The 57,671-nt window shown below is 42.7% G+C and carries 54 protein-coding genes, 1 rRNA gene and 2 pseudogenes (1 of these 57 running past the window's edge); 33 read left to right on the top strand and 24 right to left on the bottom strand.

From position 1 onward, the window contains the following. From WH214_RS00345 to WH214_RS00330, 4 genes and pseudogenes are all read right to left on the bottom strand, one after another. On the bottom strand, window positions 1-183 hold the 5' portion of the coding sequence (locus WH214_RS00345) for a hydroxypyruvate isomerase family protein (RefSeq protein ID WP_339421700.1). The gene continues 612 nt to the left of window position 1, outside the view; 183 of the gene's 795 nt are visible here — the first part of the coding sequence; the start codon lies at window positions 181-183; its stop codon lies off the left edge, out of view. Window positions 184-198: 15 nt separating this feature from the next. Continuing rightward, on the bottom strand, window positions 199-1,074 hold the full coding sequence (locus tag WH214_RS00340; RefSeq protein WP_339421699.1) for an NAD(P)-dependent oxidoreductase: 876 nt from the start codon (window positions 1,072-1,074) through the stop codon (window positions 199-201). A 34-nt stretch (window positions 1,075-1,108) separates the two neighbouring features. After that, window positions 1,109-1,897, bottom strand: a pseudogene (locus tag WH214_RS00335) (crotonase/enoyl-CoA hydratase family protein). 112 nt (window positions 1,898-2,009) lie between these two features. Next, window positions 2,010-4,823: a GacS-like sensor histidine kinase gene (locus tag WH214_RS00330; protein ID WP_339421698.1), complete on the bottom strand. Its 2,814-nt coding sequence runs from the start codon at window positions 4,821-4,823 to the stop codon at window positions 2,010-2,012. Window positions 4,824-4,976: 153 nt separating this feature from the next. On the opposite strand from WH214_RS00330, the gene cysM reads away from it, so the two are divergent. The 4 genes from cysM to WH214_RS00310 are packed head-to-tail and all read left to right on the top strand — an operon-like array spanning window position 4,977 to window position 10,485. Next, window positions 4,977-5,906, top strand: a complete 930-nt coding sequence (cysM, locus tag WH214_RS00325) for a cysteine synthase CysM (RefSeq protein ID WP_339421697.1) — start codon at window positions 4,977-4,979, stop codon at window positions 5,904-5,906. A 22-nt stretch (window positions 5,907-5,928) separates the two neighbouring features. Next, complete coding sequence (locus tag WH214_RS00320; RefSeq protein WP_339421696.1) at window positions 5,929-6,750, top strand: 3'-5' exonuclease; 822 nt, start codon at window positions 5,929-5,931, stop codon at window positions 6,748-6,750. A 6-nt stretch (window positions 6,751-6,756) separates the two neighbouring features. Further along, window positions 6,757-8,145, top strand: coding sequence for a 23S rRNA (uracil(1939)-C(5))-methyltransferase RlmD (gene rlmD, locus WH214_RS00315; RefSeq protein ID WP_339421695.1), 1,389 nt, complete (start codon window positions 6,757-6,759; stop codon window positions 8,143-8,145). A 33-nt stretch (window positions 8,146-8,178) separates the two neighbouring features. Then, complete coding sequence (locus tag WH214_RS00310) at window positions 8,179-10,485, top strand: RelA/SpoT family protein (RefSeq protein ID WP_004979149.1); 2,307 nt, start codon at window positions 8,179-8,181, stop codon at window positions 10,483-10,485. Between the two features lie 39 nt (window positions 10,486-10,524). On the opposite strand, the gene WH214_RS00305 is transcribed toward WH214_RS00310, so the two are convergent. Further along, complete coding sequence (locus WH214_RS00305) at window positions 10,525-11,292, bottom strand: SDR family oxidoreductase (RefSeq protein WP_339421694.1); 768 nt, start codon at window positions 11,290-11,292, stop codon at window positions 10,525-10,527. 118 nt (window positions 11,293-11,410) lie between these two features. On the opposite strand from WH214_RS00305, the gene mazG reads away from it, so the two are divergent. The 9 genes from mazG (at window position 11,411) to yjgA (ending at window position 18,053) form a co-directional block, all read left to right on the top strand. Further along, on the top strand, window positions 11,411-12,172 hold the full coding sequence (gene mazG / locus WH214_RS00300; RefSeq protein WP_339992711.1) for a nucleoside triphosphate pyrophosphohydrolase: 762 nt from the start codon (window positions 11,411-11,413) through the stop codon (window positions 12,170-12,172). Window positions 12,173-12,190: 18 nt separating this feature from the next. Beyond that, entirely contained in the window at window positions 12,191-12,589 is a 399-nt protein-coding gene (locus WH214_RS00295; protein WP_339421693.1) for a ComEA family DNA-binding protein, read from the top strand. A 137-nt stretch (window positions 12,590-12,726) separates the two neighbouring features. Further along, window positions 12,727-14,196: a polynucleotide adenylyltransferase PcnB gene (pcnB, locus tag WH214_RS00290; protein ID WP_339992710.1), complete on the top strand. Its 1,470-nt coding sequence runs from the start codon at window positions 12,727-12,729 to the stop codon at window positions 14,194-14,196. Continuing rightward, entirely contained in the window at window positions 14,193-14,681 is a 489-nt protein-coding gene (folK, locus tag WH214_RS00285) for a 2-amino-4-hydroxy-6-hydroxymethyldihydropteridine diphosphokinase (RefSeq protein WP_078425168.1), read from the top strand. The genes pcnB and folK overlap by 4 nt, the downstream gene beginning before the upstream one ends. Before the next feature lie 36 nt (window positions 14,682-14,717). Next, window positions 14,718-15,527, top strand: coding sequence for a 3-methyl-2-oxobutanoate hydroxymethyltransferase (gene panB, locus WH214_RS00280; protein WP_339421691.1), 810 nt, complete (start codon window positions 14,718-14,720; stop codon window positions 15,525-15,527). 3 nt (window positions 15,528-15,530) lie between these two features. Next, entirely contained in the window at window positions 15,531-16,373 is an 843-nt protein-coding gene (panC, locus tag WH214_RS00275) for a pantoate--beta-alanine ligase (RefSeq protein ID WP_234955358.1), read from the top strand. 26 nt (window positions 16,374-16,399) lie between these two features. Beyond that, window positions 16,400-17,251 (top strand): RNase adapter RapZ, encoded by an 852-nt coding sequence (gene rapZ / locus WH214_RS00270; RefSeq protein ID WP_004692298.1) that lies wholly within the window; start codon window positions 16,400-16,402, stop codon window positions 17,249-17,251. Next, the gene (locus tag WH214_RS00265; RefSeq protein WP_010325935.1) at window positions 17,248-17,517 is read left to right on the top strand and encodes an HPr family phosphocarrier protein; all 270 of its coding nucleotides are present in this window, start codon (window positions 17,248-17,250) and stop codon (window positions 17,515-17,517) included. Before rapZ ends, WH214_RS00265 begins: the two co-directional genes overlap by 4 nt. Before the next feature lie 2 nt (window positions 17,518-17,519). Beyond that, window positions 17,520-18,053, top strand: coding sequence for a ribosome biogenesis factor YjgA (gene yjgA / locus WH214_RS00260; RefSeq protein ID WP_005400753.1), 534 nt, complete (start codon window positions 17,520-17,522; stop codon window positions 18,051-18,053). Between the two features lie 77 nt (window positions 18,054-18,130). Here the strand turns inward: yjgA and WH214_RS00255 are convergent, their stop codons facing one another. Continuing rightward, a complete protein-coding gene (locus WH214_RS00255; RefSeq protein ID WP_339421690.1) occupies window positions 18,131-19,774 on the bottom strand; it encodes an acyl-CoA synthetase in 1,644 nt (547 codons plus the stop codon). 508 nt (window positions 19,775-20,282) lie between these two features. Here WH214_RS00255 and thrS point away from each other — a divergent pair. Together thrS and infC are read left to right on the top strand one after the other, a co-directional pair. Then, window positions 20,283-22,205 (top strand): threonine--tRNA ligase, encoded by a 1,923-nt coding sequence (thrS, locus tag WH214_RS00250; RefSeq protein ID WP_004692292.1) that lies wholly within the window; start codon window positions 20,283-20,285, stop codon window positions 22,203-22,205. 5 nt (window positions 22,206-22,210) lie between these two features. After that, a complete protein-coding gene (gene infC, locus WH214_RS00245; protein ID WP_050796974.1) occupies window positions 22,211-22,762 on the top strand; it encodes a translation initiation factor IF-3 in 552 nt (183 codons plus the stop codon). A 61-nt stretch (window positions 22,763-22,823) separates the two neighbouring features. Here infC and WH214_RS00240 read toward each other — a convergent pair whose 3' ends face one another. Further along, window positions 22,824-23,276, bottom strand: a complete 453-nt coding sequence (locus tag WH214_RS00240) for an Hsp20 family protein (RefSeq protein ID WP_339421689.1) — start codon at window positions 23,274-23,276, stop codon at window positions 22,824-22,826. A gap of 324 nt (window positions 23,277-23,600) precedes the next feature. On the opposite strand from WH214_RS00240, the gene WH214_RS00235 reads away from it, so the two are divergent. The 3 genes from WH214_RS00235 to WH214_RS00225 all read left to right on the top strand — a co-directional run bounded on the left by WH214_RS00235 (window position 23,601) and on the right by WH214_RS00225 (window position 25,060). Next, complete coding sequence (locus WH214_RS00235) at window positions 23,601-24,221, top strand: glutathione S-transferase family protein (protein ID WP_339421688.1); 621 nt, start codon at window positions 23,601-23,603, stop codon at window positions 24,219-24,221. Window positions 24,222-24,336: 115 nt separating this feature from the next. Beyond that, window positions 24,337-24,630 (top strand): hypothetical protein, encoded by a 294-nt coding sequence (locus WH214_RS00230; RefSeq protein ID WP_114836810.1) that lies wholly within the window; start codon window positions 24,337-24,339, stop codon window positions 24,628-24,630. A 1-nt stretch (window position 24,631) separates the two neighbouring features. Further along, a complete protein-coding gene (locus WH214_RS00225; protein ID WP_339421687.1) occupies window positions 24,632-25,060 on the top strand; it encodes a YqaA family protein in 429 nt (142 codons plus the stop codon). Between the two features lie 103 nt (window positions 25,061-25,163). On the opposite strand, the gene WH214_RS00220 is transcribed toward WH214_RS00225, so the two are convergent. Further along, the gene (locus WH214_RS00220) at window positions 25,164-25,895 is read right to left on the bottom strand and encodes an energy transducer TonB (RefSeq protein ID WP_339992709.1); all 732 of its coding nucleotides are present in this window, start codon (window positions 25,893-25,895) and stop codon (window positions 25,164-25,166) included. A gap of 104 nt (window positions 25,896-25,999) precedes the next feature. Further along, the gene (locus tag WH214_RS00215; RefSeq protein ID WP_339421685.1) at window positions 26,000-27,253 is read right to left on the bottom strand and encodes an MFS transporter; all 1,254 of its coding nucleotides are present in this window, start codon (window positions 27,251-27,253) and stop codon (window positions 26,000-26,002) included. Between the two features lie 221 nt (window positions 27,254-27,474). Between WH214_RS00215 and rpmI the strand changes: the two genes are divergently transcribed. The 4 genes from rpmI (at window position 27,475) to WH214_RS00195 (ending at window position 29,085) form a co-directional block, all read left to right on the top strand. Beyond that, on the top strand, window positions 27,475-27,669 hold the full coding sequence (gene rpmI, locus WH214_RS00210; RefSeq protein ID WP_004278281.1) for a 50S ribosomal protein L35: 195 nt from the start codon (window positions 27,475-27,477) through the stop codon (window positions 27,667-27,669). An 11-nt stretch (window positions 27,670-27,680) separates the two neighbouring features. Continuing rightward, the gene (rplT, locus tag WH214_RS00205) at window positions 27,681-28,040 is read left to right on the top strand and encodes a 50S ribosomal protein L20 (RefSeq protein ID WP_339421684.1); all 360 of its coding nucleotides are present in this window, start codon (window positions 27,681-27,683) and stop codon (window positions 28,038-28,040) included. Between the two features lie 152 nt (window positions 28,041-28,192). Continuing rightward, window positions 28,193-28,744 carry an adenylate kinase gene (locus WH214_RS00200; RefSeq protein ID WP_339421683.1) on the top strand — a complete coding sequence of 184 codons (552 nt, stop codon included), beginning with the start codon at window positions 28,193-28,195 and terminating at the stop codon, window positions 28,742-28,744. Window positions 28,745-28,872: 128 nt separating this feature from the next. Next, the gene (locus tag WH214_RS00195; protein WP_004692273.1) at window positions 28,873-29,085 is read left to right on the top strand and encodes a hypothetical protein; all 213 of its coding nucleotides are present in this window, start codon (window positions 28,873-28,875) and stop codon (window positions 29,083-29,085) included. Between the two features lie 61 nt (window positions 29,086-29,146). Here WH214_RS00195 and WH214_RS00190 read toward each other — a convergent pair whose 3' ends face one another. After that, window positions 29,147-30,163 (bottom strand): hypothetical protein, encoded by a 1,017-nt coding sequence (locus WH214_RS00190; protein WP_339421682.1) that lies wholly within the window; start codon window positions 30,161-30,163, stop codon window positions 29,147-29,149. Window positions 30,164-30,320: 157 nt separating this feature from the next. On the opposite strand from WH214_RS00190, the gene pheS reads away from it, so the two are divergent. The 3 genes from pheS to WH214_RS00175 all read left to right on the top strand — a co-directional run bounded on the left by pheS (window position 30,321) and on the right by WH214_RS00175 (window position 34,114). Beyond that, on the top strand, window positions 30,321-31,301 hold the full coding sequence (gene pheS / locus WH214_RS00185; RefSeq protein ID WP_339421681.1) for a phenylalanine--tRNA ligase subunit alpha: 981 nt from the start codon (window positions 30,321-30,323) through the stop codon (window positions 31,299-31,301). Window positions 31,302-31,439: 138 nt separating this feature from the next. After that, window positions 31,440-33,821: a phenylalanine--tRNA ligase subunit beta gene (pheT, locus tag WH214_RS00180; protein WP_339421680.1), complete on the top strand. Its 2,382-nt coding sequence runs from the start codon at window positions 31,440-31,442 to the stop codon at window positions 33,819-33,821. Next, window positions 33,818-34,114, top strand: coding sequence for an integration host factor subunit alpha (locus WH214_RS00175; protein WP_004649746.1), 297 nt, complete (start codon window positions 33,818-33,820; stop codon window positions 34,112-34,114). The genes pheT and WH214_RS00175 overlap by 4 nt, the downstream gene beginning before the upstream one ends. Window positions 34,115-34,258: 144 nt before the next feature. Here the strand turns inward: WH214_RS00175 and WH214_RS00170 are convergent, their stop codons facing one another. From WH214_RS00170 to trxA, 3 genes are all read right to left on the bottom strand, one after another. Beyond that, window positions 34,259-34,513, bottom strand: coding sequence for a hypothetical protein (locus WH214_RS00170; RefSeq protein WP_339421679.1), 255 nt, complete (start codon window positions 34,511-34,513; stop codon window positions 34,259-34,261). 411 nt (window positions 34,514-34,924) lie between these two features. Further along, window positions 34,925-36,193: a transcription termination factor Rho gene (gene rho, locus WH214_RS00165; protein WP_004692266.1), complete on the bottom strand. Its 1,269-nt coding sequence runs from the start codon at window positions 36,191-36,193 to the stop codon at window positions 34,925-34,927. A 330-nt stretch (window positions 36,194-36,523) separates the two neighbouring features. After that, a complete protein-coding gene (gene trxA / locus WH214_RS00160) occupies window positions 36,524-36,850 on the bottom strand; it encodes a thioredoxin (protein WP_004692264.1) in 327 nt (108 codons plus the stop codon). A gap of 263 nt (window positions 36,851-37,113) precedes the next feature. On the opposite strand from trxA, the gene ppx reads away from it, so the two are divergent. The 5 genes from ppx to WH214_RS00135 are packed head-to-tail and all read left to right on the top strand — an operon-like array spanning window position 37,114 to window position 42,229. Further along, window positions 37,114-38,637 (top strand): exopolyphosphatase, encoded by a 1,524-nt coding sequence (gene ppx / locus WH214_RS00155; protein ID WP_004692262.1) that lies wholly within the window; start codon window positions 37,114-37,116, stop codon window positions 38,635-38,637. Between the two features lie 30 nt (window positions 38,638-38,667). Next, window positions 38,668-39,492, top strand: a complete 825-nt coding sequence (locus tag WH214_RS00150; protein WP_078388708.1) for an acetyl-CoA carboxylase carboxyltransferase subunit alpha — start codon at window positions 38,668-38,670, stop codon at window positions 39,490-39,492. Next, a complete protein-coding gene (gene tilS / locus WH214_RS00145) occupies window positions 39,429-40,775 on the top strand; it encodes a tRNA lysidine(34) synthetase TilS (RefSeq protein ID WP_339421678.1) in 1,347 nt (448 codons plus the stop codon). Before WH214_RS00150 ends, tilS begins: the two co-directional genes overlap by 64 nt. A 28-nt stretch (window positions 40,776-40,803) precedes the next feature. Further along, entirely contained in the window at window positions 40,804-41,634 is an 831-nt protein-coding gene (gene proC / locus WH214_RS00140; RefSeq protein WP_168157940.1) for a pyrroline-5-carboxylate reductase, read from the top strand. Window positions 41,635-41,659: 25 nt separating this feature from the next. Next, a complete protein-coding gene (locus WH214_RS00135) occupies window positions 41,660-42,229 on the top strand; it encodes a YggT family protein (protein WP_004979206.1) in 570 nt (189 codons plus the stop codon). A 140-nt stretch (window positions 42,230-42,369) separates the two neighbouring features. On the opposite strand, the gene polA is transcribed toward WH214_RS00135, so the two are convergent. Then, the gene (gene polA, locus WH214_RS00130) at window positions 42,370-45,135 is read right to left on the bottom strand and encodes a DNA polymerase I (protein WP_339421677.1); all 2,766 of its coding nucleotides are present in this window, start codon (window positions 45,133-45,135) and stop codon (window positions 42,370-42,372) included. A gap of 162 nt (window positions 45,136-45,297) precedes the next feature. Between polA and WH214_RS00125 the strand changes: the two genes are divergently transcribed. Then, window positions 45,298-47,994, top strand: coding sequence for a DUF2339 domain-containing protein (locus tag WH214_RS00125; protein WP_339992708.1), 2,697 nt, complete (start codon window positions 45,298-45,300; stop codon window positions 47,992-47,994). Between the two features lie 49 nt (window positions 47,995-48,043). Here WH214_RS00125 and WH214_RS00120 read toward each other — a convergent pair. Continuing rightward, window positions 48,044-48,967, bottom strand: a pseudogene (locus tag WH214_RS00120) (mechanosensitive ion channel family protein). A 9-nt stretch (window positions 48,968-48,976) separates the two neighbouring features. Next, entirely contained in the window at window positions 48,977-49,789 is an 813-nt protein-coding gene (locus WH214_RS00115; protein ID WP_017396988.1) for a hypothetical protein, read from the bottom strand. Window positions 49,790-49,903: 114 nt separating this feature from the next. On the opposite strand from WH214_RS00115, the gene gspE reads away from it, so the two are divergent. Further along, entirely contained in the window at window positions 49,904-51,391 is a 1,488-nt protein-coding gene (gene gspE, locus WH214_RS00110) for a type II secretion system ATPase GspE (protein ID WP_339421675.1), read from the top strand. A gap of 46 nt (window positions 51,392-51,437) precedes the next feature. On the opposite strand, the gene WH214_RS00105 is transcribed toward gspE, so the two are convergent. The 8 genes from WH214_RS00105 to WH214_RS00070 form a co-directional block, all read right to left on the bottom strand. Next, the gene (locus WH214_RS00105) at window positions 51,438-52,031 is read right to left on the bottom strand and encodes a hypothetical protein (protein ID WP_339421674.1); all 594 of its coding nucleotides are present in this window, start codon (window positions 52,029-52,031) and stop codon (window positions 51,438-51,440) included. Between the two features lie 103 nt (window positions 52,032-52,134). After that, window positions 52,135-52,560, bottom strand: coding sequence for an organic hydroperoxide resistance protein (locus WH214_RS00100; RefSeq protein ID WP_339421673.1), 426 nt, complete (start codon window positions 52,558-52,560; stop codon window positions 52,135-52,137). 98 nt (window positions 52,561-52,658) lie between these two features. Next, complete coding sequence (locus WH214_RS00095) at window positions 52,659-52,865, bottom strand: hypothetical protein (protein WP_339421672.1); 207 nt, start codon at window positions 52,863-52,865, stop codon at window positions 52,659-52,661. Window positions 52,866-52,894: 29 nt separating this feature from the next. Continuing rightward, window positions 52,895-53,245, bottom strand: coding sequence for a hypothetical protein (locus WH214_RS00090; protein WP_339421671.1), 351 nt, complete (start codon window positions 53,243-53,245; stop codon window positions 52,895-52,897). Window positions 53,246-53,330: 85 nt separating this feature from the next. Continuing rightward, window positions 53,331-54,155: a carbon-nitrogen hydrolase family protein gene (locus WH214_RS00085; RefSeq protein WP_339992707.1), complete on the bottom strand. Its 825-nt coding sequence runs from the start codon at window positions 54,153-54,155 to the stop codon at window positions 53,331-53,333. Window positions 54,156-54,178: 23 nt separating this feature from the next. Further along, window positions 54,179-54,700: an anti-anti-sigma factor GigB gene (gene gigB / locus WH214_RS00080; protein ID WP_004692241.1), complete on the bottom strand. Its 522-nt coding sequence runs from the start codon at window positions 54,698-54,700 to the stop codon at window positions 54,179-54,181. Window positions 54,701-54,812: 112 nt separating this feature from the next. Next, window positions 54,813-55,781, bottom strand: a complete 969-nt coding sequence (gene gigA / locus WH214_RS00075) for an RsbU family protein phosphatase GigA (RefSeq protein WP_078388698.1) — start codon at window positions 55,779-55,781, stop codon at window positions 54,813-54,815. A 98-nt stretch (window positions 55,782-55,879) separates the two neighbouring features. Beyond that, window positions 55,880-56,782: an MlaA family lipoprotein gene (locus tag WH214_RS00070; RefSeq protein ID WP_339421669.1), complete on the bottom strand. Its 903-nt coding sequence runs from the start codon at window positions 56,780-56,782 to the stop codon at window positions 55,880-55,882. Between the two features lie 550 nt (window positions 56,783-57,332). Between WH214_RS00070 and WH214_RS00065 the strand changes: the two genes are divergently transcribed. After that, window positions 57,333-57,671: ribosomal RNA gene (locus tag WH214_RS00065) — 16S ribosomal RNA — on the top strand; the annotation flags it as partial.

Below are 57,671 nucleotides of genomic sequence, written 5' to 3'. Positions count from 1 at the left end.
AACGTTAATAAGGCAGAGACTTAAGTCATGAAGCGTAAGCTGAGTTTGAATTTGTTCAATGCTGAGTTCATAGGGAAATTGGATTTCCACATGTTTAAAGCCAGCGGTTTGAGCCAAAGCAAAACGCTCAAGTAGTGGCACTTCGGTAAAAATCATGGATAAATTTACAGCAAGTTTGGTCATGATTTTCTCCTGATTTTATTTGGCTTGTTGTTCTACTTGTAATATGACTGAGGCAAGATCAGCTTCAGCATAGCCTTGTTGTTGGTGTGCTTGCAATTGCTGAAGTGCTCGCGCTGCAACAGGAATGTCGAGTTGGTGCTGCTCAGCAAGCTGCACGGCATTGTTCAAGTCTTTAGACAGGGTTTGAACTTTCCACTGTACGGGCTCAAACAGGTGAGTCGCCATACGTGGACTTAAAATTTGAAAGGGTTTCGAATCTGCAAAACCGCCTGCAAGCGCAGGTGCAAGTAAGCGAGTGTCCACGCCAGCTTTGGCTGCTAAAGCAACTGCTTCTGCAATCAGAGTGCTATTGGCTGCCACAATCAGTTGATTACAAATTTTGGTGGCTTGTCCTGTTCCAGTGTTACCCATACAGGTGACACGTTGAGACAAGATATTATAAATCAAAGACAAGTCTTGAATCGTCTGTGTATCGCCACCAGCAAAGATGACCAGCGTACCTTGTTCCGCACCAATAGTTCCCCCTGAAACAGGTGAGTCGATCCATTGCACCTGTTTTTGTTCGGCACGTGCTGCAAGACTCAGGGTTTGTTCCACTGAAAGACTGGAAAAGTCGATGATCACTTGCTTCGCCGTCAAAAACGGTTCGATTTGTTCATAAACGCTGAGTGCGGCTTTGTCGTCCGCTAAACAGGTCAGAACTACTGGATATTCGGCAATATTTTGTAGCGCTAAGTCTGTCGCTCCCAAATCAATGAGTGCATCGCAGGCACTACTGGTGCGGTTCCATACAGCGACCTCGAAACCTGCTTGAAGTAAGCGGGTGGCCATACGGCTGCCCATGAGTCCCATGCCGAGAAATGCAATTTTAGTGTGTCGATCGAAACTCATGGGACCCTCTTCGATTGTCAGTGCTTAAATACTGTTATTTGTATTGGCGTGGTAGATACTGCACGTCGGGTTGTTTATCTTTCTTACGTGCGATTTGGCTATTTTTACCTAACAGTAATTTGAGCTGCCAAATTTTTTCCAAACGTAAGGATTTTTTAGGCTCATGCTGCATAGCATCCAACACATATTTTGAGGCCATGAGTGCATCTGGTGAGCGTTGTAACATTTCTTCTGCAATGGCTTGAGCTTTAGCAAGCGGTGATTCATCAAGATGTGTGACTAAGCCAATTTCTTTGGCATAAGTTGCATCGAAAATACGCGCCGTAAGTGTTAATTCTTTGGCAAGATCTAGTCCGATCAAACCTTTCAAAGAACGCGTCAGCCCCATATCCGGAACCAGTCCCCAACGGCTTTCCATAATCGACATTTTGGTTGCAGGGTGTGCCACACGAATGTCTGCCGCTAAAGCCAATTGCATACCAGCGCCAAAGCAAAACCCTTCAATCGCGGCAATCACAGGAACAGGCAGTTCTTGCCAAATTAGGAAGGCTTTTTGAAAGAGGCTTTGTCCCGGTTTGATCAGTTCCCATGCAGCATAGGCGCGATTCTTCGGATTGTTCAAATCGGCAAGATCAATGCCTGCACTAAAGACTTGTGCTTCACCAGTAAGGATAACACAGCGAATGCTGCGGTCTTTTTTAATTTTTTAAGCAGTTTTAACCAATTCGCGCAACAGGTCGAAACTCATCGCATTGCGTTTGTCTGGACGGTTAAGTGAAACAGTGGCAATGCCATTTTTGTTTTCAATGCGAAGTAAAGCCATGATGAGAACTCTTATTTTTGCTCGCACGGAGCATAGCATAGCTCCCGTGCGGATAAATGACACCAAGAGTCACGTCGCAACTTGTCTTTGGTGTCACGCTCTTTTGAATGTTTTATGGGTTATGTTTGATTAAAATTTGCTGTGCCGCATGTTGTACTTGTTCAATCACGACTTTGAGTTCATTGAATCGCTTGATGGTTTCTTGAACAAACTGTTCATCTGCTTTACGACGCTCTTTACGTAAGGTTGAAACAAACTGTTCAAATGTCCCTGTTGCTTCTTGTAAGTTGGGTACACCGACATAGCGTGTTGCACCATACAGACGGTGTAGCACATGCTCCAATTGTGGGAAATCTTCCATTTCAATCAACTGCTTCATTTCATGTAGCTCAGTATCAAAACTGTCCATTAACATACGCAGTAAGTCGACTGCTAAGTCTTCTTTATTAGCGGCTAACTGTAAGCTTTGCTGCCAGTCGAGCACCTTCGGATCGAGTGCTTCAATCACGATGGCTTTTTCAACAGGTGAGCCTTTGTTGAAGCGATCAGTGGTCCAATGGGTCAGGATTTGAATGAGCTGATCAATTTGAATAGGTTTGGTGACATAGTCATCCATGCCCACTTGCAGTAATTTTTGTTTTTCATCGGCCAAGGCATGTGCGGTGAGGGCAATAATGGGCAAGCGCTTATGGTTTTCAATGGTTGACTCCAGCGCGCGAATAGCACGTGTGGTGTCGACACCCGACATGACAGGCATTTGAATATCCATAAACACCAAATCAAAAGCTTTGCTGTTGTGTTCAACGCGCTCTTGTAAAATCTCTAAGGCTTGTTGACCGCTTAAAGCTTTTGTTGTCGTGACATTCAACTCGCCTAGTAGGGCTTCAAGGACAATTAGGTTAGGGAGATGGTCATCTACCGCTAAAATATGTAAGCCTTGACCATTGAAGGACTCCATTTCATCTTCTTCAAATAGCGGTTGATTGCTGAGTAATTGAATCAAAGCACTCCGACTGAGCGGTTGGTATAATGGTCGTGCGCGATACTCATTCAGCGTTGTCAAATCAAGTGACATCTGGTAACCATAAACTGCAAGGTTACCGCTATAACGCTGACGAATTTCTTTTAATAAGGCTTCGGTATCACCACTATGATCAACAATCAACCATGTGTTTTCCACATCTTGAGGCAGTCTGTTGAGGTGACTGAACAAGTCTAAAATTGAACTCGATTCGATGTGCTCCACAGCATAGTCTTCAAGATAATGACGCAGAATATTGGCCGTTGCAGGATGTGCCAAATACGAGACCACTTGCATATCGCTAAACTGAGGATGTTCAACGTACTCATCTTCTTCATTGACCATAAACATGGCGGTAAACCAGAAGGTGGAACCTTTTTCGGTTGGCGCGCGTTCTTGGTTGTCCTCAAATCCAATTTGCCCCTGCATCAAATGCACCAGTTGTTTGGAAATCGCTAAGCCCAGACCTGTGCCGCCAAATTGACGTGTGACTGAAGCATCGCCTTGCGAGAAAGACTCAAACAGTTTTTTACGGTCGGTTCCACTGAGTCCGATGCCGCTGTCTTGTACACTAAAGTGCAATAGGCACTGTCCAATATCATCTTGTTCCATTCTTGCGCGGACGATGATCTCGCCATCAGGAGTAAATTTAATGGCATTGGAAATTAGGTTGGTTAAAATTTGTTTGAAGCGTAGGGCATCTCCAACCACATGCTTCGGCACATTGTCGGCATAGTAAAAGGCCATATCGATATGCTTTTGTGCAGCAAGAGGAGACAGCATATCCATAACATCAAAAATTGCTTCTTCTAAATCAAAAGTTGCAGTATCGAGTTCTAGCTTACCAGCATCAATTTTTGAAAAATCTAAAACATCATTAATCAGTGCCAGTAAGTGTGCAGATGATTTTCGGATGGTTTGTAAATAAAGATTTTGATCATTGTTGAGGTTGTCTTGACGCAGTAAGAGGTGAATAAAACCATCAATACTGTTCAGTGGTGTACGCAGTTCATGGCTGATATTGGCCAAGAACACTGACTTGGACTGACTTGCTGAAATGGCTTGGTCACGCGCTTGACGATAGGTGATGTTTTGCACTTCTAAAGTGTCAAGGGTTCGACGTAAATCGTCTTCCGTCTGCTCAGTATGTTCTTTCAATTCTAAAAAACTAAAATGCAGGCGTTTCACCACATTGGCAATATCGCGCTGTAGTAAGCGTAATTCACCGGTACTGTTAATCAGCATGTGTTGATCGAGGGTGTCGGCATTTAAACGTTGCAGCTGCATGCGAATTTCATACATCGGCGCAATCCAGCGACGCGAGTAGAAATTTAAACAGAGTAAAAGTAATAATAGTGTCAACAGACCTGTCGCAATCAACACAATCAACACGCGATAACGGGCAATTTGTAAGGGCTGGTTATCTAATTCAACCACCAACTGCGCAGGCGTGCCTGTAAATTGGTTGATGGGCAAACCATATACCGTATTGCCTTTAAAATTCATTGGGCCAAAAAAATCAGTATTTTTTTTCAGCGCGGGCCACGGCGCTCGGTCTTGGTAGCCAATGCTAAGTTTGTTATTGCCATTGTCATCAATAATTGCGGCACGAATCAGATGTTTTTCATCTAACATCTTTTGCATCAAATAACGTGCATTTTCATACTGCCAAGGGGAGGCATTCACCAAATTGATCGCTGCTTCTGCATCCAGCTGGTAGCGCGTTAAAATCGCAATCGCCATTTGTCGCTGCTGGGCTTTGGCGGCATTTGAGGTTTCGGTAATAACCAGTAATGCACCTACACAGGCCAAAATCATAATCGGCACGAAAATAAGTGCAATGAGCTGTCCATAAGCATGGTTTAAGTGCAGACGATTAAATAACTTTTTATTGATATTTGACATGGTGCAAGTGATTTATTCCCTATGCTTTGAAGTGTAGCACGCTTTATAAAAAATCGATGGTGCTTTAATCACTTTCACGAAAAAGCACGCTAAATGGGTGCAGGGACTGGCATTTTTCCATACAATAGGCGCACCTCGATCAAGGTAAAAAGAATGAGTACTATATCCACTGATTTTCAAGCAGACGAATTTTTGTTAGATCACTATGTTGGAAAAACTCCACTGGTGCGTTTACAGCGTTTGGCAAGTCACACTCAAGCAACAGTATTGGCAAAGTTAGAAGGCAACAACCCCGCAGGTTCTGTCAAAGACCGTCCCGCGTATAACATGATTATGCAAGCGGAAAAGCGAGGGCAAATCCAGCCGGGCGATACCTTGATTGAAGCGACCAGTGGAAATACCGGCATTGCACTGGCGATGGTTGCCGCGATGCGTGGCTATCAGATGAAACTGATTATGCCCAACAACATGAGCCAAGAACGTAAAGATGCAATGCGTGCTTATGGCGCGGAACTGATTGAAGTGACCAAAGAACAGGGCATGGAAGGTGCACGTGATTTGGCTTTGCAAATGCAAGAAGAAGGCAAGGGGCATGTACTCAACCAGTTTGGTAATCCTGATAATGTTGAAGCGCATTATTTAACGACAGGGCCTGAACTTTGGCAGCAAACGGGTGGCAAAATTACTCACTTTGTGAGCTCAATGGGCACTACAGGCACCATTATGGGAGTCTCTAAATATCTCAAAGAGATGAACCCCGACATTCAAATTATTGGCCTACAGCCATCAGATGGTTCAAGTATTGCGGGGATTCGCCGTTGGCCTGAAGAATATTTACCAACCATTTTTGACCGCAGTCGGATTGATCAAATTATTGATATTCCGCAAATTGAAGCTGAAAGAACCATGCGTAAATTGGCGCAAAAAGAGGGGATTAGCGCAGGAACTTCTTCAGGTGGTGCGGTGTGGGCATCAATTAAAATTGCTGAAGAAAACCCCGGTGCTGTCATTGCGTGCATTATTTGTGACCGTGGTGACCGTTATTTATCGACGGGTCTTTTCTCTGTGGTTGATCCTGAATAAAACGAAAAATAGAGTCTTAGATATGCGCTTACCTGTTCTCACCTTTGATATTGAAACAATGACTGATTTGAGATCGGGGGCGCATTTATATGGTTTAGATTTGCCTGAGGCTGATTTGGAGGCGGCACTGACCAAGTTGCGTCGCCAAGAGTCAGGCATGGATTTTCAGCGTTTGGCATTGCACGAAATTGTGTGTATTTCAGGCTTTTGGCTGGATGACCAAGGCCAGATGAAACTCTTTTCTTTTAGCCGTGAACAATATTCTGAAGCAGAAATTCTCAGTAAGTTTTTATCCATATTTGATAAGCGTTTACCGACTTTAGTGAGTTGGAATGGTGCTCAGTTTGACTTACCTGTAATTATGCTTCGCGCCATGTATCATGGTTTAACTGCACCTGCTTTGTTCGATCAGGGCGAAATTGACACACAAAAGCGCTATAATAACTATCAGAACCGTTATCATCAGCGTCACATTGACCTGATGGATGTGATGGCAATGTTTAATGGACGTCATTTCCAAAAGCTAGATGATGTTGCCCATTTATTGGGGTATCCCGGTAAACGAGGCGATGGGGCTTATCATGTACCTGAATATGTTCGGGCGCAGGAATGGCTCAAACTCACCAGTTATTGTGAAGGTGATGTGCTAAATACATGGCTGGTGTATTTGCGTTGGCTCTTGCTCAAAGGGCAATTGCTAGCTCAAGACCACCGTCATTTTATCGATCAAACCATCCAGTTTTTACAGGCTCAACCGCAGCATCAAGACTTTTTGTCGGTGTGGCGTGAGACCTCACAGCAGACGGCTTTTACCGCTGCCGATTTTTCCCCTTCCCATCTTTAGGTACACATGAAACATAGAGCCAAACCTCGTCCAACTCAACAGCCCAGTTATATTTTTCAGGTTGAGTCACTTTCGCATGAAGGACGCGGCATAGCGCACTATGGTTCGCATCCAGACCATCCTGTGGACAAGCAGGGTAAAAAAGTCTTTATTAGCTATGCGTTGCCGGGTGAAACGGTTAAAGCGCAGATTACCCATGTAGTAAAGCGTTTAGAGGAAGCCGATGCTATTCAACTCCTCAGTGAAGCCTCTACTTTTCGTGTTGAGCCGAAGTGCCCGCATTTTAAAAGCTGTGGTGGCTGTAATATGCAGCATATTCATCCCGATGAACAAATTCGCTTAAAGCAAGATGTGCTTAAATCACATTTGCAGCATTTTGCGGGGATTCAACCTGAAGAGTGGTTGCCGCCTTTGCGCTCTTTACGTGAAGACTACCGTCGTAAAGCACGCATTGGGGTGCGTTATTTGCCACATAAAGACCAATTGGTCGTGGGTTTTCGAGAGCGTCAAACCAATAAACTGACTTCAATTGATCGTTGTATGGTCTTAGATCAAGAGTTTGGTTCAATCACACGCTTGAAGCAGTTACTCCAAAGTCTAACAGCCAAAGCAGCCATTGGTCATATAGAATTGGCCATGGGGGATTGTGACATCGCCCTCACGGTGCGACATACTGAAAAATTAAACACAGAGGATGTCAACCGATTAAAACAATTTGCGTTAGACAGAGGGTGGCAATTGTATTTACAAGCTGCTGGCCCAGACAGTCTAAAGCGTATGGATGATGAACATGCAGAGATGCGTTTACATTATCGTTTAAATGATTTTGATGTGGCATTTGGATTTAACCCACACGACTTTACTCAAGTAAACTCAACCATTAACCCGCAAATGGTGAAATTGGCATGTGACTTGCTAGATTTAAAACAAGGAGAACGTGTTCTCGATTTGTTCTGTGGTCTAGGAAATTTCTCTTTGCCTTTGGCTCGATGCGTGGGTGCAACAGGACAAGTGGTTGGTGTTGAAGGCAGTGAAGAAATGGTTCAACGTGGTGCAGAAAATGCGGAACGTAATGCTCTTGGCCAGTTGAAGTTCTTTTCACAAGATTTAACAAAAGATTTCTCGCATCATTCTTGGGCAAATAAAGGATTTGATGCATTATTGATAGATCCTCCACGTGCAGGCGCAGAGGAAATAATGCATTATATGCCTAACTTTGGTGCAAAAAGAATCGTTTACGTGTCGTGTAATCCAGCGACACTCGCAAGGGATGCGGGGCTGTTGGTACAACAGGGTTATCGATTAGTCCAAGCCGGTGTGATGGACATGTTTACCCACACAGGTCACGTTGAGTCGATAGCATTGTTTGAAAAAGATAATGAGATAAACGATTAAAGAATATGAAGCGTAAAAGTGTAGGAGAAGGGTATGGTCACAGTACGTGAGCAACTACCTGGGCGACTCAATGAGTTGTCTCAGGAGGCGACTGTAGAGCATGCCGAACAAGCTCAACATGATTTGGCTGAATGGTTAGATCGTGTTCGAAGCATATTAGATGATGCGAAGCTTGAGCAACTCGAAGAAGTTGCCAATTTGACTTTACAAAAAGAGTTAGAAACCACGGTTAATCATCGTTCCAATACCTTTTATACCGGTATTGAAATGGCGGATATTCTGGCCCATTTACATGTCGATGAAGACACCTTGGCTGCTGCGATGCTCTATCGTGGTGTACGCGAAGGCGTGATTCCTTTGGCGGAAGTACAAGAGCATTTTGGCGAACAAGTGCATGCACTGGTCAAAGGCACTTTGGCCATGGGTAAGTTATCCGACCTCATCGAGCAGAATAAACGCCTCGAAGATCACTTTAATAACAATCAGCGCGAGCACTTAAACGGCATTTATAAAATGTTGATTTCAGTGACGGAAGACGTGCGCGTTGTACTGATCAAATTGGCTGAGCGAACTTATGCACTGCGTGAATTGGCGACTTCATCTAAAGAACGTCAAGAGCGTGTAGCACGAGAAATCTTAACCATTTACTCACCTCTGGCACACCGTTTAGGGATTGCGCAGTTAAAGTGGGAACTGGAAGATTTAGCCTTTCGCTATTTAGCACCCGATCGCTATAAAGAAATTGCGACGCTGCTGAATGAAAAGCGACTGGAGCGTGAGCAATATATTCAGTTTGTGATTGATACTTTGCGTGCATCTTTGAATGAGCATGGTATTGAAGCTGAAATTAGTGGCAGGGTAAAACACATTTATTCGATTTATCGAAAAATGAAAAGTAAGAACCTGAGTTTCGATCAGCTCTATGACATTCGTGCCGTTCGGGTCTTGGTTAAAACGGTTCCTGAGTGCTATCACTCGTTGGGGATTGTGCATCAAATTTGGCGGCATATCCCGCATCAGTTTGATGACTATATTACCAATCCGAAAGCCAATGGTTACCGCTCACTGCATACGGCTGTGATTGCGGAAAACAAATCACTGGAAGTTCAGATTCGTACCAAGAGCATGCATGAAGAAGCAGAGCTTGGGGTGTGTTCGCACTTTAACTATAAAGAGGGCGGTAAGAATACTGATCGCTCTTTTAACCATCGTTTACATTCATTGCGTGCAGTACTTGAACACTATCAAGAGCGCAATGATGCGAATGTACATAAGTCTGATGAAGACTCTGAAAATTTTGAGCAAATTCAGGATTTTGAAGACTTTGAAAAGATTTATGTATTTAGCCGTGATGGCGATATTAAAGAGCTCCCACGTGGTTCGACCGTACTAGATTTTGCTTATCATGTGCATACTCAAGTCGGTAATAAGTGTTATGCCGCGCGGGTGAATCAGCGTTATGTTCCGCTAACTTATACTTTAAAAACGGGTGAACAAGTTGAGATTTTGACCAAGAAAGACCGTGAGCCAAACCGTGATTGGTTGGTGAACTCTTTAGGTTATATCAAGACGGCACGTGCGCGTGACAAGCTGCGCCATTGGTTTAGACAACAAGACCGCAGCAAAAACTTGGAAGTGGGCCGTGACCTGCTCAACAAAGAACTTTCACGTTTAGCAATTCACCCAAAAAGTATTGATTTGAATGATTACTGCAATCATTTCAATGTCAAAGCGGGTGAAGACATCCTGATTGCACTGGTCAATGGTGACATTAGTCTGCATGCCTTGATCAATCAGGTGAATCGCCATATGCATTTGGATCAGGACGAACCTGAACTGGTGCTGAAGCCGACATTGAATCCACGTGCTAGTCATACTTTGTCAGCGCATGGCATTCTGATTGATGGTTTAGATAACGTTGAGCTGCATGTGGCGCAGTGTTGTCAACCTGTGCATGGTGAGTCAATTGCGGGTTATATCACCTTGAACCGTGGGGTGAGTATTCACAAAGTGGCATGTCCTGACTACTTACGCATGATTCAAAATGAACCTGAACGTGCAGTAGAAGCCGATTGGGAAATGCAGCCAACGCGTGGTCAGAGTGTGCAAATTGTGGTGGAAGCTTATGATCGCCGTGGTCTGCTCAAAGATTTGACCCAAGTGATTTTCTCCGATCAAATCAATATTCGTCAGGTCAATACCATCTCTGAAGCAGACGGTATTGCCAATATGAAATTGTTGATTGAAGTTAAAGGCTTATCGCAATTATCAAAACTGTTGGCGCGATTAGAGCAACAACCAGGCATTATTAGTGCGCGTCGTTTGGTGCAAGGTAACTAAGCGAATTGAAAAGAAAGAGCCTGCAATTGCAGGCTTTTTTTATTTGGAAAGGTATAAATTGGTCAGGCGATTCAGAAATTGAGGACTGATTTTACTCAGTTGAAATAAAAGCTTGGCTTTGGCGCCCACGGCTTGATGCGTTGCAGTGAGTGCCGTATCTTTTGCAACAGCCCTTTGAAAAACGTGTTGCGCTACATCTTCTGCAGTTAAGTGTACCCCCATGTTTTGAATACTCTTCGCTTGCATATCCTGCACCATGGCAGTTTGTACAAATAGCGGCATGACATCTAATACGCGAATGCCATATTTCTGCCATTCGGTATCTAAGCCTTCGGTGATGCCGCGTACCGCAAACTTACTGGCAGAGTATGAGACTAAATCGGCTTGACCATAGATGGCTGAGGCTGAAGAAAGATTGATGATGCGGGCAAAATTCGCTTGTTTGAGGTAGGGTAATGCAGCATGGCAGCCATTCAGTACACCATTGACATTGATCGACATGGTTTTGTGATGTGCGCTGATCTCTGTTTGTTCAAAAGGCCCTGAGAATAGAATTCCTGCATTATTGACCAAGATATTGAGCTCGCCTGCCCATGTGACAAACTCGGCTAAAGCAGTTTGCCAGTCTTGATAGTTGGAAACATCGAGCTGTCCTGCTTTGGCATTTGGGCCGAGGCTAGCTGCCAGCTGTTGGGCTTGAGCGCTATTGATGTCATAAATCCCGACTTTGTAGTGATGTGTATAAAATAAGCGGGCGATGGCCGCACCAATACCTTGGGCTGCACCGCTAATCAAAATACTGCGCATTGAAACTGCTCCTTGTTGCTCTTTTTCTTGATGTTATTGTTGTGATTGGATTGAGCATAACAAATGAATGCCGTCATAATGTAATTTTTATCAATATGATTTTTGAAGAGAGATAAACATGGAACAATTGCTGAACGTGATGCGTGAATTACGTGAAAAATGTCCATGGGATCAACAACAAACCCCAGAAAGTTTAACCCGCTATGCCATTGAAGAGGCTTATGAAGTTGAAGCCGCTGTGCGTTCAGGTAAAGCTGATGAGGTGCGCGATGAGTTGGGCGATTTACTGCTACAGGTGGTGTTCCAGTCACAGATGTATGCCGAGCAAGGGGCTTTTAATTTTCAAGATGTGGTTCATGCCATCACAGAAAAACTAATTCGTCGTCATCCCCATGTCTTTCAAGCACAGCAGTTTTCAGCTTTGTCTGCCGAAGATGTAGGCGAGCTTTGGAAGCAAATTAAACAACAGGAAAAGCAGGGTAAGGCACAGTCACGATTAGACAGCATCAAACATGGTCCAGCCTTACAACAAGCGGAACAGATTCAAAAAAATGCAGCACAGATCGGTTTTGACTTTCCTGATGTGGCCGGTGCATATGCCAAGCTTGAAGAAGAGTTAGCTGAACTGAAAGATGCGGTTCAACAGCAAAATTCCGATGAAATAGCAGATGAATTTGGCGATTGTTTATTTTCAATGATCAATGTTGGACGTAAACTGGGCGTCTCAAGCGAAATGTCGCTTTTTAGTACGATTCATAAATTTCGAACTCGTTTTGCATTCATTGAAGATCAAGCTTTGCAACAACAAAAAAAGATTGAGCAGATGTCTTTAGAAGAAATGGATCAACTGTGGGAGCAAGCCAAATTACAACTGAAATAATAAAAATGGTGGCTTGAATTGATAAAAATAAAAGTAAGTTTGTTGATCATTGCGTTGTTATTACTGAGTTTATTGGTGTGGGTACCCAGTAGTTATGCGCAGTCTTTTGATCAGAACTACCTGAATTGGAAAGCAGAGCAGCAGGCGTGGGATGATCGTATTCAAGCCCCTAAAAGCGTGAAACGTGCTGTGTCTTCTGTTCAGGCCCAACCTGTGTCGAGTGTACATAAAATTAGTTTAAATCAAGCCAGTGTCGATCAGTTACAGCAACTTCAGGGTGTGGGTCTAAAAAAGGCACAGGCAATTGTGGCCTATCGCCAGAAACAAGGGCCATTTAAGAGCATAGATGAGCTACAACAGGTGCGCGGGATTGGACCGGCAATTTTTGCAAAAAATAAAACCCGTTTGGGCTTGTGAAAAAAGCGGTGTCATTTATTGGTGAATTGATCATAATCCTGCTTTGCTTTCGATAATCAAATTGCCCTTTGATTGTGTTAGATATATGATTAGCGTCATCTTAGAATTTTACGTTTAGGCGTAGGAGACAGCGGCTTTTGCAAACTTTGCGCGCGTCAAAATGTGGTTTATCAACCGCTCAATTACCTTCTTACATTTTAGATGTGATCGATGCATTAACTAAGGCAGGCTATGAAGCGTATATCGTCGGTGGCGGTGTCCGCGACATGATGCTTGGCCTAAATCCCAAAGATTTTGATGCAGTGACCAATGCAACACCGTCACAGGTAAAAGAAGTTTTCGGACGACGTTGCCGTATTATCGGGCGCCGTTTTGAGCTGGCTCATGTCTATTCAGGTCGTGAGTTGGTTGAAGTTGCAACTTTACGTGCACCACCGAAGAAAGAAGTCACCTCTGCACAAGGCATGATTTTGCGTGATAACAATTGGGGCACGATAGAGCAAGACTTTGCTCGCCGCGATTTTTCAATTAATGCAATGTACTATCAGCCACGCAAGGGTGTTGTCTTAGATTTCTGTCATGCTGTGGATGACATTAAAAATAAAACCTTACGTCTACTAGGCGATGCACAAACGCGTTTTGAAGAAGATCCTGTGCGAATGCTGCGGACTTTACGTTTTGCCGCAAAATTAGGCTTCTCAATCGATCAGCAAATTCTCGACGTTTTTACCTTGGAAATGACGCAGTTACTGCGTGATGTTTCGCCGCACCGTTTATATGATGAATCTCAGAAGTTGTTCACGATGGGGCATTTAAATCGTGTGTTGCCAATGTTGATCGATTTCGGCATTTGGAAGCAGTTATTTGCAGATATCCAACCGAATATCACCCCATTTATTGAACGTGCCGCTAAAAATACCGATCAGCGCATTCAAGTGGGCAAAACCATCAACCCTGCATTTTTCTATGCGGTGTTGTTATGGCAGCCGTTCTTAGAGCGTTGTGAGTTTTATAGCAGTAAAGGTATGGTTGCGGCTGAAGCTCGTGCACAAGCGGGACTTGATGTATTAAAACGCCAAGCCACGCGGACTATTATTCCGCGCTTTGCCGAAACCTTCATTCGTGAAGTGTGGGAAATGCAAACGCGTTTACTCAATCCGAAAGCACAGCAAATTCAAGCCTTATCTAGCCATGCACGTTTCCGTGCAGGCTTTGACTTCTTGTTGCTTCGTGAAAAATCCGGTGATGAGGGTACGCTCGGCATGGGACAGTGGTGGGATGCCTATCAGTTGATGAGCACCGATGAAAAAGAACGTGCCATTAGTCAATATAATCGCCAACGTGCAAAATCACGTCGCAGTGGTAAAGCAAGTGCTGAAGAAGCGGCGATTGCCAAAACGGTAAGTCATGAAATTGAGCCTTTGGTGCAAGAGCAAGAATCACGCAGTCGCCGTGCACGTAAACCGAAGCAACATGCTGAAGCTCGTACCCAGACTGGTAAGGGAACAGGTCACAGCTCAACCGAGATTGGTGCAGATCACCCGATTTTAAAACGTAAGCGTGTTCAGCGTGATTTAAGCAGCGTGATTTTTGGACCGACACAATGAGTATCGTCACGTACATTGGTCTAGGTAGCAACTTAGGCGACTCTAAAGTGATTTTGACTGAAGCGGTGCACAAGTTGGCCAGTCTAGGAGATGTAAAAACCTCCAAGCTGTATCAAAGCCCACCGATGGGACCACAAGACCAACCCAATTATTTAAATGCCGTAGTGCAACTCAGCACAAACTTAGCGCCGTTGGCTTTGCTGGATGAGCTGCAACGTTTTGAACAAGAGTCGGGACGTGTGCGTTTACGCCATTGGGGTGAGCGTACTTTAGATTTAGATTTACTGATCTATGCAGAAGAGAAAATTCAGCATGAACGCTTAACCGTGCCACATGTCGGTGTGATGGAGCGTGATTTTGTGTTGATTCCATTGCTCGATTTAGACCCCAATTTACACATTGATGGTATTGCATTGAAACAGTTGCCTGTTGTACAACAACCCACGTTGAGCGTGCTGGATGCAGGCAATTGGGCAGAGATTTAATTTAGCCGAGCTAAAGATGTTGAAAGGAATAGTTTGATGATTAGTTTAAATGACTTAAGAAAATTTAAAGCAGAAGGTCGCAAATTTTCCTGCCTGACTTGTTATGATGCAAGTATGGCAAAGGCAATGGAACTTGCTGAAATTGATACCATTTTAATTGGTGATTCGCTAGGTATGGCCATTCAAGGTCGTGATTCTACTTTGCCTGTTACGATTGAAGATATGGCTTACCATACCGCAGCTGTACGCCGAGGTAACCAGCATGCTTTGATCATGACCGACTTACCGTTTATGAGCTATGCCACTTTAAATGATGCTTTGCAAAGCGCAAAAGTGGTGATGCAAGCTGGCGCACAAATGGTCAAAGTTGAAGGTGGTGCGTGGCTGGCTGAAACAGTTCAGGTTTTGACACGCAACGGTATTCCTGTATGTGTACACTTAGGTTTAACTCCACAGTCTGTACATGTGTTTGGTGGCTATAAATTACAAGCACGCACACGTGAAGCGGCAGACCAACTGATTGCGGACTGCCAAGCGGTGGTTGATGCGGGCGCTGCGGTGTTGTTATTAGAGTGTGTGCCTGCGCAGCTCGGTAAAGAAATTAGTGAGTTGTTCCCACAAGTACCTGTCATTGGCATTGGCGCAGGTGTGGATACCGATGGTCAAGTCTTGGTGGTACAAGACATGCTTGGACTGACTTTTGGTCGTGTTGCAAAATTTGTGCGTAACTTTATGAAAGAACAAGCAGGGGAAACGGCGATTTTGGATGCGTTCAAGGCATACCATGCAGCGGTGCTTGATAGCTCATTCCCTGCGAAAGAACAAACATTCCAAGTCGAGCTGTAAAACATGAAAACTGAAACCACGATCCAAGGCCTATCAGCATCATTGAACCCTGCGCGAACGGCTCGAAAAAGTATTGGTTTCGTCCCGACCATGGGGAACTTGCATCAGGGGCATTTGAACCTTGTGCGCGAAGCGAAAAAACTCTGTGATGTGGTTGTAGTTAGCATTTTTGTGAATCCGATTCAATTTGGACCCAATGAAGATTTTGACAGTTACCCACGCACCTTGGAGCAAGATCAGCGCTTGTTGGCCGAGGTTGGTTGTGACATCGTGTTTGCACCATCGGTTGAGCAAATGTATGGCAACAGTCCACGTTTGACCAATATTACTGTTTCAGATATCACCAATGATTTGTGTGGTCTACAACGCCCAGGTCATTTTGATGGTGTCGCCGTTGTGGTGACGAAACTGTTCAATATTGTGCAACCTAATTTTGCTTTCTTTGGTGAAAAAGACTATCAACAGTTGGCTGTGATTCGTCAGTTTGTTCGTGATTTGAATATGCCGCTTGAAGTGATGGGTGTGGCAATTGCACGTGCAGAAGATGGTTTGGCTTTAAGTTCACGTAATGGTTATTTAAGCGAAGAAAACCGTCAAAAGGCACCGACCATTTATCAAAGTTTAAAAGCGGCAGAACAGTCGTTACAAGCCGGTACCGCTTTAGCGGATGTGTTAGCAAATATAAAGGCGACATTGACACAGGCTGGTTTTGTTGTGGATTATGTGGAAGCACGCACACCTGCATTGCAAAAAATGGATGCATTTGACCAAGATGTGGTGCTTTTTGTTGCGGCAAAACTCGGGGCAACTCGTTTAATTGATAACTTGAAAGTGAAACATATTTAGGCAAGCTCACCTCTCAAAGGATTAAGATGAAGCGCATTTTAATTGTTACAGGACAGTCTGGTTCGGGTAAATCCTCTGCATTACAAGTATTGGAAGACCTCGGTTATTACTGTATTGATAATTTGCCTTTGGCCTTACTCCCAGAGATTGTGGCTAAGCTGGATCGGGAAAACAACCTTGAGCAGTTGGCGCTTGGTGTGGATGTACGCAGTACACGTGCAGATTTGCAAGAGTTCGACTTGGTGTTTGAACAATTGCAAAGGCATGGTACGGTCGATATTATTTATTTGACCACACGTGACCAAGAGCTGATTGCGCGCTTTAGTGCTTCACGTCGTCCGCATCCGTTGGCGACACGCTTTCAAAGTTTGAACCAGTGTATTCAAGAAGAGAAAACCCTTTTATTGCCGATTAATTTGCGCTCAACTGTGCATATTGATACCACCGATAAAAGTGTGCACGATTTAAAGCATACCTTGCTGTCAAAATTGGGTCAGTCAGATAACCTGATTTTGATTTTGCAGTCTTTCGGCTTTAAACATGGTATTCCGTTAGATGCTGACTATGTGTTTGATGTTCGACATTTACCCAATCCCCATTGGGATTTAGAACTGCGGAAATATTCTGGACTAGATGCCCCTGTGCAAAAATTTTTGGAACAAAGTGAGCAAACCCACGAAATGTTCCAAGATATTTATAAGTTTTTAGATAAATGGTTACCAGCTTTTGCTGAAGGGCATCGTCACTATATGACCGTGTCAATTGGTTGTACGGGTGGGCAGCATCGCTCTGTATATATTGTGGATAGACTAAAAAAAGCCCTTGAGGCAAAATGGTCTATTCAGGTCCTCCATCGAGAAATGAAGCACTGGGCATGATTGACACAACTGTTGACGTAATTAATAAACTAGGGTTACATGCGCGTGCATCTGGCAAGCTCATTGAAGTGACCACCAAATTCCGTTCTTCAATCCAAATTGGAAAAGGAGACAAATTGGTGGATGCCAAAAATATTATGTCCCTCCTGATGCTAGGCGCAGGAAAGGGCACCACTTTACGCTTGGTGCTTGAAGGCGCAGATGAAGAACAAGCTTTATCTGAGATTCAGGCACTATTTGCAGCAAAATTTTACGAGGCAGATTAATCGTGGCACGTCGACCGCATAGTTTTACTGAAGAAGACTTTGAATCTTTAGAAGGACGTGCAAGTAAAACTGAACAGAAAAAAGCCGTACAACGTATGGCATCTTTGGGTTCTCAACTTGCAGAGTTGAACACTAAACAAATTCAAAACTTACCTGTTGAAGAGCGTTTGATTGAGGCTCTTTTGGATGTAAAACTAATTACATCAAATGAAGCTCGTCGTCGCCAATTTTTACGCATTGGGAAGTTGTTGCGTAATGAAGATGAAACGGTGATTTTGTCTTATTTGACACCGCAACAAGGCGCGAAAAAAACCGCTCAATTGCAGCGTTGGGTTGATCGTATGATCAAAGATGGTGATGTGGTCATTAATGAGTTTTCCAAAACTTATAATGCCGCGGAACGTCATACCATTCGTCAGCATGTATTGCGTATTCACCGTGATATGAAACAGCAGGCTGATGAAGAACAACTTAAAGCTTCGCGTTTGAAATTGTTTAACTACATTCAGCAAGTGGCTTTAATTTCAGATAATTAAGTCATTTAGACATAAAAAGCGACCTTCAAGGTCGCTTTTTTATTTGAGAATATTTGCTTGTATAGACTGCTGAATGTTTAGCTAAACTCGCCCGTTGCACGCTCTTTGGCCCAATCGCGTAGAACAAATTTTTGTAACTTGCCTGTCGACGTTTTTGGAATTTCTGTAATCACTACATCTTTCGGGACTTTAAAACGTGCCAGATGTTGCTTGCAGAATTCAATGATTTCCTCAGGTGTGGTTTCTTTACCTGCTTTGAGTTCAATAAATGCACAGGGTACTTCTTGCCAGCGAGGATCGGGTTTCGCGACCACCGCAGCCGTTAAAATAGCAGGATGTTGATAGAGAATTTCTTCAACTTCTAATGATGAGATATTCTCACCTCCAGAAATGATCACATCTTTAGAGCGGTCAGTAATTTTGGCATAGCCATCGGGTTGGCAGACTGCAAGATCGCCTGTATGAAACCAACCACCAGCGAACGCTTCTGTGGTCGCCTCAGGGTTTTTGAGGTAGCCTTTCATCACAATGTTGCCACGGAACATAATTTCGCCCATGGTTTGACCATCATGCGGTACAGGTTGCATGGTATCTGGATCAAGGACTTTCATGCCATCTTGCAGTGGGTACGGTACACCTTGGCGTGAGTGCAGCTGCGCTTGTTCTTGAATCGATAAGTCAGACCAACCCGCTTGAGAGGCACAAAGCGCAGAAGGGCCATAGGTTTCAGTGAGACCGTAGACATGGGTGACATTGATGCCAATATGACGCATGCCCTCAATAATTGCAGCAGGAGGCGCAGCACCTGCCACCATTACTTCGACGCGATGTTCAAAGTGAACCCGTTGCTCTTCTGGAGTATTGATCAGCATTGATAACACAATCGGCGCACCGCAGAAATAATCGACTTTGTGTTCAGCGATGAGTTTAAAAATGAGTTCAGGGTCAATTTTACGTAAACAAATGTTGGTGCCACCATTGGCTGCCATAGTCCATGCAAAGCACCAACCGTTGCAGTGAAACAGGGGGAGGGTCCACAAGTAGGTCGCACGTGGTGTCATGCCACAAGCAATAATATTACTGGCTGCATTGATATAAGCGCCACGGTGATGATAGACCACCCCTTTCGGGTTACCTGTCGTTCCCGAGGTGTAATTTAGGCTGATGGCATCCCATTCATCTTGAGGTAAATGCCACTCAAAGTTTTCATCGCCTTCGGTTAACCAGTCTTCATATTCAATCTGACCAATCGGAGCTGCAAAACAGTTTTCGTACTCAGCATCATCTACATCAATTACAAAAATGTCACGCTTGACCAAAGCCAAAGCTTCTTGTGCAACCGATGCAAACTCAGGATCGACCAAAAGGACTTTGGTTTCGGCATGTTCCAACATGAACGCAATGGTTTTTGCATCTAAACGTGTATTCAGCGTATTTAGTACAGCACCTGTCATGGGTACTGCAAAATGTGCTTCGATCATTGCAGGGATGTTGGGCAATAGTACCGAGACAGTATCATTCTTAGTGATCCCCAGTTTTTGCAGTTGTGAAGCAAATTGGCGACAACGTTGATAAGTTTCACGCCATGAAATATGACGGTGGCCATGAATGATGGCATCTTGATGGGGATAAATATAGGCAGCTCGTTCTAAATAACGCAGCGGTGACAAAGCCACAAAGTTTGCGGGGGTTCTTGGTAGTTCGTCATAAGCGCTGACCATGTTTATCACTCCAAATTCAGTATTATTTTTCCATTGCTTAAAAGATATGCATTTTTCAGCAATCTTGCATTTATGCTTTAGTCGAGTTGCGCTTTTTAGATGAATTTATTGAACTTTTTTGTTTAGTTTATCTAAACTGAATCTATGGATTCTGTGCGATATAAGCGCTTTTAGGTCGATTCTAGTTTGTTTTATGAGCAATATGTATATGCTTGTGTTGCTGCATTGTTCAATAAAAAGTGACCGATAAAGTCATTATAAAATGTAGCTATGAGGATTGCGGCACATCAACTCCCTCATTTTAGTGATGCTGTGGGATTGGCAAATGAATTCAAAATGCGCCGAAACGTGAATTTTCTAGGGGAAAAGGTTTAATCCTGTGGATAACACGTGTAAAATTCGACTGATTTTATTTATCCACCGTTTTTATCTTTTGAGGTTTTACCTCGATCATAATCTCGCGGTGACATGCTCCATGGTACGGGGCATCACTCCTTAAGGATTTTTTATGCCAATTATCACTTTGCCAAATGGCGATCAAAAACAATTTGATCAAGCTGTATCTGTGATGGACGTTGCATTGAGCATCGGTCCGGGTCTTGCGAAAAATACAGTTGCAGGAAAAGTCGATGGTCGTTTAGTCGATGCATCTGACTTGATTACCACGGATGCCAGCCTTCAAATTATTACGCCTAAAGACGAAGAAGGTGTCGAAATCATTCGTCACTCTTGCGCTCATTTGGTGGGACATGCGGTTAAGCAATTGTTCCCTGAAGCGAAAATGGTGATTGGTCCTGTCATTGAAGATGGCTTCTATTACGATATTTTTAGCGCAAAGCCATTTACGCCAGAAGACATGGTAGCCATTGAAGAGCGTATGAAAAAGCTCATCGATCAAGACTATGATGTCATCAAAAAAATGACACCACGCGATGAGGTGATTGCAGAATTCACAGCACGTGGTGAAGATTATAAATTACGCTTGATTGCAGACATGCCTGAAGAAACAGAAATGGGCTTGTACTACCATCAAGATTATTTGGATATGTGCCGTGGTCCACACGTGCCAAATACTAAATTTTTAAAAGCATTCAAGTTGACTAAAATGTCAGGCGCTTATTGGCGTGGCGATGCGAAGAATGAACAGTTACAACGTATTTATGGTACAGCGTGGGCAGACAAAAAACAGCTTGCAGCGTATATCAAACGTATTGAAGAAGCTGAAAAGCGTGACCACCGTAAAATTGGTAAAGCTTTAGACCTGTTCCATATGCAAGAAGAAGCACCAGGTATGGTGTTCTGGCATCCAAACGGTTGGACCATTTATCAAGTACTTGAACAATACATGCGTAAAGTTCAGCAAGACAATGGCTACCTCGAAATTCGTACCCCGCAAGTGGTTGATTTCACGCTTTGGGAAAAATCAGGCCATGCTGCAAACTATGCAGATGGTATGTTCACGACACATTCAGAAAGCCGTAACTATGCAATTAAGCCGATGAACTGTCCTTGTCACGTACAAGTGTTCAACCAAGGTTTAAAATCATACCGTGATTTGCCAATTCGTTTGGCTGAGTTCGGTTCGTGTCACCGTAACGAACCATCGGGTTCATTGCACGGCATTATGCGTGTTCGTGGCTTTACTCAAGATGATGCACACATTTTCTGTACCAAAGAGCAAATTGGTCAAGAAGTGGCTGACTTCATTCAACTGACTTTAGATGTGTATAAAGACTTTGGTTTCGAAGAAGTGCAAATGAAGTTGTCTACACGTCCAGAAAAACGTGTGGGTGATGATGCACTTTGGGATATGGCTGAAAAATCTTTAGCAGATGCTTTAGATGCTGCTGGTTTGGAGTGGGAACTTCAACCAGGTGAAGGCGCATTCTATGGTCCGAAAATTGAATTCTCACTGAAAGACTGCTTAGGCCGTGTATGGCAATGTGGTACAATCCAATGTGACTTCAATTTGCCAGAACGTTTAGATGCGTCATATGTCACTGAAGACAATGATCGCGATCAACCTGTAATGTTGCACCGTGCAATACTTGGCAGTTTTGAACGTTTTATTGGTATACTAATCGAACACTATGCGGGCTTTATGCCACCTTGGTTAACACCGATCCAAGCATGTGTGATGAACATTACCGATTCACAAGCGGAAGCATGTGAGTCAGTCGTCGCTAAACTTAAAGAAAACGGTCTCCGTGCGATTTCAGACTTGAGAAATGAGAAAATCGGCTTTAAGATTCGTGAACGTACATTAGAGCGTATTCCTTACTTACTGGTACTTGGGGACCGTGAGGTAGAGGAAGGTACAGTGAACGTGCGTACCCGCTCAGGAACAAATTTGGGTACTATGTCAATCGACGCTTTCGTTGACCTAGTAAAAGCAGCCGTTGCCGAACGCGGCCGGTACATTGTGGAGTAACAGCGATTAAACAGCCTGACCGTAATCAACAGGGCGGTAACAAATCAAACCGTCCTGCTTTGAATGATGAAATTCGTGCGAAAGAAGTCCGTCTTGTAGACGAAAATGGTGAGCAAAAAGGTATTGTTAGCTTGGCAGAAGCATTACGCGCTGCTGAAAGTGTTGAGCTTGATCTTGTTGAGATCGTAGCCAACGCTGAACCGCCTGTTTGTAAAATCATGGACTTCAACAAGCATTTGTTTGATCTAAAGCAAAAGCAGAAAGAAGCGAAGAAAAAACAGCATCAAGTACAGGTGAAAGAAATCAAACTCCGCCCGGGTACTGATGTTGGTGATTACAACGTAAAACTACGTGCAATCACTAAGTTCCTTGAAGAAGGCAACAAAGTAAAAATTACTCTTCGTTTCCGTGGTCGTGAAATGGCGCACCAACAGCTTGGTTTGGCTCAACTTCAAAAAGTTGAAGCAGATGTGGCTGAAATTGGTGTTGTTGAGCAATCACCAAAAATGGAAGGTCGTCAAATGGGTATGTTGCTTGGTCCTAAAAAGAAAAAGTAATGATCCATTGATCTTAAAAAAAGCACTGCCTATGCAGTGCTTTTTTTATTTTGTTGATTGACTATGCCGAAGTGTTTTCAGTTGTTAATTTCTTCTGTCCGATTGGAATTCGGCATGGCGCTTTTTCTTCTGGGACAATCCGTTGTAGCTGGATGGTGAGTAAACCATTTTCATAATTGGCCTCTTGTACTTCAATGTGTTCATCTAAACGTAAGGATAATTTAAATGAACGCTGTGTGATACCTTTATGCAAGAACTCAGCATGATTGTCTTTGGTCTGATCAGCATGATGACCTGAAATATTAAGTACCTGATTCTCTAAGTCAATCGCGAGCTCATCTTGGTTAAAACCAGTCGCAGCTACGACAATGCGGTAGTGATCATCACCGACTTTTTCAATATTGTACGCAGGATAATGTGGTGCTTCACTGAGCATTGCATGATCAAACAAATCGTTTAAACGGTCAAAACCGATACTACGACGGAATAATGGCATTAAGCTTAAATTACTCATTGATAAAACCTCCACTATTAGGAAAAGTGATATAAATAAGCAACCTATGCGACTCGATTAGCATGGTTGTCACAGCAATAATTGGTGTGGATGTTTGCTGTACTTTTAATATTTGGATGCTCTATGAAATTTCAAGATTAAAAAATAAGGTTTTTTAAAAAATTCTCTTTGGTTGATAATTATTCTATTTATATGAAGCTAGTCATGCATATTTTAAGATTTCAATTTCAGTTTAGCCTAATGTTTCTAGGCTGGAATCATGTTATAAACAGTATCAAACCTCGACAATATGAACTAAAACGAGAAAAGTAACAGGATAACCACATGATCGATTTGTACTATTGGGGAACACCCAACGGACATAAAATTAGCATCGCATTAGAAGAGATGGGTTTGGAGTATCAAGTCTTTCCCATCAATATTTTAGAAAATGATCAGTTCCAACCCGACTTTCTACGCATTTCACCCAACAATAAAATCCCTGCGATTGTGGATCAAGATGGTCCTAAAGGTGAAGCCATTTCTGTGTTTGAGTCAGGGGCGATTTTGCAGTATTTAGGGCGTAAAACAGGACAGTTTTATCCAAGCGATGAACAGTCTCGTGTTGAAGTTGAGCAGTGGTTGATGTGGCAAATGGGTGGTTTTGGTCCAATGCTTGGACAGAACCATCACTTTAGTAAATTTGCTCCCGAACGTATTGCGTATGCAACTGAACGCTATGTCAATGAAACCAAGCGCTTGTATGGTGTACTAGATAATCAGCTTTTTGGTCAAAGCTATGTAGCTGGCGAGTATTCGATAGCGGATATGGCAATTTTTCCATGGATTTTGCGTTATGAGTGGCAGCAAATTGACATAAATGACTACCCAAATGTGAAGGCTTATATGGAGCGTATTCAAGCGCGCCCCGCGGTTCAGCGTGCGTTGGCGCTTCAAGTGAATTAGTTACAGAAGCGCTGACTTGAACTGTGTTAAGCTTAGCGCCTTCAAGGTATAAGCCATTCTTTAAAGCCACCGAAGGGTGGCTTTTTTGTTGAAAGGTTGTTTGGACATTAGTGTAATGAAAAAAGAGTTTTTTCTCAATTTAACCCGCATTATTGAAGCGAATCCTAAAATCTATCTCAGTATTATTGTGGGGATTGCGGGATGTTTGGTGCTATTTGTAGCTGAAGCGGTACACATTCAAAAAATCATTGAACTGCTGAATACCAAAGATCAGGTGGTACTTCGAGCTGCAATTGAACCGATTGCCGATAAATATTCATGGTCACGTTGGTCTTTGTTGATTCTGGCATTGATCTGGTCAAGTTTTGCTTACAGCTCAACCAAGAAAAAGCTGGGTTTAAAATCATAAAATGATGTGGGCCTTAGGACTACTTTTCCTTTCTGCTTTTGGGGCAGCGACACTGCTACCGTTACAGTCAGAGGCAGTTTTGGTGGGATTGTTGGCTCATATGCAGTATTCAGTGTGGTTATTGGTAGCTGTTGCCAGTCTAGGCAATATTCTAGGTAGCTGTGTGAATTGGTGGCTCGGCTTGAAAGTTGAGGAATACAAAAACAAAAAATGGTTTCCCGTCTCAGAGCAAAAGATGTTGCAGGCGCAGGGTATTTATCAAAAATATGGTTTTTGGTCTTTATTGCTCAGTTGGGTGCCCATCATTGGTGATCCGATTACCCTCATTGCAGGATTACTCAAAGAAAACTTTGTTCGTTTTGTCGTGATGGTGAGTATTGCGAAAATGGGACGTTATCTTTTTGTGTATTGGATGTTTAGTCAGTTCTAATTATTTTCAGAGACCAACTGGCCACATGCTTATATTGGCTGAATGGGTTTAAAGTTGATCTAGAGATGACACGAGTGAGTGAAAACTCGTGTCATGCTAAATTTTAACGACAAGCATTTAGATCGAATTCAATCGCATCTTTAAATTTAGATTTTTTATAGAGCCACAGTGTACTTGCTGTGCGTTTAACACTGACTTTGCTATTTGCAACGGCTTGTAAAACTTGTTGATCAAGCTCGTAGATACCCGAACCTTTGATAATTTTAGGCTTCTTGATGTTGCCATGTTTATCGGCTTTAAAGCTAAATTTAATTTGACGGTCATGACCATTCAACTGCGTAGAATCTAGCGCAAGCTTAGGTTGAACCTGATATTGAAAAGGCACTTTTTGCTGCTGTTGCTGCGCACGCCAGTTCTTCGAGTCAAAGCTATAGTTACATGCTTCGGCATCATCTGGGGTTAGGTTTAAATTAAAAACTTGATAACCAATGACAGCTAAAGCGGTGTCGTCCTCCATAAACGGTTTTACTTTAGCTTGAAGCACGGCATTTACCAGCTTTTCATCCAAAGCTTTGATTCCAGTCGTTTCTTGGACTGTCGCTTTGGTTACATAACCTGTTTCATCTGCATACACACGAATAATCGCTGCACGGTTTTGTTGGTTTAAATCACTATTTTTATATTGGGGTTTGGGGAAATCTAGCCATTGGATACGCGTGGTCAAATGCGCCGATTGAGCTGAACTTTTTTGAATGGTGAGTTCTAATGGTGGCTGAGCTGCATGACTGAGATGAAAGGGCAGTGTAGATAATACGAGCAAGAAGAGTGGTTTCATATGGTCGATTTCTTTTATAACGCATCCAGTGCGCATGACTTAAATAATTGTTGCGAGTATTTCCTGAATTAGAAAGACTCGCAAGTTATATTGTTAAATTAAAACTATTTTTGCTCGGCTTGGGTGATGTCTACACCAAATAAGTCTTTGGTTTTAGCCCAACTCAGTGCGACCACCAAGAGTGTCATGCCGCCGCCAAAAACCGTTGCAATCACAGGGCCTAAATATTTTGCTGCAAGACCTGACTCAAATGCCCCCAGTTCATTACTACTCGACACAAACATGCCATTTACAGCTGCAACACGGCCTCGCATATTTTCAGGAGGATAAATTTGTAAAATAGTCTGACGAATTACCACTGAAATACTGTCACATGCACCCGTCATAGCAAGAGCAAATAAAGATAGCCAGAGATAGTTTGAGTAAGCGAACAATAAGGTGAATAGGCCAAAACCAGCAACAGCAAGCAGCATATTACGCCATGCATGTCGGGTGGGCGGAAAACGTGTCAGCGCAATCATGGTAATGAGTGCACCAATCGATGGCGCTGCCCGTAAATAGCCCAATCCTTCGGGCCCAATTTTCAAAATATCTTCAGCAAAGATCGGGAGCAAAGCAATCACACCACCAAACAGTACCGAGACTAAGTCGAGTGAGATGGCCCAGAGGACAATTTTAGTTTTGGCAATAAAACGAAAGCCTTCACCTAAACTTTGTAGTACACGTTCCGTTTCAATTTTAGGAAAAGTGCGTTTGCTTAAAAGATTGACGAGTAAGAAACATAGGCTGAGCAGTACCGCTACACTGATTAAACTGGTTTCACGGCCTAAAAATGCCAGCATAAATCCACCGAGCATTGGCCCAATAATCACCCCGCTTTGCCAACCAATGGTGGTCCATGTAGCACCATTGGCATAAATTTCCCGAGGAATTAAAAAGGGTTTGAGTGATGTTGCGGATGGATTGTAGAAACCTCGAATTGTTCCTAGGCCAAAGATCACGGCATAGACACCCCATGACAGGGTGGAGAGTTCAATGTGCCTTAAGCCATAAGCATGAAATAACCCCCATAAAACCAAGGGCAGAGGAATGGCAAAGAATAAGCAGATTTTCATGATGGTTTGCTTATTAAAGCGATCGGCAAAATAACCGCCCCATAAGGAGAGCGCAATAAAGGGGATTGCTTCTGCTAGGCCAATCAAACCTAGAGTGAGAGGATCTTTGGTAATTTTATACAAAGAATACGCCACAATAATTTCCTGAATTATAATGGCAAGTGTCAGGCAAAATTGATTGAGCGTAACAATAGAGAAGTCTCGGTATCGGAGTGCGGCAAAAGCATCCTGTGTAGCGTTCATAAGGGTACAGTATGGAATGGATGAGGCATTATACGACTTGGACTAAGCCTCGGTTATAAATTCATCGCTTAAAGCTTATCGGGAAATAAACTAAGCTTGCTTTTATTGTTGATTATTTGCTTTTGTTTTAGACAAAGTTCGATTAGAATATTCGCTCCCTTACCTGCAGGTCGTTTTGCAATGGTGCAAACGTTCCGAACAGGTGTTCAAAAGAGGTTGTTATGCCTAAGATGAAAACTCGCCGTGGTGCAGCTAAGCGTTTTAAAGCTACTGCTAACGGTTTCAAGCGTAAACAAGCGTTCAAACGCCACATTTTGACCAAAAAATCTGCTAAGCGTATTCGTCAATTACGCGGCTGTGTAATGGTTCACGTGAGTGACGTTGCTTCAGTTCGTCGTATGTGCCCATACATCTAAGGAGATTATAAATGGCTCGTGTAAAACGTGGTGTACAGGCTCATCGCCGTCATAAAAAAATTCTTGCTCGTGCTAAAGGTTACTACGGCGCTCGTTCACGCGTATATCGCGTAGCGTTCCAAGCAGTAATCAAAGCGGGTCAATACGCTTACCGTGACCGTCGTCAGAAAAAACGTCAATTCCGTGCTCTATGGATTGCGCGTATTAATGCTGGTGCTCGTCTAAATGGTTTATCGTACAGCCGTATGATCGCTGGCTTGAAAAAAGCTCAAGTGATTATCGACCGTCGCGTACTTGCTGACATCGCTATGCATGACGCAGTTGCATTTGCATCTTTAGCTTCTAAAGCTAAAGATGCATTAGCTGCATAAGTCTTTAAGACTTAAAGAAAGACCGCTTTTTAGCGGTCTTTTTTATGGCCGATTATTTTTTGAATCAAATTTTTTATGGGTCAAAGGAGAGACTGTGATACAACCATAATTAGGTATGATAAGAAAGATCGCATCAGCGTTAGGCCAGTACAATGAAAAGAATCAATGTTGTAGGAACCTCTGCCACGGGAAAGTCTACATTTTCCAGAGCTTTGGCCGAAAAGTTAGATTTGCATTATATCGAGTTGGATAATTTGTTTTGGCTTGATGACTGGCAAGAATGTCCCGATGAGGTGTTCTTTGCCAAGATTGAGTCGGAAGTACAAAAGGCAACACAGGGCTATGTGATCGATGGTAACTATACCCGCGCCATTCCTGTGAAATGGGCTGAAATTGATACTGTCATTTGGTTGGACTTACCGTTTCCAGTCAATCTTTACCGTTCTGTGAAGCGTGCGGTTCAGCGGGCATGGGCGCAACAGGATTTATGGGAAAACTCGAATAATCGGGAAAGTTTGCTGCGGATGTTTGGTCAGGACTCGATTATTTGGTGGATGATCAAAACACATGCTAAAAACCGACAGAAATACTTAAAAATGATGCAGATACCTGAATATCAACATATACAGTGGATTCATTTAAAGACACCAAAACAGGTGAGTTGCTTTTTAAATCAGTTGGCTGTTGAAAAGCATAGCGTTTAAATAAAAAAATATCAGTGCCTACTCAGTGATCAAGATGAACCGTTAAGCTTTAGTTACATAAATCTGCTTTAATCTCAAAGGTGGCCGATGCCTAATAAATAAAAAGATTAAAAGAAAAGGAGTAGGATATGCTTGCAGAAATTACTGGGATGGGACAGGGAAGTATCACTGTGGAATTACAAATGATTCCCAGGAAAGGTGAGTCAGTCAAAATTATGTATGGACCTGATGCGGAGCTAGAAGGCGAGGTGGTTTCGGTTAATCATTATATTAATCAACATGCCAATCAGCATAAGGTACAAATCAAAATCCGGCCTTTCAACCTTCTTATTACCGCCTGAACAAATTGAGACCATAAAAAAGCGCTCTTTGATAGGGGCGCTTTGATATATCTCTAATAGCTTATAAGCCAAAATAATAGCCAACTACACAAATCAAAATCGTAATCACGATTAAAGCAAATACTCCAGTTTTCCCCGATTTATGGTGTATTTCATGAGGTTTGGTCTCTATCGCACTTAGTTTAGGTGTTGAATGATTGCGAGCATCAAGTGGTGTAGTCGTGTCTTTGGGTGTGAGCTGCGCGGTTTGATAGTGGTTGGCCACTTTCACGATAAACTTGGTACTTAAATCATCAATCTTTTGTTCAAAATGACGTAGGTTCAATTGCTTATCTGGCGTGAGCACGTGGCCTTCTGCATTATAAGGATGTTGAATCTTAGTCTGGATAAATGCTGATAACGCATCTAAGCGATACAGCGTTTGATGTGCATAATCGGCAGCGTAGTCTGTTGGCAAAAGAGCGAGACGGTGGGCTGCATCTGTGACCTCTTGTTGTCCATAATAAGGTAAGTCTACCGTCTCGGGTTCTACGAAACCTTGTGCAAATGGCACACTAAATAGTTCTTGTTCAGTAAAGTTTTCGATTTCGTCCCATTTCGGCGTTTGTAAGTCCGCTTCAATGCGTTTGCTGAGTTTATGATTCAGTTCAAAACGCCATAAATTTTCTCTACGGATTGAGCTTTGTTGTGCTTTTGGAATTATAAAATCGTGTTCAGCGCTGTACCACTCAGCCAGTTCTTTACCAAAAATCCAAGCAGTTTTTTGCTGTGCTTGATGGCTCACAATAATATGTGGTGTAGCAAGCAGTTCAATATTTGGGTTGGGGTTCTTTTCATCTGCTAGCAATGTTGAGCTATGTAGACTGAGCTGTTTGACCCCTTGTTTTTTTAAGGCTTCAAGCCAGACCTGAAAATGCTGAGCCAGTAAATGTTGACTATTCAGATCACGAAACTGAAAGCAATGTCGGTCAAAAATGGCATGTTCTAACCAACGTTGGAAACTTAGGTTGTGGCGTAAATATTCATTGCCATAAGTAACTAAAGTAAGTTGTTGTTGCCAAATAGGATCAAGCGACATCGTTTGTTGTTCTCTTCTGTGATGACACTATCTTAACCTGTTTATAAAACCATGTACTAAACAAATTTTCCTGATCGTAGAGCTTCATCAACGTGCTTAAAAACTGATAGAATATGGGGTTTTATTAATTTTATAAATTGTTGCTTTGAGAGTTACTATGTCACTGGAAGCCCTGACCACTGAAGCGCTTGCTGCGATTGCAGCAGCAGAGGACCTTGCTACACTCGATCAAGTACGAGTGCAGTTTACGGGTAAGAAAAGCCAGCTCGCTGAGCAATCCAAAGCTTTAGGTAAAATGGACCCTGAAGAGCGTAAAAATTTTGGTGCTCAAATTCATGCAGTCCGTGAAGCGATTACCGGTGCTTTAACTGAACGCCAAACACAATTACAACAAGCAGCGTTGGCGCAAAAACTTGCAAGTGAAACGGTGGATATTACTTTACCGGGTCGTGGTCAAACGATTGGTAGTATTCACCCCGTTAGTCAAGTACAAGAGCGTATTTGTCAGTTCTTTACCAAAGCGGGTTTTGTAATTGAAACTGGCCCAGAAGTTGAAGATGACTACCACAACTTTGAAGCTTTAAATATTCCAGGGCATCACCCTGCGCGTGCAATGCACGATACTTTCTATTTCGATGCGACACATTTGCTACGTACCCATACTTCGGGTGTGCAGATTCGTACGATGGAAACCCAGCAACCCCCGATTCGTATTGTATGTCCAGGTCGTGTATACCGTTGTGACTCGGACCAAACGCATTCGCCAATGTTCCATCAAATTGAAGGTTTGTATGTAGCTGAAAATACAAGCTTTGCAGAACTGAAAGGTTTATTGGTTAATCTATTAAACGAATTCTTTGAAAAAGATTTAAAAGTGCGTTTCCGCCCATCTTATTTCCCATTCACAGAGCCAAGCGCTGAGGTGGATATTATGGATGAACGTGGTAAATGGTTAGAAGTACTTGGTTGTGGCATGGTGCATCCAAATGTCTTGCAGGCAGCAGGGATTGATCCTGAAAAATACAAAGGCTTTGCTTTCGGTCTAGGTGTGGAACGTTTTGCGATGCTTCGTTATGGCATCAATGACTTACGTATGTTCTACCAAAACGATGTGCGTTTCTTACGCCAATTTGCTTAATAGTTTAAACAGTTATTTTAGAATTATTGAAATCCCCCTAAATCCCCCTTTATAAAGGGGGGCTGGTCTACCTAAAAACGGTGGTGTGTTTTCCTCTCTTTAAAAGAGGGGTTAGGGGAGATTAAGGACATTGAATTTATGAAAATTAGCGAAAATTGGTTGCGTACATGGGTTAACCCAGCCGTTGATAGCAATACTTTATCTGACCAACTGACCATGCTGGGTTTAGAGGTCGATGATTTATCACCTGCGGCAAAACCGTTCACTGGCGTGGTTGTTGGTGAAGTGTTGACGGTAGAGCAACATCCTGATGCAGACCGTTTACGTGTAACTACCGTAAATATTGGTTCAGGTGAGCCTTTGCAAATTGTATGTGGTGCACCGAATGTTCGGGTTGGTATGAAAGCCCCTGTGGCAACCATTGGTGCTGTGCTTCCTGGTGATTTCAAAATCAAGAAAGGCAAACTTCGTGGCATTGAATCACAAGGTATGCTGTGTGGTGCGTCTGAAATTGATCTAGAAGACAAAATTGATGGTCTTTTAGAGTTACCCGTTGATGCACCTGTCGGTGTGGATATTCGTGAATACTTACAGCTTGATGATCATGTGATTGATATCAGCATCACGCCAAACCGTGGTGACTGTTTCAGTATTCGTGGTATTGCCCGTGAAATTGGGGTGATTAACCAACTGACCGTGACTGCACCTGAAATTAATGCCGTTGCCGCGACCATTGCTGATGAGAAAAAAGTTGTGGTGAGCACTGAAGGCTGCCCGCGCTATTTGGGTCGTGTGATTAAAAACGTGAATACCAAAGCAGCAACCCCAGAATGGATGGAACGCGCTTTGGTTCGCTCAGGGATTCGTCAGCACAGTATTTTGGTTGATATTACCAATTATGTACTGATGGAGTTGGGTCAACCGCTCCATGCTTTTGATGCAGCAAAAATTCAAGGTTCAGTCCAAGTTCGTCAAGCGAATACGGCGGAGAAATTGGTTCTCCTGAATGAGCAAGAAGTTGATCTCAATGAAAAAGTCATGGTGATTGCGGATGATGAAAAAGCATTAGCGATTGCAGGTATCATGGGGGGCTTGTCTTCATCTGTTACCGATGAAACCCAAGACATTTTCTTAGAGTCTGCATTCTTTGCCCCATTAGCAATTGCAGGTCGTGCCCGTAGCTTTGGCTTACATACCGATGCGTCGCAGCGTTATGAGCGTGGCGTGGATTTTGAACTCCCAATGCTCGCGATGCACCGTGCATCACAATTGATTGCAGAATTGGCGGGTGGTGAGTTTGGTCCGATTACGATAGCGGAACAAGCAGCTGTTTTACCGAAGCGTGAAGCGATTGAGCTAGAACAAGCACAAGTGGATCAATTGCTCGGTTATCGCGTAGATGCTGCATTTATTGCGGATGCATTAACCCGTTTAGGTTGTGCTGTGACGGTTAAAGCAGAAGGTCAGTGGTCTGTAGTGCCGCCTTCACACCGTTATGATATGGCGATCTACCAAGACCTGATTGAAGAAGTCGCGCGTATTCATGGTTATGACAACATTCAAATCAGTTTGCCAAAAATTGAAGCGCAATTGGCTCAATATCAAGACCAATTTGAAATGACTCAGCTTCGTCAAACTCTCGTGACTTTGGGTTATCAAGAAGCGATTAGCTTTAGCTTTGCAGACTTAAAGCTTGAGAAGCAACTCAATAAGGCTGTGAATCCTTTAGCTTTGGCTAACCCGATTTCAAGCGATTTAGCCGTGATGCGTTCAACATTGCTGTCTAGTTTGATTCCGTGTGTGCAATACAACGTAAACCGCCAACAAAGCCGTGTACGTTTCTTTGAATTAGGCTTGCGTTTTGACTATCAAGATGCTGAATCTATTCATGATTTGAAACAAATTCCTACCCTTGCAGTGATTGCAACAGGTGCAAAAACTTCAGAAACTTGGCATGCTAAACCTCAAGCTATGGATTTCTTTGATTTCAAAGGTGAAATTGAAGAAGTATTGGCAGCAGGTCGTGTGCAAGTAGACTATGTTCGTTCTGAGCGTAGCTGGTTGCATCCAGGACAGTCTGCTGAGGTTTTAGTCGATGGCCAATCTATTGGTTACTTTGGTCGATTACATCCATCTTTAGAAGGTGCATTGGATTTGAGCACAACTTGGGTGGCTGAACTTGATCAATCGGCTGTTTTGCAAACTTATGTATCTAATTTTACAGAATTATCACGTTTTCCGTCGGTTAGACGTGATATTGCGCTTTTAATTAGTGATAAGATAAATGTAAGTGAAATTCAGCAACTTATCGAAAAAACAGGTGGTCAGCTTTTAGACTCGACTTGGTTATTCGATGTGTACACTGGGCAAGGCGTTGAAGACGGTAAGCGCTCATTGGCATTTGCACTTCTTTGGCAACACCCATCACGTACGCTTGAAGATGCTGAAATTAAATCCGGCATGGATCATATTTTACAAGTGTTGGAAAACACTTATCAGGCGACATTGAGGGCTTCATGACAGCATTAACAAAAGCGGAAATGGCTGACCATCTAAGTGAGCTCACGAGTTTAAACCGTCGTGAAGCTAAGCAAATGGTTGAGTTGTTCTTTGACGAGATTAGCCAAGCGCTAATCTCTGGTGAGCAAGTTAAACTTTCTGGTTTCGGTAACTTTGAGTTGCGTGATAAACGTCAACGTCCAGGTCGTAACCCGAAAACGGGTGAAGAAATTCCGATTTCTGCACGCCGTGTAGTGACCTTCCGCGCAGGGCAGAAATTCCGCCAGCGTGTGGGAAATGAGCAGATCGATTGATCTGCTTTTTTTTTGCTTAGAGTTTTTGGTGATTGTTTGGCTGATTAAATTCTTGCCAAATAGCAGAGCTTTGTTTTTTGATAAATTTTGAACATAAAAAAAGAGAGCCATGGGCTCTCTTTTTTTACTAACTAATCTAAAGGATTAGTGAGCAGCTTCAGAAGCAGCAGCTTCAACAACTTCAGAAGCAGCAGCAGTAGCTTCAGAAGCAGCAGCAGTAGCTTCAGAAGCAGCAGCAGTAGCGTCTACAGCAACTTCAGATGCAGCTTCAACAGCTTCAGATGCAGCAGCAACTTCAGATGCAGCTTCAGCAGCAGGAGCTTCTTCTTTCTTAGCACAGCCAACGAAAGCTAAAGTAGTAGCAACTGCAGCAGCAATAGCGATTTTTTTGAATAACATGGCATCACTCTCTAAAATATGAGATTAAAAAAAACCGACGTTAGTCTGTTGTGTGCTTTTATTGTTCCTAATTTTGCTAGGGACTAACAATGCAGGAGCAGCCTAACTGGTCTGCAAATATGCTATCACTGCGCATTTTGAATTGCTACTAGCTGGGATGAAAAAAGTGATAAAAAAGGTCTAAAAACAGGGCTTTTTTAACAGAAAATAACAATCAATGATGAGGTTTGTATTGGAGAAGTACTGAATAAACATTTAAAAAGATGAAGGTTTTTTATTTCAAATTTTTATTTATCAAAAACTTGCAAATAAGTTTACAGAGAATGGGATGAAATGTTGCTTTGTGTAAGCTAAGTCAACCAAATAAAAAGGCTGTCGTTAAGACAGCCTTTTTAGGTGAAGCAGGTCGGGTTAGCTGGTCGCTTTACGCTTCATTTGATCAAAGAAATCATCGTTGGTTTTGGTTTCTTTCATGCGATCAAGTAAGAACTCCATTGCTGCAAGTTCATCTTGGGTATGAAGTAACTTACGTAAAATCCAGACTTTACGTAGATTGTCTTCAGACATTAAGCGCTCTTCGCGGCGGGTGCCAGACTTTTTGATATTCATCGCAGGGAAGACACGTTTTTCCGCAATACGGCGATCCAGTGTAATTTCTTGGTTACCTGTACCTTTAAATTCTTCGTAGATCACTTCATCCATTTTACTGCCAGTTTCAATCAGGGCTGTAGAAATGATCGTTAGTGAGCCACCTTCTTCAATATTACGTGCTGCACCGAAGAAACGCTTAGGGCGTTCCAGCGCATGTGCATCCACACCACCAGTTAAAACCTTACCAGATGAAGGCACAACCGTGTTGTAAGCACGTGCTAAACGGGTAATGGAGTCAAGAAGAATCACAACATCTTTCTTGTGCTCAACCAAACGTTTTGCTTTTTCAATCACCATTTCAGCCACTTGAACGTGACGAGCAGGAGATTCATCAAACGTTGACGCAATGACTTCACCACGAACAGTACGTTCCATTTCGGTCACTTCTTCAGGGCGTTCGTCAATGAGAAGAACGATCAGGAAGCACTCAGGGTTGTTACGCACGATCGACTGAGCGATGTTTTGTAACAACATGGTTTTACCCGCTTTTGGCGGTGCTACGATAATTGAACGTTGGCCTTTACCGATAGGTGCAACCAAGTCAACTACACGTGCAGTTAAATCTTCTGTCGTCCCGTTACCAAGTTCCATCACCAATTGCTCAGTTGGGAAAAGAGGTGTTAAGTTTTCAAACAAGATTTTGTTACGTGAGTTTTCTGGCGTGTCGTAGTTAATTTGGTTCACTTTTAACAGTGCAAAATAACGTTCGCCTTCTTTGGGTGGGCGAATGGTTCCCGTAATGGTGTCACCAGTACGTAGATTGAAACGACGAATTTGAGATGGGCTAACATAAATGTCATCTGGGCCTGCAAGGTAAGAACCCGCTGCAGAGCGTAAGAAGCCGAAGCCATCTGACAGAATTTCCAAAACGCCATCCCCAAAGATTTCTTCGCCATTCATCGCATGGCGCTTTAAGATGGCAAAAATAATGTCTTGCTTACGGTTACGAGCCATTCCTTCGAGGCCCATAAATTCAGCAATTTTGATGAGTTCGCCAATCGGTTTTTTCTTGAGTTCGGTTAAATTCATAGGAGGTCAGATAAGAATCAAAAATTCTAAATTACAGGATGAAAAGGAAGCAACATTTAGCCGCAGACATGCAATGAAGTAACGCAATTGTATTTGAACTATAACAATTCAGAGGACTGATTCATTGTTTGAAGAGAAACGTGTCAAAACAATTTGTATTGCCGAGCGGCGATCTTATGTGTTGTGTCTTTTAAGAAAATGACAGGATTGAATAATCCTTTATCTCTTGATCATGCAATATAAGAGAGAAAGACAGACTTGTCAATTTATAGCCGAAAAAAATACGCTGTTGTTTAGACAGCGTATTTCATTTTCAATCTAAACGGCTGCTTAAATATTTTCTTCAATGAAAGCAGTCAATTTCGATTTTGGTGCAGCGCCCACTTGTTGAGCAACAACTTCACCATTTTTGAACATGAGTAATGCAGGAATGTTACGGATGTTATAGTTCACAGCCGTTGCTTCGCAAGAAGTCACGTCAACTTTAACAATCTTCACTTTACCTTCGTATTCGTTCGCCAATACTTCTAATACAGGTGCAATTGCTTTACATGGCGCACACCAGCCTGCCCAGAAGTCAACAAGCACAGGAACGTCTGATTGAAGTACATCAGCGTCGAAGTTTGTATCAGTTGTATTTACGATATTGCCAGACATGGATAGCTCCAGTTTCAATTTTTGGATAGTTTTATGGCTAATAGTATGTCATAGCCTGCTATCACTGAGTAGATGGATTACTAAATTTTCAACCTTTAGTTTGAATTTGTCTAATTGAAGCTCACGATGTTACTGATCGTGTAACACAATTGTCATATATGCCGAAATTTTAAAAGCTCGTCAATTTCTGACCATAAATGGCTTTTAAATTGCATGGAGGTGAATTAATCTAAGCACAATTCTGTATAGGTTTATATTAAATCATGTCTGATTTTTTGATTGATGAAGAGTTACTTGCTGCCATCGATATGGGGTCGAACAGCTTCCACTTAGCGATTGCGCGAGTGGACCATGGCGAAGTGAAAAAAGTTGCGTCAATGTCAGAAAAAGTACAGTTAGCAGCGGGTTTAGATGAAAATAAAAACTTAACAGAAGCCGCACAGCAACGTGGTTTGGCCTGTTTATCTCGCTTTGTCGGACGCTTAGGTTCGGTTCAGCCGAATCGTTTAAGAATTGTGGCGACCAATGCGCTACGCCAAGCCAAAAATGGACATGAATTTATTCAAAAAGCGGCAGAAATTTTGCCGAAGCACATCGAAATTATTGCAGGTCGTGAAGAGGCTCGTCTGATTTATTTGGGTGTATCTCATACCATGGTAAACAGTGGGCGCCGCCTTGTGATTGATATCGGTGGTGGTTCAACAGAGCTGATTATTGGTGAAGAATTTGAGCCCATTCATACCGAATCTTTACAAATGGGCTGTGTAGCATTTACCAAAGCCTTCTTTGTTGATGGTGAAATTAACCAAAAAAGTTTTGATAAAGCCGTGGTTGCAGCACGTAAGGAACTGTCTGGTATTGCCAATACTTATAAAGAAGCGGGTTGGGATACGGTGGTTGGTTCGAGCGGAACCATCAAAGCGTGTCGTCAAATTACCGTGAATATGGGCTGGAGTAATGAAAAAGAAGAGCTCACCCGTGACGGTTTAGATAAGCTCAAAGAAAAATTGCTTAAATACAAACATGTCGCTGAGATGGAATTTGATGGTCTAAAAGAAGACCGTCGAGCAGTTTTGCCAGCCGGAATCGCTATTTTGTATGCCATTTTTGATGTACTTGAACTGGATAAACTGGTGTATTCAGATGGTGCCCTACGCGAAGGGGTGATGTATGACTTGCTGGGACGTTTTCAACATGAAGATATTCGAGATCGTTCTGTACAAGCATTAATGGGCCGTTATAACGCTGATCCAAAACAAGCTGAACGGGTCGTGAACATGGCTCAGCATTTGTTTGATGGTGTGGCGGATTCGCTAAAATTAACCACAGAAGACAGTGATTTACTGCGTCGTGCAGCTTATCTGCACGAAATTGGTTTAGCGATTAGTCATGCGGGCTACCATCGTCATGGTGCATATTTATTGCAACATTCTGACATTGCGGGCTTCTCACAAATTGATCAAAACCATCTGTCGCATTTGGTGGCCCATCACCGTCGTAAGCTGCGCAGTGACGCGCGTGTCGATGTGATGAAGGTTGGCGGCAACAAATTAGTCTATCTGTGTTTGTTACTTCGCCTCGCAGTTTTACTGAATCATAGTCGTAGCGATCAGATGCTTCCTGCCATTGAATTAACAGTAGGCAATGCGCAACAATGGCAGCTGAGTGTTTCTGGTAATGCCGCGCAATGGCCTTTGCTGGTTGCAGACTTGCATGATGAGCAAGCGCAATTTAAGCATTGGGATGTTGAGCTGGATATCCAATCAGAACAATTTGTCGATGAATAAATTGGTCAATTAGGGATTTATGGTTGAGCTATGAAGAATAAAGCTGCGCAATCCAAAGCATGGACGACGGTTCAAATTGCACGTCATCCTGAGCGTCCGCAATTTTTAGATTATGTGAGTGAAATTTTTACCGAATTTGATGCTTTGCATGGTGATCGCTTATTTGGTGATGATGGTGCAATGATCGGTGGATTAGCTCGCTTTGATGGTCAGCCAGTCATGATTGTGGGTCAACACCGTGGTCGCAGTACGCGTGAAAAGTTACAACATAACTTTGGTATGAGTAACCCAGAAGGTTACCGTAAATCACAACGCTTACTCGATATGGCTGAACGTTTTAATCTACCCGTCTTTACATTTATTGACACCATGGGTGCATATCCAGGTGTGGGTGCAGAAGAACGTGGTCAGGCTGAAGCAATTGCAACATCTTTGGCACAACTTTCAAGCTTGAAAGTGCCAGTAATTGCAACCGTACTTGGTGAAGGCGGTTCAGGTGGTGCACTGGGTATTGGTGTGGCTGACCGTGTGGTGATGTTATCCCATAGTATTTATTCGGTCATTTCGCCTGAAGGCTGTGCATCTATTTTATGGAAAACAGCTGAAAAAGCAGAGCAAGCCAGCGAAGCTTTAGCATTGACTGCGGAAAAACTACAGAAAATTGGTATTGTTGAATATGTGGTCGACGAAGGTGAAGGCGCTCATCTCAACCCAGAACAAGTCATGCATGCTTTAAAAACCGTTTTAAAAGATGCATTGGCTGAGTTGCAACCAATGGATGCGAATGAACGATGCGAAGCACGTTACCAACGTTTAATGAAGTTTGGCAGCGACAATTTAGGGCTAGTGTCTTAACTGAGTTTCAGGATACACCTGAACAGCCTCATTTTTTAATCGGATGTAGTGGTGGCATGGATTCCATGCTGCTACTCCATTTGATGTCTCATTTATTTCCCAAGCGCATTCGCGCCATCTATATTGATCATCAATTGCAGGATGTTAGTCCGCAGTGGGGTAGCTTTGTTCAAGAACAATGCTATGTCTTGGATGTCCCATGTGTGATTCAAGCGGTGGATGTTGATACAGGCAATGTAGAAAGCCAAGCACGTAGTGCACGTTACGCGGCCTTTCAGAAGCATCTTCTTGCCAATGAAATTTTAGTTCTCGCCCATCATCAACAAGATCAAGCCGAAACCGTTTTACTCCGTTTACTCTCTGGTGCGGGGATTCATGGACTTGCCGCCATGCAGGGCATCGATATACGAGAGCAATTTACAATTTGGCGCCCGCTATTGGCTTTGTCCAGACAGCAAATTGAGCTGTGGGCTGCTGAGATGCAGCTGAGAAATATTCAAGACCAAACCAATTTTGATACCAGTTATGATCGGGCATGGTGCCGAGCTGAATTGTGGCCAATCTTAGAACAACGCTTTCCGAAAATGCAGCAAGCTTTGGCACGCACCAGTTATTTGATGCAAGATGCCGAAACGATTTTAGCCGATGTATTGGCGCAAGACTGGGCCAGCTGTGGCAATGCTGCGGTTTTAAATTTAACTCCATTTCGTCAGTTATCTGCACCGAGACAGCGACAGTTGCTGTCTGCTTGGATGAAAGGTGAGGATTTATATCGCCCCGCTTTTGATATGGTGCAACGCCTGTTTGATGAAGTGATTGAATCCAAAGTGGATGCTCAAGCCGCATTGCATTGGAACCAATATTATTATGTACGCTATCAACAACAGCTCTTTCGTGTCAGTAAAGCAGAGTATTTGGCGGAAGAATGTCAGACGATTGAGTCAATTGAGCAACGGTTTAGTTTAAATCAAGCTTATGCATTGGCTTCAGGGCGATTTCGCATTGAAACACAAAAATATGGACTGTCTTCTGCATTATTAGAGCAGCCTTTACAGATAAAACCACGTTTAGGTGGAGAAAAATTGCATTTGTATGGACGTGTTGGGGCATGGCCGTTGAAAAAAGCCATTCAGAGCGCACAAATTTTTCCGTGGCAACGTCATACAATACAAATATTAAGCATAGATAATGTTATGCTTGGTGTTTTTACGCCTAAAGGATTTTGGTTGGTCGAGTCGGCTTATTGTGAAGCGGGTGGATGGCAACCAAATTTAATCGCTTAGTTAAAAAATTCAGGATAGAGAAATAATCATGAGCGCAGTGTTGAATCGTAATATTTGTTTTATCGGCGGTGGTAACATGGCTCAAGCCCTCATTGGTGGCTTGATTTCACGTGGTTTACCTTCAACTCGCATTACGGTTTCTGATCCTGTTGAACAAGTTCGTCATTTATTGGCTGAAAAAGACTTGGTGGTGACTGAGGATAACGCATCTGCTATTCGTGAAGCCGATGTCGTGGTCTTAGCAGTTAAACCTCAAGTTTTAGCCAATGTTTTAAAGCCATTAAACGGTTTATTTGACGGTAAGTTGATTATTTCGATTGTTGCGGGTGCTGAAATTGCAACGATTGCTGCATTAGCTGGCAGTAATCGTATTGTTCGTGTGATGCCAAATACGCCTGCTTTAGTACAAACGGGTGCGCATGGTTTATATGCCACTGAGGCTGTAAATAAAGAAGACCGTGATTTGGCGAGTCAAGTACTTGCTGCGACAGGTTTGACTTTATGGGTAGGCGAGGAAGCGCAAATTGATGCTGTGACTGCGGTGTCTGGTTCAGGTCCTGCGTATTTTTTCTATATGATGGAAAGCATGATCCGTGCAGGTAAAAACCTCGGTCTAGATGAAAAAGTAGCAACGGCGTTGACGTTGCAAACTGCACTGGGTGCAGCACAAATGGCAATCACGAGCTCAAATACACCAGCTGAATTGCGTAAAAATGTCACTTCACCGAATGGTACAACCCAAGCGGCACTTGAAGTGTTTGATCGTGCACAAATTTCACAAAATATCCAAGCTGCATTGGCTGCTGCTCAAAAGCGCAGTCAGGAACTTGCTCAAGAGCTGAGTGAAAGTAGCAAATAATCGTTTTATTTAGGAAAGTTCAAGTATGGGTGCAAACTCTGCGCTAATTTTTGGCATCATTATTAACGTTGCAATTTTACTGGTGTTCTTCCGCTTTCTCATGCAGTTGGCAGCGGTTAACTTTTATAACCCAGTGGTGATGTCGACCGTAAAAGCCACTAAAATTGTGGATATGTTTGGTCGTATTTTTCCAAATGTAGCGAAAGGCCGCGTTAACTTAGCGGCTTTAGTGCTTTTGGTTTTATTGTACTTACTGAAAATTTTTGGCGTCATGTATCTCTCTGGAGCGATGCCGAATAGTCCTGTGCATTTGGTCATTTTAACTTTTGTGACCATGATTCAGGACTTGATTCGTTTCTGTCGTTACCTGATTTTTGCAACGATTATTTTAAGTTGGGTGGTGATGTTTACGCAGTCACGTTCGCCTTATATCGAAGTGATTCAAGAGCTTGCTGAACCATTATTGGCACCGTTTCGCCGGTTGTTGCCCAATATGGGGATGATTGATCTTTCTCCAATCGTAGCGTTCTTGGCGCTGTATATTGCTGAAATGATTATGAATGAAGTGGCGATTGTCCTGCTCACTGGTTTATAAGATTGTAGCGATATAAAAAAGGACTCGATTGCGAGTCCTTTTTTTGTGGTTGAAATTTTCAGGTGAGGACGTTGATATTTCTTCTAGGAGGCAAATGACCTCCATACCAGCCTTTCTCCTAGGAGAAAGGCGCAAATGTTTTAGTGGGCTTCATCCCAGTTTCGACCTTTGCCGACTTCAACCAACAATGGCACAGAAATTTGCAAAACAGATTGCATCACGTCTGCCAGTTTCGAAGCCAGTTCATCAGCAATACTTTCATCGACTTCAAAAACCAATTCATCGTGTACTTGAAGTAGCATTTTGGCTTGATCTTTAGGCAGCATTCGATCAACTGCGATCATCGCCATTTTAATAATGTCCGCAGCAGAACCTTGCAGCGGTGCATTAATTGCGGCACGTTCAGCCGCTTGTTTGATCATTTTATTGCTTGCCATAATATCGGGCGTATACAAGCGACGGCCTAAAATGGTTTCGACAAAACCTTGTTCACGTGCAATTTGACGGGTACGTTCCATATAGTCGAGCACGCCCGGATAACGTTGGAAGTATTTCGCAATATAGCCACGCGATTCTTCGCGGCTAAAACCGAGTTGACGGGTTAAGCCAAACTCAGACATGCCGTAGAGTAGACCGAAGTTGACTGCTTTGGCTTGACGACGCTGGTCTGAAGTAACATCTTCAAGTGCGACACCTAAGACTTCAGCCGCTGTACGACGGTGTACATCTTGCCCATGATTAAAAGCATCGACCAAAGCTTCATCTTGTGAGAAATGCGCCATTAAACGCAGTTCAATTTGTGAATAATCGGCTGCCAAGAGCACGCGACCTTGTGGTGCAATAAAGGCTTTACGAATTTGACGGCCAATTTCCTCACGCACAGGAATGTTCTGTAAGTTGGGATCGGTCGAAGACAGACGACCAGTTGCAGTCAGTGCTTGGTGGTAACTAGTATGCACACGATGTGTATCACTGTTGGCTTGTTTTAATAAGCCATCGGTATAAGTGCTTTTTAGTTTGGATAACCCACGATAGTCCAAAATTAGCTCGGTAATTGGGTGGTCAATCTTTTCTAAAACACTTTCAGACGTGCTGTACTGACCTGTTGCGGTTTTTTTGCCGCCCTTAAGTCCGAGTTTATCAAACAGAATTTCACCAACTTGCTTCGGAGAGCTGACATTGAAACTTTGTCCTGCTAGTTCGGTAATTTGGCTTTCAAGATTGGCCATGGTATTGGCAAACTCAATACCGAGTTGGTCAAGGAAGCCTAAATCGAGCTCAATGCCGTTTTCTTCCATGATGGTGAGGACACGGGCAACTGGCATTTCGACATTGTGCAAGATATTGACCAGTTCGGGATGCTTTTGTAGTTTGGCATCGAGCACTTCAAACAGGCGATAGGTCACATGGGCATCTTCCGCAGCATAGTGCGCGGCGGTTTCGATCTCAATTTGGTTAAAGGTTTTCTGTTTTGCACCTTTACCTGCCACCTGTTCAAAAGTAGTGGTTAAGTGGCTGAGGTAGAGACGCGAAACGTCATCCATCCCGTGACGAGTCGCCACAGCATTGAGTACATAAGATGCCAACATGGTATCGAAATACCAGCCTTTTAGCTCTATGCCATGATTTTCTAAGACATGCGCATCATATTTCAAATGATGACCGATTTTCTGAACCGACTCATCTTCTAAAATAGGCTTGATTTGTGCCAAGATCTGTTCACGATCTAGCTGCGCAGGTGCATTTTCATAATCATGCGCAAGTGGAACGTAATATGCATCTTGCGCATCAAACGCAACTGAGAAACCAACAATTTGCGCTACGCGATAGTCTAAACTAGTGGTTTCAGTATCAAAGGCAAAACGTTTTTCTGTACTTAAACGTTTGAATAATTGAGTCCACTGTTCTGCACTGAGCACAGTATGGTAATTCGCTTGCCCCAGTTGGTCATCGACGCTGCTTTGGATAGCCTGATCTTCTGTATTGATGACGGTTTCAGATTGTGCTGATTTTACAATTTCTTGTGTTGCTTGTTTATAGGTTGCACTATTGGGATTGTTTGGATGATCGAGCGATTGTAACTGTTGACGGAATTCAAGCTCTGTATACAGTGAACGTAAGGCTTCGGTATTCGGGTCTTGGAGTTTGAGATCGTCAAAGGTCAGTCCTGTCTCTAAGTCACAGACAATACTTGCTAGTTGGTGATCTAGAGCAATTCCATCGGCATGTTCTTTGATGTTTTGACCGACTTTGCCTTTAATTTTATCGACATTCTCTAAAATGCCACCAATCGAGCCATATTCTGTTAACAGTTTTGCCGCAGTTTTGGCACCAACACCTGGAACACCCATAATGCCGTCAGAGGCATCGCCCATTAGGGTCAGATAATCAATAATTTGGTTTGGCCACACCCCAAACTTTTCAAACACGCCATTCACATCCATCGGCTTGTCTTTAAAGCTGTCTTCTAAGGTGACTTTATCGGTCACCAACTGTGCCATGTCTTTATCGCCTGTGGAAATCAGCACTTGCTGTCCCGCGGCTTCCGCACGTTTGGCTAATGTCCCGATGATGTCATCTGCTTCTGCACCTGGGAGCATGTACAAGGGGATACCCAAAGCACGAATTAAGGCATGCAAATATGGAATTTGTTCTGATAATTCCTCAGGCATGCTTGGGCGGTCACCTTTATAAATTGGTGATAGCACATGACGAAAAGTTGGTTCTGGTGTATCAAAAATGACCGCCATATGTGTTGGCTGGGTACGACGCATCAGTTTTTGGATGGCAGAAATTGCCCCACGAATTGCATTGGTATGTAAGCCAGTTGACGTGGTGAGCGGTGGCAAAGCATGAAAAGCACGAAATAAAAAGTATGAGCCATCGACCAAGACAAATGGTGGCATTGCAAGATTCCTTATCCAAATAACCCGTTTATTGTACGTGATTTTGACGCAGAACAAAGTGTATTGATGTACCGATTGGCATAGATGGTTACGGTTATGCGCTTAAAGATGTACTACAAGCTGATGTATTATTTGAAGATGAGAAAAAGAGATCGAGAACGGATGCAAACTGGACAGCGTGAAATTCGCATGATGTGGTTAATGGGGCTCACGATTGTTGCTATTGCAGCATGGTTTTTGGCCGTGCCGCTGTTGAGTGCATTGTGTGGAATCGCTTTGATCATGAGTGTTATGCACTATGTTGATAGCATTGAGCACCCCAGTGCGAGGTTGGCGGAACAACGGGGTATTGCTTTTCAGCCAACGTCAAAAGTGCCGCTTTACCTTGCTGCTTTCGTCATTTTAGTCGGCATGGTGGGGCAATGGGGCGGACTCATTGGATTGGGTATCAGTGGTTGGTTGTTCTTTTTCTTTCGCTGGTTACGTCGTCTAGAATATCTATTGTTATCCGTGCAAGCACAGCCACATCAGGTGATATCTGACCGATTCCCAGAATCTGAAAACGCTCCCTCTTTACCCGCTACTCTAAACAACACAGATGATTTAAGTCTCAGTGAGCAAGTGAAACGCTGGCTTTGGCAGGGCAATCCTGTCTTAAAAGTTGCGATTGTGATACTGCTGATTGGGCTTATTTTATTATTACGCTTTGCCACCGAACATTGGCAGTTGAGTCTCGCGGTCAAGCTGAGCCTCGTTGCTGCGGTAAGTGTAGGTGTTGTGGTCTTTGGTTGTGCGCTCCTACAAAAGAACCGCAGTTTTGCTTTGGCTTTAGAATCACTTGGACTGTCAGGTTTATTTTTGACTTTGTTTTTTGCTTACTACAACGGTGTGATTGCAAGTTTAGCGATTGCGAGCCTGTGCTTTGTGGTGGTGATGGCGGTTACACTTTGGCTCAGTTTAAAACAGCAGTCGATTGAGCTGGCGTTGATGGCGATGATCATTGCTTATTTGGCGCCTTTTACTTTGCCTGTACGGAATGCCACTGCGATAGAGCTGGTGGCCTACTATGTGGTTATCAATATTGCGGTTGCTGTTTTAAGCACGTTCAGGCCGTGGAAAGTCCTCAACCAAATTGCCTTTTTAATGACGGTGGTCGTAGGTGGCGCTTATGCCTTTTATCAGGGTAAAGCGTCTGAGCGAGACATGCTGGCCGTGTTGGTTTTGGCACATAGTGCGGTGTTTTTTTGGTTGTGTTTTCGTTATAGTCAACTGTTGGCGCGTGAGGATTTAACTCAGTTTAAGTTAAAACCGATCTTGGATGTGGCTTTGATTTTTGCTGCACCCATTGTTGCTTTTGCTTTTTTATATGTGATGTATTTTGAGAAGACAACATGGCAAGCAGGCTTTAGTCTCGGCTTTGCGGCGCTCTATGCCACGCTTTATCAACTCATAAAAAGAGCTCACAGTGTTGAGTTGATTGCACAAAGTTATCTCAGTCTGACTTTGGTCTTCTTGGCGCTGATTCCCCCTATTTTACTGCCTGATCAGTGGGGTGTGGTGGGTTGGAGTATTGAGGGTGCACTGATCTTTATGTATGCCTTATATCGAAACTCTGCCCTGAGTCGTTATTTGGCGATGGGTTTATTGGCCGTGGCTGGGCTCTCAAGTCTGTACTATGTGGTGGAGCTCAATCGTTTTCCAACGGAAGTCTATTGGGCGCTATGTCTGAGTTATTTTGCTGTGGTTACCGTTGCCAACAGTGTAGAGCGCTTTAGACAACAGTTGTCTTTTGCCACCATTGCCTTTTTTTGCTTACAACTGCTTCTAGCAACCAGCATGTTGTTTATTTTACTGTTGGATGAAATCGACAGTAAAAGTCAGGTAATGATGGCACTGCTGATTATTGTGCTTTTATATACAGTACTGAATGAATGGTTGCTCTACCGTAAAGCCAGTTGGTCATGGCTATTACCCAAATGGATTGGCCTGATTCCGCTGTATGCAGTTGCCTTCATTTTCTTGGTTGACCTGAGCCATGATGGCATCATTATGTGGTCGCCTGGTTTAGATCGCCTACTGTTTGCTTTAATGAGTGGATTACTCACGTTGCTGTGGTTGCGCCCATTACAGGGTGTAGCGGATGAGCAGGAGTGGGTGAGTTTGGGGGCTTTACTAAGTTTGGCGCTGACCAGCTTAACTCTCATTCCAAGTATGCCGTATCTGAGCATGGTTATTTTACCACTGGCCTTTGCTGCATGGTGTTATGTGAAACCGATTCAAACGCGATGGAGAAAGTTTTGGCAGGCCCGCAATACCTTAGTGCTCATGTTGTTTTGGATCGTGTGTTCTCAGATCTTTAGCCAACAAGCTTTTGCAGGGTACCGGTTACCCATTTTCAATCCATTCGACTTGGTCAGTATTGCAATGCTGATTGGTGTCATTTGGATGCTGAATTTACAAATGAAAGCGGGTTTGGAAAAAAGTCTGGGTGCCATTTTGATGATGTCGAGTCTACTTTGGCTCAGTAGTTATGTGGTGCTACGTGCGCTTCATGTCTATTTCCTCACACCCTATAATGACTGGGAAATGTGGGAAAATGCCTTGGTGCAACTGAGTTTTACTTTGCTTTGGGTCAGTTTGGCTTTCATTTGCATGCTGACGGCAACCAAACGCAACCTGCGTTCATTGTGGATTTTCGGCGGCTGTATTTTAGTTCTTGTGACGCTGAAATTGGTCTTGTTTGACTTATCTCACATTGGGACACTCACCCGCGTGATTTCATTCTTAGGCGCAGGTTTGGTGATGTTGGTGATTGCGTATATTGCACCGATGCCTGAACTTGATGAAAAGACCAATTAAACAAGTTCAGCTCCTTATGTCTGCAGGGATCATAAGGAGCTGAGGCGATTTATTTGATGTTTGGTTCTCGTTTCAAGGCTTGTGCATTGGCATATTGATCAATTTCTTCATTGGATAAAGGACGCGAAAGCGGATGATCGACAAAGCCCATTTTCGGCACAGGAATTTCGATTTGGTTATCTAAGAAACCATTGCGAATACGTTCCTGCATTTCATCACGCACTTGCAAAAAGTGTTCTTGCTGACACCACACGGCAAACAATAACTCAATCGAAGACTCGCGAAAGGCGGTGACGGTGACGGCAGGTTTAGGGTCGGCCAGCACCAAAGGATATTTATTGGCGACATCAATCAGCACTTCACGTACTTTAATGATGTTCTCATGAAAGTTAATGGCTAGGGTGATTGGAATACGCCGTATTGGGAACTTAGAGAGGTTATGAACAGGCGCTCGAATCAGTTGTTCATTCGGCAGTCGTACATAAATGTTGTCTTGAGTGAGTAACTTAACCGAGAGGAGGTCAATTGAAATGACTTCACCTTCAATGGTATTGCCACGAATAAGGGTGATTGAAATGGTGTCGCCAATTTCAAAAGAACCTTCACCAATCAGGAACAACCCACTGATTAAGTTGGATGCAGAGGTTTGTGAGGCAAAACCCAAAGCAACCGTCAAAATACCTGCGGCGCCTAAAAACACACTGAGTTTAAAACCAGCTTCTTTGAGGCTGGCCATCAAAAAAATTATAAAAATAAATTAAAAAATACCACGACGCCAGACCAGTCGTTGGTGGGCGTTAAACTTGGTGCCAATGGTTCGGATAAAGGTATTTGAAACCAGACGTGCCAAGAGAAACCCAACAAAACACAGCACTAAGGCAATTAAGATTTCCGTTAGTCGTTCTGTATTGATGTTGGTAAAAATGCCTTTTAGGCTACTGGTAATTTCTTGGGGAATATTTGAGTTTGGCATATGTTCCCCTTAGAAGAATGAATCAAACATATTAAATAATGCACTCGCCGAAGAGCGAGGTGGATGCACATAAATCACTTTGCCTGCATGCGGCGGCGTACGATTTTCAATACGGATTCGCGGTGGCCGATCGGCGCCTTCATGCAAGACTTTAATTTGGGATGTCCAAAGTCGATCCGTACTTTCACTATAAAATAAAGGAAGGGCTGAAACAGGCACGTTCATACGGTCGAAGCGTAGTTGTAAATGGCTGGTGTTGTGGAACTCAATGGGCGTCACCGCACGAAATGCACGTGGTTTGAGTTGATGCAATTCAGTTCGACCATCGACAGCCGTAGCGTAGGCAATTTCACCTGTACGGTGGTTTGGCCCAAACCAAGTTTCTTTGGGTAAAATCACAGGAATATCAAATAGGGGATCGCGCTGACCTTCAATAAAACCCGAAATCCATAACGGAGTGCTGATATACAGCGTCCCGCGCTGACCAGCTGGAATATAAATCGGATCGACAGGTTTAATCACCACTGAACGATCGGCCAAACGTGGCATCAGTTGAATCGTATGATGGGTGTTTTTAAACATGTAGCGTTTAATTTCAACGGGTTGTGGAAAGGCGAAATGTGGGTCTTCTATCGCATGCCATTTTTGCTCATAGTCATACTGAACTTGAGGACGATGGAATTCTAAACGCCATTCTTGTAGACCGCGGGTGAGGCGAAAAAGTAATGAGCCGAACTGCCACGCACGAGCTTGATTCAACTCAAAGTTGTATTCCCCCCACCATTTTAAATTGGGGCTATCCGATTCAAACAGTTCATTCATATTAGGCAACAGCACATTTCCTTATATTGCAAATCAGTGAAAAACAGACTTCACGCTGTCATATGCTTAGAGTACACTCAAAATAATATTTTTCATCATTATTATAATTTTAAGATGCAAGTGCTTAAACAATTACAAATTCCCTATAGTTTTGCGAAGCGTCATGGCGTGCTGTTGCGTTACGAAGGCGATCAAGCCTTTATTGTGCGCCGTGAAAGTACGCCGTTGTTGGCTTTGCAAGAGGCACGTCGTTTTTTAGGTGTGGCAGCACAACATCAACTGTGTAGTGATGAAGAATTTCACCAGCTTTTAAGCAGTAGCTATGCAGGGGACAGTGGCGAATCACAACAAGTGGCCGCAGGTTTAGAAGATCATCCCGATTTACTCAGTTTAGCCGACCAAGTGCCTGAAGCTGAAGATCTGATGGATCAAGAAGATGATGCCCCAATTGTTCGTTTGATTAATGCATTATTGTCCGAAGCCATTCGTGTTGGCGCATCCGATATTCATATTGAAGCCTTTGAAAAGAAACTGTCAGTGCGTTTACGTGTCGATGGGCAATTACGTGAAATTGTTCAGCCACGCCGTGAACTAGCACCGCTGTTGGTGTCTCGTATTAAAGTCATGGCAAAACTGGATATTGCAGAAAAAAGGATTCCGCAAGACGGGCGTATTTCACTGCGTTTAGCCGGTCGTGAAGTGGATGTGCGTGTATCGACTTTGCCATCATCACATGGCGAACGTGTGGTGATGCGTTTATTAGATAAACAAGCCGGTCGTTTGAACATGACACATTTGGGCTTATTGAAACCTGACTATGAGCGTTTAACCCAATTGGTGCATCGCCCACACGGCATTATTTTGGTCACAGGGCCGACAGGTTCGGGTAAAACAACAACGCTTTATGCGGCGCTTTCAGACCTTAATGATGGTTCGAAAAATATTTTGACCGCAGAAGACCCGATTGAATATCAACTGGAAGGGATTGGACAGACCCAAGTTAACACCAAAGTCGATATGACTTTTGCGAGAGCCTTAAAAGCCATGCTGCGTCAAGATCCTGATGTGGTGATGGTGGGTGAAATCCGTGACTTGGAAACGGCTGAAATTGCGGTACAAGCATCGCTCACAGGGCATTTGGTCTTATCTACACTGCATACCAATACGGCCATTGGTGCGGTCACTCGTTTAAAAGACATGGGCATTGAACCATTTTTACTGTCGAGTTCTTTGATTGGTGTCATTGCACAGCGTTTAGTGCGCACCTTATGTAGTCATTGTGTGACATGGCATGAAGCCGATATTTTTGAAACACAACTGTTTCAGCATTTGAACCCAAAAGCAGAACTTCAGTTACCTCAACCGAATGGCTGTGAACGTTGTTCACATACGGGTTTTACGGGACGGACGGCAATTTATGAAATTGTCGCTGTGGATGATCAAATGCGTCGTTTAGTTCATGGCAATGCCGCTGAATATGAATTAGAAAGTTATGCCCGACAACACTCAGGCTCTATTCGTGATGATGGTTTGCGTAAAGTATTGGCGGGGAAAACCACATTGGAAGAAGTATTACGTGTGACCAATGAAGCGGCAGAGTAATGAATAAAGCTAAAGATTAAATTTAAAAAATGAAATTTTAGCGGGTTCATTTATTTTGAAATGGAGTGCCTTTAAAAAATGCAAGTTCCAGTGCTCTGTATTCCGTGATGTCATAACCAACTTTTTGTTTCATTAACTCAAAAAATGTTGTAAAGGCTTTTTCATTTTTTAGCTCTTCGATAAGATTTAAATACTCAATATAAGCTCTGGGCATTTCTAGTCTATATTTATGTGGTTCTACATCGTTTAGAAATCTAAAAACACGGCTGTCCCAAATCGCATATTGCTTTGGGTTTATAAAATGTAAGAGTTTTGATGTACCAACAAGTGAATTGTTAAGGGTAGTTTTTAGCGTTGTAAGTTGTTGTTCATCGATAAGTTTGCCTTTTTTGACTTCATTTAAGATGAAGAGAGCTTCTTCTGTATTTTTAAGATTTAGCACTTTTAGGATCGTGGGCATCCAAGAATAAGTAAAACTTATTCCGATAACCAAATTCTCTAAATTGATAGATTCTAAATTTTGGAAGTAATTTAAAAAATAAGGATAGGAAAGGAGATAATTTTCTTCAGTCGATTTAAAATTATTTGCAATATTAGTCAGTTGAAGAAAAGTTTCATCATTTGATTTGTCACGTTTCATTTTAGGTGTTTTTCTACATTGTTTAAGTCAATATAGAATATTTGAATAAATTAAATCCACCTAAAAATTAGTCTTTATTTTTAAGTGGATGTTCATTTAAAAATTAAACAATCACATTCAATGTCACATCAATATTGCCACGTGTTGCATTTGAATAAGGGCAAACGATATGTGCTGCATCCACTAATTTTTGCGCTTCTGCTTGCTCTAAACCTTCTAAGTGAATGTTCAAGGTCACTTGAATACCAAAGCCTGTTGGAATCGGGCCAATACCTACATCACCTTCGATATAAACATCAGGTGTAATTTTTAATTGGTCACGGTTAGCAACAAACTTCATTGCACCTAGAAAACATGCAGAATAACCTGCGGCAAAAAGCTGTTCAGGGTTCGTTCCACCACCTGCGCCGCCCATTTCTTTAGGAACGGTGAGTTTTACATCTAAAATTCTATCAGAAGAGGTTGCGCGACCATCTCGGCCACCTGTCGCTTTAGCATGTGCTGTATAAACTACTTTTTCTAAAGACATTGTGATTCCCTGAATATTGTATTTGAGTCCTTATCCTGTCCTAAATTGCAGAAAGAATAAGCAGTGTTTTTGTAAATGTAATATCTAAATAAAAAGAGTTAAAGCGGACCTGTATTATTCCTAAAATGAATCAGATATTGTCCATTTTTTTGCTTTTGAATCTGACTGAAAGAAAAGGTTTGGGGCATTTCTTCTGTACCCTTAAGCATGTAGTCAATATTGATTTCAAATGTCTTGGATTTTGTAAATTGTTGCTCTAAAGCAGTAATACCATCTAAATAAAACTCACGATTATCTTGTTGCAAATAAATAGCGATTCTACGTAACTCTTGAATTAAACAGCTTTGACAAAGTTTGTGATTTTTTCAATATGGGTTGAATTTAGGATGAGCTGAATGTCGAAACCATAAGATTCACAACCGACATGCTCAAGTCGTATAGTTTGCTTATTTTCAAGTTGTGCTGTTTCTAAACCATATAAAATAGGAAAATCATCTGTCGTATTTTTAATTGAAAATGTATGATTCTGTACTTTATTTTTTAAAAGTACGGATTGGGCTAAGCCTCGAACGCATTCAGTTTCTGAGTTCTTTTTTGCAAGTGCATATAGATCATTTGTTTTTGCAAATACTAAGGTGTGAGTAAATGAAAGAAGTAGAGGTGTGAGGAGTAAAAATATTTTCATTATTATCGATTTAACGTTTCAATGAAAATATTAAAAATGAGTTCATGAAAAAACTCAAGATTTGCTTTTTACTTTATTTAAATTTTTAGAGTTGAATTAATTTCCGATGTTGCATTAACGGCATGCTTTCACGGATTTGAACTTGTTCTGCCAAGTCAAAAGGTACAGTAATCAACTGCGCACCCGGGTTAAGAATTAAATCCAAAACTTGACCACGGCTATTGGTTGCTGCTGCATGTCCCCAAGTTTGTCTCTTTTCACCATGCCAACCTTGTTGCGCTGCGCCTAACACGATGCTTTGGCTATCCATCGCACGGGCTTGTAATAATAACTGCCAGTGCATTTGCCCCGTAGTGTAGGTAAATGCAGCAGGAGCAGTTAAAATATTTGCACCACGTGCGCGTAAAGTTAAAGCCAGTTCAGGAAAGCGTAAGTCATAGCAAACCATTAAGCCAATATTACCAAAAGGTGTTTTTGCCACAACGACATCTGTACCAGGTTCAAAAAACTTAGATTCTTGGTAGCCACCCACAGCATCGCCAACTTGTACGTCAAACAAATGAATTTTGTCATAACGTGCTTCGGTCCGTTCAGGGCTAATGAAAAGACTGACTGTACGAACACGACCATCTTCAATAACAGAACCATCTGGACGGAACGGGCTTGGGAGAGTACCCGCGACGATCCAGATCTGATATTGATGGGCAAGATTTTCTAAACGCTTTTTGATGTCTTCAAACTGTGCTGCCGTCTCACGTTGTTTGCCTGCGGCAAAACAAATGAAGTTTTCTGGAAACACAATAAGTTCAGCACCATTTGCTTTACTTTGTTGAATGAGAGACTCAATGACAAGGAAGTTTGCTTCAATGTCATTTTGAGAGTTCATCTGTGCAACAGAAAGTAAAGTCATAAATGGGCCTACAAAATTTGTTGTTATGCGTTTTGTTGCTGTGACACTTGATCGAGGCTGTCTTGTTCTTTTTGCAACTGTTTGACCAAAGGTTCAAACATATTTTGATTACTTTGATTCAGTTCCATCAAAGTTTTATGTGCATCTAGTACGGTGTTTAACATATTACGATGTGTAATGTGCTCTTCCATCAGTTCGAGGGTACAAACATTTGGATCGCCACAGTAGTTTAAAATCACAAAAACCTGCCCTAGCCCCATACTGTTGGCTAAGGTAGTGATATCAGAGTTGGTGGACAACATGACAGCTTGGATATTATGGATCTGTTTAAGCTTTAAGCCTAACTTTGCCAAAATGCCTAACACAGTGCTGTCGATGAATGTAGTTTGGGTTAAATCTACGATTGCACCAACAACATTTGACTGTTGTTCAATACGGTTTAAAAGTTTGTCTAGACTGATACAAGATTGGGCACGCACTTCGCCAATAAGCTTAAAAATATGCGTTCCATTCAAGCTTGCATATTCAACATGACCTGTTGACATATAAATGCCATTTGCAGAGAAGGATAGGAAATTATCCCATAGGGCAAATACTTACTCAAGTATCTAACAGTCTTAGAAGATAGGATATTGTAATAAGTTATTGATAATTTGATTAATTCATTCGACGTAAACTTAAAATGGCAATATCGTCTGCAACATGCTCTGGTGCTTCAAAGGATTGATTTTGCAAATGATAGACCAATTGTGTGAACTGATCGTTCAGTCCACCATTGAAGGGTTCGAGTGCGCCATCGGAACAAATAATGAAGCGGGCATGACGGTTGAGCACACATTCATGCTCTTCAACTTCCAGTTCTTCAGTAAGGCCTAAAGGAAAACTACTGGTATGTAATATTTTAGGAGCTTGATTTGGCTCAAAGATAATTGCGGGGGGGTAATGTCCTGCACTCGACCAACGAAGTTGATGTGTTTCGAGGTTTAAAATCCCTGCAATCATGGTGATGTGCTTTTCAATATTCTCTTGAACCAACATGCCATTGAGTTTCTTAATTAACCCACGCGGTGTTTTGGCACGACCATGAAAAGCCGCCATCCAAGAGGTTAATAAGCTACTGGTGACCCCATGACCAGATACATCAGCTAAATAGAACATCACTTCTTTATCGCTAATTTTCCAATAATCAAACCAGTCTCCAGACAAATAAGCAGAAGGCTGAAAAAACGTTTCAACGGTGTAGTTTTGGAGTTCTATAGGGTTTGGTAAAAGTCGCTTTTGTAACTCTGCTGCGGAAGGCAGATCGCGACTGTCTTGATTACGCTTATATTGAGCATCAATTTTGAGTAAGGATTGCTGTGGGTTACTGGGCAGTTTATTCCACATCCAACCTGCTAAAGCACCGAGTTCCCAAGCTTGGGCTAAAGCACTACCTTCATTTTCAAAGGCAAGGACAATGGTAGGCAGTGTCCATTTATAATCTAAATAATCTTGGATATCGGCAATAGCAATAATAGTCGGGTCATAAAGATCAATGTCTTCTATGCGAATCATTTGCACACTTGGTAGTGTGTCTAGCACCTGTTCTAAATATGGAATATGGCGAGAAGGTTGAATGAAATACATAAAAAAAATGGCTTATCCTTAGCATTAAGCTATTGCTTTACTATAACAAGCAAATTACAGCTAGAGAAAAAAAATTCAACTCTAGCTGCAATACATTGTTATTCCGTATCTAACATTTGATGCGATTCATTGGTTGATGGAGAGCTAGAAGAATCATCATCACCGACATCATCAATGAACATCCCTTCAGCTTCTTGGCCTTTTTTCTCAGCAATAATGAAGTTTTTACGTTGTAAATAAATATCACGAATTGAGGAATATTTGTCGCCTTGAATCGCACCTTCAATATCAATCAGTTGTGATCGCACATCAATACCACGTAAAGTCTGTTCAGCCCAATATAGGCCTTCTTCATCTTCTAAAATGTATCTTTGTGGGCGTGCATAACCATCAACAACCAAGCCAAAACCATCACGGAAAGTACTTGGCCCAAAAACAGGAAGTACTAGGTATGGGCCAGATGGAACCCCCCAATAACCAAGAGTCGTACCAAAGTTTTCATCTTCAGTTTCTAAACCCAAATGTGAAGCAGGATCTGCAAAGCCTAAAGTAGTTACCGTATTAATGGTAAATCGACCTAAAGTTTTTGCGGCACGGCCGGGACGGCCTTGTATAAGTTGGTTCACCGCATTCCAAGGTTCACCGAGGTTTTTACGAAAGCCACTATAAGAGTCACGAATCGGAGAAGGGATCTTTTCTTTATATTCCACCGCAATTGGGCGAACGATCGCACGGTCTAAAGCATCATTGACGGCAAAAATTTGTCTATTTAAAGGTTGAAGCGGATCTTTTACATTATCAGGTTGTGCTGCATTGGCATCTACTTTTAAATCTTTTGCTTTAATATTCTTTAATTCTTTAAGCGAAGAAGATTGAGCTGTTTGCGGATCAGCACTGGTATCTATTTCGCTGGCAGCTGTAGGCGCTACATCTTCAGCAAATGCAAATGTTGTAAAGCCTACAAAGAGTAGACCAGCACATAAGTGGCGAATGTGTTGCATATAAAAGAGTTCCGGAACTTTATAATCAGCAGGTGAATTAAAAAAATAATCTTTTAACTATCTTAACAGCTCTTTATTGCTCATTGTTAAATCAAATTTTAAGAAATGTTAGTAAAAAAGCGACATTTTGCTGAATAAATAAACAAGTGTAAGTTTTTTTATAAATAATTGAGTAAAGGGGGTTGTGTTGGGTGTGAAATACTGTAGAATGCACATCCATCGGCGGTGATGTTGATTAAAACTTGTTGAGAAACAAGGATTTAGCCTAAGTGGTAGAATCTGGAAGTCTTGAATAAGTTTAAAAATAATTAACAAAACCAGTTGACTTTCTCTGGAAAGAGAGTAGTATAGCCGACCTAGCTTGCTGGTGACGAATCAGCAAGAAGATCATTAAGAGATTATGAAGAACAACTTGTGTGGATTTTTACTGATTGATCGATCGAAAATATTTCATTGATTGAATGGTAAAAATTACTCGAAGTTTATTTGAGAAATATTTGTCAGAAAATTGATGAGCCAAGATTTGTAGCCATAAGCTACTAATGATTTTTAACTGAAGAGTTTGATCATGGCTCAGATTGAACGCTGGCGGCAGGCTTAACACATGCAAGTCGAGCGGGGAAGTATAGCTTGCTATACGACCTAGCGGCGGACGGGTGAGTAATGCTTAGGAATCTGCCTATTAGTGGGGGACAACATTCCGAAAGGAATGCTAATACCGCATACGCCCTACGGGGGAAAGCAGGGGATCTTCGGACCTTGCGCTAATAGATGAGCCTAAGTCAGATTAGCTAGTTGGTGGGGTAAAGGCCTACCAAGGCGACGATCTGTAGCGGGTCTGAGAGGATGATCCGCCACACTGGGACTGAGACACGGCCCAGACTCCTAC

Origin of the sequence: Acinetobacter sp. MYb191 (genome assembly GCF_037572605.1) — a bacterium.
GTDB classification, from domain to species: domain Bacteria; phylum Pseudomonadota; class Gammaproteobacteria; order Pseudomonadales; family Moraxellaceae; genus Acinetobacter; species Acinetobacter johnsonii.
This window is presented reverse-complemented; position numbering and strand designations above follow the sequence as displayed.

Excerpts from the sequence above, each read along its gene's own strand:
- WH214_RS00340 (WP_339421699.1), bottom strand. The coding sequence starts at position 1,074 with ATGAGTTTCGATCGACACACTAAAATTGCATTTCTCGGCATGGGACTC.
- WH214_RS00330 (WP_339421698.1), bottom strand. The coding sequence starts at position 4,823 with ATGTCAAATATCAATAAAAAGTTATTTAATCGTCTGCACTTAAACCAT.
- cysM (WP_339421697.1), top strand. The coding sequence starts at position 4,977 with ATGAGTACTATATCCACTGATTTTCAAGCAGACGAATTTTTGTTAGAT.
- WH214_RS00320 (WP_339421696.1), top strand. The coding sequence starts at position 5,929 with ATGCGCTTACCTGTTCTCACCTTTGATATTGAAACAATGACTGATTTG.
- rlmD (WP_339421695.1), top strand. The coding sequence starts at position 6,757 with ATGAAACATAGAGCCAAACCTCGTCCAACTCAACAGCCCAGTTATATT.
- WH214_RS00310 (WP_004979149.1), top strand. The coding sequence starts at position 8,179 with ATGGTCACAGTACGTGAGCAACTACCTGGGCGACTCAATGAGTTGTCT.
- WH214_RS00305 (WP_339421694.1), bottom strand. The coding sequence starts at position 11,292 with ATGCGCAGTATTTTGATTAGCGGTGCAGCCCAAGGTATTGGTGCGGCC.
- mazG (WP_339992711.1), top strand. The coding sequence starts at position 11,411 with ATGGAACAATTGCTGAACGTGATGCGTGAATTACGTGAAAAATGTCCA.
- folK (WP_078425168.1), top strand. The coding sequence starts at position 14,193 with ATGAGTATCGTCACGTACATTGGTCTAGGTAGCAACTTAGGCGACTCT.
- panB (WP_339421691.1), top strand. The coding sequence starts at position 14,718 with ATGATTAGTTTAAATGACTTAAGAAAATTTAAAGCAGAAGGTCGCAAA.
- panC (WP_234955358.1), top strand. The coding sequence starts at position 15,531 with ATGAAAACTGAAACCACGATCCAAGGCCTATCAGCATCATTGAACCCT.
- rapZ (WP_004692298.1), top strand. The coding sequence starts at position 16,400 with ATGAAGCGCATTTTAATTGTTACAGGACAGTCTGGTTCGGGTAAATCC.
- WH214_RS00265 (WP_010325935.1), top strand. The coding sequence starts at position 17,248 with ATGATTGACACAACTGTTGACGTAATTAATAAACTAGGGTTACATGCG.
- WH214_RS00255 (WP_339421690.1), bottom strand. The coding sequence starts at position 19,774 with ATGGTCAGCGCTTATGACGAACTACCAAGAACCCCCGCAAACTTTGTG.
- thrS (WP_004692292.1), top strand. The coding sequence starts at position 20,283 with ATGCCAATTATCACTTTGCCAAATGGCGATCAAAAACAATTTGATCAA.
- WH214_RS00240 (WP_339421689.1), bottom strand. The coding sequence starts at position 23,276 with ATGAGTAATTTAAGCTTAATGCCATTATTCCGTCGTAGTATCGGTTTT.
- WH214_RS00235 (WP_339421688.1), top strand. The coding sequence starts at position 23,601 with ATGATCGATTTGTACTATTGGGGAACACCCAACGGACATAAAATTAGC.
- WH214_RS00230 (WP_114836810.1), top strand. The coding sequence starts at position 24,337 with ATGAAAAAAGAGTTTTTTCTCAATTTAACCCGCATTATTGAAGCGAAT.
- WH214_RS00225 (WP_339421687.1), top strand. The coding sequence starts at position 24,632 with ATGATGTGGGCCTTAGGACTACTTTTCCTTTCTGCTTTTGGGGCAGCG.
- WH214_RS00220 (WP_339992709.1), bottom strand. The coding sequence starts at position 25,895 with ATGAAACCACTCTTCTTGCTCGTATTATCTACACTGCCCTTTCATCTC.
- WH214_RS00215 (WP_339421685.1), bottom strand. The coding sequence starts at position 27,253 with ATGAACGCTACACAGGATGCTTTTGCCGCACTCCGATACCGAGACTTC.
- rpmI (WP_004278281.1), top strand. The coding sequence starts at position 27,475 with ATGCCTAAGATGAAAACTCGCCGTGGTGCAGCTAAGCGTTTTAAAGCT.
- rplT (WP_339421684.1), top strand. The coding sequence starts at position 27,681 with ATGGCTCGTGTAAAACGTGGTGTACAGGCTCATCGCCGTCATAAAAAA.
- WH214_RS00200 (WP_339421683.1), top strand. The coding sequence starts at position 28,193 with ATGAAAAGAATCAATGTTGTAGGAACCTCTGCCACGGGAAAGTCTACA.
- WH214_RS00195 (WP_004692273.1), top strand. The coding sequence starts at position 28,873 with ATGCTTGCAGAAATTACTGGGATGGGACAGGGAAGTATCACTGTGGAA.
- WH214_RS00190 (WP_339421682.1), bottom strand. The coding sequence starts at position 30,163 with ATGTCGCTTGATCCTATTTGGCAACAACAACTTACTTTAGTTACTTAT.
- pheS (WP_339421681.1), top strand. The coding sequence starts at position 30,321 with ATGTCACTGGAAGCCCTGACCACTGAAGCGCTTGCTGCGATTGCAGCA.
- pheT (WP_339421680.1), top strand. The coding sequence starts at position 31,440 with ATGAAAATTAGCGAAAATTGGTTGCGTACATGGGTTAACCCAGCCGTT.
- WH214_RS00175 (WP_004649746.1), top strand. The coding sequence starts at position 33,818 with ATGACAGCATTAACAAAAGCGGAAATGGCTGACCATCTAAGTGAGCTC.
- WH214_RS00170 (WP_339421679.1), bottom strand. The coding sequence starts at position 34,513 with ATGTTATTCAAAAAAATCGCTATTGCTGCTGCAGTTGCTACTACTTTA.
- rho (WP_004692266.1), bottom strand. The coding sequence starts at position 36,193 with ATGAATTTAACCGAACTCAAGAAAAAACCGATTGGCGAACTCATCAAA.
- trxA (WP_004692264.1), bottom strand. The coding sequence starts at position 36,850 with ATGTCTGGCAATATCGTAAATACAACTGATACAAACTTCGACGCTGAT.
- ppx (WP_004692262.1), top strand. The coding sequence starts at position 37,114 with ATGTCTGATTTTTTGATTGATGAAGAGTTACTTGCTGCCATCGATATG.
- WH214_RS00150 (WP_078388708.1), top strand. The coding sequence starts at position 38,668 with ATGAAGAATAAAGCTGCGCAATCCAAAGCATGGACGACGGTTCAAATT.
- tilS (WP_339421678.1), top strand. The coding sequence starts at position 39,429 with ATGCGAAGCACGTTACCAACGTTTAATGAAGTTTGGCAGCGACAATTT.
- proC (WP_168157940.1), top strand. The coding sequence starts at position 40,804 with ATGAGCGCAGTGTTGAATCGTAATATTTGTTTTATCGGCGGTGGTAAC.
- WH214_RS00135 (WP_004979206.1), top strand. The coding sequence starts at position 41,660 with ATGGGTGCAAACTCTGCGCTAATTTTTGGCATCATTATTAACGTTGCA.
- polA (WP_339421677.1), bottom strand. The coding sequence starts at position 45,135 with ATGCCACCATTTGTCTTGGTCGATGGCTCATACTTTTTATTTCGTGCT.
- WH214_RS00125 (WP_339992708.1), top strand. The coding sequence starts at position 45,298 with ATGCAAACTGGACAGCGTGAAATTCGCATGATGTGGTTAATGGGGCTC.
- WH214_RS00115 (WP_017396988.1), bottom strand. The coding sequence starts at position 49,789 with ATGAATGAACTGTTTGAATCGGATAGCCCCAATTTAAAATGGTGGGGG.
- gspE (WP_339421675.1), top strand. The coding sequence starts at position 49,904 with ATGCAAGTGCTTAAACAATTACAAATTCCCTATAGTTTTGCGAAGCGT.
- WH214_RS00105 (WP_339421674.1), bottom strand. The coding sequence starts at position 52,031 with ATGAAACGTGACAAATCAAATGATGAAACTTTTCTTCAACTGACTAAT.
- WH214_RS00100 (WP_339421673.1), bottom strand. The coding sequence starts at position 52,560 with ATGTCTTTAGAAAAAGTAGTTTATACAGCACATGCTAAAGCGACAGGT.
- WH214_RS00090 (WP_339421671.1), bottom strand. The coding sequence starts at position 53,245 with ATGAAAATATTTTTACTCCTCACACCTCTACTTCTTTCATTTACTCAC.
- WH214_RS00085 (WP_339992707.1), bottom strand. The coding sequence starts at position 54,155 with ATGACTTTACTTTCTGTTGCACAGATGAACTCTCAAAATGACATTGAA.
- gigB (WP_004692241.1), bottom strand. The coding sequence starts at position 54,700 with ATGTCAACAGGTCATGTTGAATATGCAAGCTTGAATGGAACGCATATT.
- gigA (WP_078388698.1), bottom strand. The coding sequence starts at position 55,781 with ATGTATTTCATTCAACCTTCTCGCCATATTCCATATTTAGAACAGGTG.
- WH214_RS00070 (WP_339421669.1), bottom strand. The coding sequence starts at position 56,782 with ATGCAACACATTCGCCACTTATGTGCTGGTCTACTCTTTGTAGGCTTT.